At 60.0% G+C, this 42,291-nt stretch carries 53 protein-coding genes (1 of these 53 running past the window's edge); 6 read left to right on the top strand and 47 right to left on the bottom strand.

From position 1 onward, the window contains the following. Positions 1-197 precede the first annotated feature (197 nt). The 39 genes from C7I36_RS11330 to argC all read right to left on the bottom strand — a co-directional run bounded on the left by C7I36_RS11330 (position 198) and on the right by argC (position 27,830). The gene (locus C7I36_RS11330) at positions 198-704 is read right to left on the bottom strand and encodes a nitrous oxide reductase accessory protein NosL (protein WP_106453816.1); all 507 of its coding nucleotides are present in this window, start codon (positions 702-704) and stop codon (positions 198-200) included. A 3-nt stretch (positions 705-707) separates the two neighbouring features. Then, positions 708-1,544, bottom strand: a complete 837-nt coding sequence (locus C7I36_RS11325) for an ABC transporter permease (RefSeq protein WP_106453815.1) — start codon at positions 1,542-1,544, stop codon at positions 708-710. Then, positions 1,516-2,442 carry an ABC transporter ATP-binding protein gene (locus C7I36_RS11320; protein ID WP_106453814.1) on the bottom strand — a complete coding sequence of 309 codons (927 nt, stop codon included), beginning with the start codon at positions 2,440-2,442 and terminating at the stop codon, positions 1,516-1,518. Before C7I36_RS11320 ends, C7I36_RS11325 begins: the two co-directional genes overlap by 29 nt. Next, a complete protein-coding gene (locus C7I36_RS11315) occupies positions 2,411-3,706 on the bottom strand; it encodes a nitrous oxide reductase family maturation protein NosD (protein WP_106453813.1) in 1,296 nt (431 codons plus the stop codon). Before C7I36_RS11315 ends, C7I36_RS11320 begins: the two co-directional genes overlap by 32 nt. 8 nt (positions 3,707-3,714) lie before the next feature. Next, positions 3,715-5,604 (bottom strand): TAT-dependent nitrous-oxide reductase, encoded by a 1,890-nt coding sequence (gene nosZ, locus C7I36_RS11310; RefSeq protein WP_106453812.1) that lies wholly within the window; start codon positions 5,602-5,604, stop codon positions 3,715-3,717. Next, positions 5,591-7,753, bottom strand: coding sequence for a NosR/NirI family protein (locus tag C7I36_RS11305; RefSeq protein WP_106453811.1), 2,163 nt, complete (start codon positions 7,751-7,753; stop codon positions 5,591-5,593). The genes nosZ and C7I36_RS11305 overlap by 14 nt, the downstream gene beginning before the upstream one ends. Positions 7,754-7,915: 162 nt before the next feature. Continuing rightward, positions 7,916-8,308 carry a 50S ribosomal protein L17 gene (rplQ, locus tag C7I36_RS11300; RefSeq protein ID WP_106453810.1) on the bottom strand — a complete coding sequence of 131 codons (393 nt, stop codon included), beginning with the start codon at positions 8,306-8,308 and terminating at the stop codon, positions 7,916-7,918. A 44-nt stretch (positions 8,309-8,352) separates the two neighbouring features. Further along, positions 8,353-9,342 (bottom strand): DNA-directed RNA polymerase subunit alpha, encoded by a 990-nt coding sequence (locus tag C7I36_RS11295; protein ID WP_106453809.1) that lies wholly within the window; start codon positions 9,340-9,342, stop codon positions 8,353-8,355. A 24-nt stretch (positions 9,343-9,366) separates the two neighbouring features. Next, complete coding sequence (rpsD, locus tag C7I36_RS11290) at positions 9,367-9,987, bottom strand: 30S ribosomal protein S4 (protein WP_106453808.1); 621 nt, start codon at positions 9,985-9,987, stop codon at positions 9,367-9,369. Between the two features lie 30 nt (positions 9,988-10,017). Continuing rightward, positions 10,018-10,410 carry a 30S ribosomal protein S11 gene (rpsK, locus tag C7I36_RS11285; protein ID WP_106453807.1) on the bottom strand — a complete coding sequence of 131 codons (393 nt, stop codon included), beginning with the start codon at positions 10,408-10,410 and terminating at the stop codon, positions 10,018-10,020. Between the two features lie 14 nt (positions 10,411-10,424). Beyond that, complete coding sequence (gene rpsM / locus C7I36_RS11280; RefSeq protein ID WP_106453806.1) at positions 10,425-10,781, bottom strand: 30S ribosomal protein S13; 357 nt, start codon at positions 10,779-10,781, stop codon at positions 10,425-10,427. Positions 10,782-10,927: 146 nt separating this feature from the next. After that, complete coding sequence (rpmJ, locus tag C7I36_RS11275) at positions 10,928-11,044, bottom strand: 50S ribosomal protein L36 (protein WP_014290663.1); 117 nt, start codon at positions 11,042-11,044, stop codon at positions 10,928-10,930. Positions 11,045-11,070: 26 nt separating this feature from the next. Further along, positions 11,071-12,402 carry a preprotein translocase subunit SecY gene (gene secY, locus C7I36_RS11270; RefSeq protein ID WP_106453805.1) on the bottom strand — a complete coding sequence of 444 codons (1,332 nt, stop codon included), beginning with the start codon at positions 12,400-12,402 and terminating at the stop codon, positions 11,071-11,073. 8 nt (positions 12,403-12,410) lie between these two features. Beyond that, positions 12,411-12,845, bottom strand: coding sequence for a 50S ribosomal protein L15 (gene rplO / locus C7I36_RS11265; protein ID WP_106453804.1), 435 nt, complete (start codon positions 12,843-12,845; stop codon positions 12,411-12,413). 4 nt (positions 12,846-12,849) lie between these two features. After that, on the bottom strand, positions 12,850-13,032 hold the full coding sequence (rpmD, locus tag C7I36_RS11260) for a 50S ribosomal protein L30 (RefSeq protein ID WP_014290666.1): 183 nt from the start codon (positions 13,030-13,032) through the stop codon (positions 12,850-12,852). Positions 13,033-13,038: 6 nt separating this feature from the next. Then, positions 13,039-13,539 (bottom strand): 30S ribosomal protein S5, encoded by a 501-nt coding sequence (gene rpsE, locus C7I36_RS11255; protein WP_106453803.1) that lies wholly within the window; start codon positions 13,537-13,539, stop codon positions 13,039-13,041. A 14-nt stretch (positions 13,540-13,553) separates the two neighbouring features. Next, a complete protein-coding gene (gene rplR / locus C7I36_RS11250) occupies positions 13,554-13,907 on the bottom strand; it encodes a 50S ribosomal protein L18 (RefSeq protein WP_106453802.1) in 354 nt (117 codons plus the stop codon). 9 nt (positions 13,908-13,916) lie between these two features. After that, entirely contained in the window at positions 13,917-14,450 is a 534-nt protein-coding gene (rplF, locus tag C7I36_RS11245; RefSeq protein WP_106453801.1) for a 50S ribosomal protein L6, read from the bottom strand. A gap of 9 nt (positions 14,451-14,459) precedes the next feature. Next, complete coding sequence (gene rpsH / locus C7I36_RS11240; protein WP_106453800.1) at positions 14,460-14,852, bottom strand: 30S ribosomal protein S8; 393 nt, start codon at positions 14,850-14,852, stop codon at positions 14,460-14,462. A gap of 22 nt (positions 14,853-14,874) precedes the next feature. Then, positions 14,875-15,180, bottom strand: coding sequence for a 30S ribosomal protein S14 (rpsN, locus tag C7I36_RS11235; protein ID WP_106453799.1), 306 nt, complete (start codon positions 15,178-15,180; stop codon positions 14,875-14,877). A gap of 11 nt (positions 15,181-15,191) precedes the next feature. Beyond that, positions 15,192-15,731 (bottom strand): 50S ribosomal protein L5, encoded by a 540-nt coding sequence (rplE, locus tag C7I36_RS11230; RefSeq protein WP_106453798.1) that lies wholly within the window; start codon positions 15,729-15,731, stop codon positions 15,192-15,194. Positions 15,732-15,745: 14 nt separating this feature from the next. Further along, positions 15,746-16,063 carry a 50S ribosomal protein L24 gene (gene rplX / locus C7I36_RS11225; protein ID WP_106453797.1) on the bottom strand — a complete coding sequence of 106 codons (318 nt, stop codon included), beginning with the start codon at positions 16,061-16,063 and terminating at the stop codon, positions 15,746-15,748. 10 nt (positions 16,064-16,073) lie between these two features. Beyond that, on the bottom strand, positions 16,074-16,442 hold the full coding sequence (gene rplN / locus C7I36_RS11220; RefSeq protein ID WP_014290674.1) for a 50S ribosomal protein L14: 369 nt from the start codon (positions 16,440-16,442) through the stop codon (positions 16,074-16,076). Positions 16,443-16,603: 161 nt separating this feature from the next. After that, complete coding sequence (gene rpsQ, locus C7I36_RS11215) at positions 16,604-16,864, bottom strand: 30S ribosomal protein S17 (protein WP_106453796.1); 261 nt, start codon at positions 16,862-16,864, stop codon at positions 16,604-16,606. Between the two features lies 1 nt (position 16,865). Then, positions 16,866-17,057, bottom strand: coding sequence for a 50S ribosomal protein L29 (gene rpmC, locus C7I36_RS11210; protein ID WP_094039357.1), 192 nt, complete (start codon positions 17,055-17,057; stop codon positions 16,866-16,868). Continuing rightward, positions 17,057-17,470, bottom strand: a complete 414-nt coding sequence (gene rplP / locus C7I36_RS11205) for a 50S ribosomal protein L16 (protein WP_106453795.1) — start codon at positions 17,468-17,470, stop codon at positions 17,057-17,059. The genes rpmC and rplP overlap by 1 nt, the downstream gene beginning before the upstream one ends. A gap of 12 nt (positions 17,471-17,482) precedes the next feature. After that, complete coding sequence (gene rpsC / locus C7I36_RS11200; RefSeq protein ID WP_094039355.1) at positions 17,483-18,178, bottom strand: 30S ribosomal protein S3; 696 nt, start codon at positions 18,176-18,178, stop codon at positions 17,483-17,485. An 18-nt stretch (positions 18,179-18,196) separates the two neighbouring features. Then, the gene (rplV, locus tag C7I36_RS11195) at positions 18,197-18,529 is read right to left on the bottom strand and encodes a 50S ribosomal protein L22 (protein WP_094039354.1); all 333 of its coding nucleotides are present in this window, start codon (positions 18,527-18,529) and stop codon (positions 18,197-18,199) included. A 10-nt stretch (positions 18,530-18,539) separates the two neighbouring features. After that, on the bottom strand, positions 18,540-18,818 hold the full coding sequence (rpsS, locus tag C7I36_RS11190) for a 30S ribosomal protein S19 (protein ID WP_008486816.1): 279 nt from the start codon (positions 18,816-18,818) through the stop codon (positions 18,540-18,542). A 21-nt stretch (positions 18,819-18,839) separates the two neighbouring features. Beyond that, positions 18,840-19,664, bottom strand: coding sequence for a 50S ribosomal protein L2 (rplB, locus tag C7I36_RS11185; protein ID WP_106453794.1), 825 nt, complete (start codon positions 19,662-19,664; stop codon positions 18,840-18,842). A 17-nt stretch (positions 19,665-19,681) separates the two neighbouring features. Then, entirely contained in the window at positions 19,682-19,984 is a 303-nt protein-coding gene (gene rplW, locus C7I36_RS11180; protein WP_071473729.1) for a 50S ribosomal protein L23, read from the bottom strand. Then, the gene (gene rplD, locus C7I36_RS11175; protein ID WP_106453793.1) at positions 19,981-20,586 is read right to left on the bottom strand and encodes a 50S ribosomal protein L4; all 606 of its coding nucleotides are present in this window, start codon (positions 20,584-20,586) and stop codon (positions 19,981-19,983) included. Before rplD ends, rplW begins: the two co-directional genes overlap by 4 nt. A gap of 17 nt (positions 20,587-20,603) precedes the next feature. After that, positions 20,604-21,242, bottom strand: coding sequence for a 50S ribosomal protein L3 (rplC, locus tag C7I36_RS11170; RefSeq protein ID WP_106453792.1), 639 nt, complete (start codon positions 21,240-21,242; stop codon positions 20,604-20,606). A gap of 21 nt (positions 21,243-21,263) precedes the next feature. Beyond that, positions 21,264-21,575, bottom strand: coding sequence for a 30S ribosomal protein S10 (gene rpsJ / locus C7I36_RS11165; protein WP_013343788.1), 312 nt, complete (start codon positions 21,573-21,575; stop codon positions 21,264-21,266). A gap of 216 nt (positions 21,576-21,791) precedes the next feature. After that, complete coding sequence (argH, locus tag C7I36_RS11160) at positions 21,792-23,672, bottom strand: argininosuccinate lyase (protein ID WP_106453791.1); 1,881 nt, start codon at positions 23,670-23,672, stop codon at positions 21,792-21,794. 213 nt (positions 23,673-23,885) lie between these two features. Next, positions 23,886-25,097 carry an argininosuccinate synthase gene (locus tag C7I36_RS11155; protein WP_106453790.1) on the bottom strand — a complete coding sequence of 404 codons (1,212 nt, stop codon included), beginning with the start codon at positions 25,095-25,097 and terminating at the stop codon, positions 23,886-23,888. Further along, the gene (locus C7I36_RS11150) at positions 25,097-26,014 is read right to left on the bottom strand and encodes an ornithine carbamoyltransferase (protein ID WP_106453789.1); all 918 of its coding nucleotides are present in this window, start codon (positions 26,012-26,014) and stop codon (positions 25,097-25,099) included. Before C7I36_RS11150 ends, C7I36_RS11155 begins: the two co-directional genes overlap by 1 nt. A 10-nt stretch (positions 26,015-26,024) precedes the next feature. Continuing rightward, complete coding sequence (gene argB, locus C7I36_RS11145) at positions 26,025-26,810, bottom strand: acetylglutamate kinase (protein ID WP_106453821.1); 786 nt, start codon at positions 26,808-26,810, stop codon at positions 26,025-26,027. A 6-nt stretch (positions 26,811-26,816) separates the two neighbouring features. Next, entirely contained in the window at positions 26,817-27,830 is a 1,014-nt protein-coding gene (gene argC, locus C7I36_RS11140) for an N-acetyl-gamma-glutamyl-phosphate reductase (protein ID WP_106453788.1), read from the bottom strand. A 253-nt stretch (positions 27,831-28,083) separates the two neighbouring features. Here argC and argE point away from each other — a divergent pair, with 253 nt between their 5' ends. The 3 genes from argE to C7I36_RS11125 all read left to right on the top strand — a co-directional run bounded on the left by argE (position 28,084) and on the right by C7I36_RS11125 (position 33,134). Further along, entirely contained in the window at positions 28,084-29,235 is a 1,152-nt protein-coding gene (argE, locus tag C7I36_RS11135) for an acetylornithine deacetylase (protein WP_106453787.1), read from the top strand. A gap of 116 nt (positions 29,236-29,351) precedes the next feature. Continuing rightward, complete coding sequence (gene ppc / locus C7I36_RS11130) at positions 29,352-31,973, top strand: phosphoenolpyruvate carboxylase (protein ID WP_106453786.1); 2,622 nt, start codon at positions 29,352-29,354, stop codon at positions 31,971-31,973. Positions 31,974-32,042: 69 nt separating this feature from the next. After that, complete coding sequence (locus C7I36_RS11125) at positions 32,043-33,134, top strand: ADP-ribosylglycohydrolase family protein (RefSeq protein ID WP_106453785.1); 1,092 nt, start codon at positions 32,043-32,045, stop codon at positions 33,132-33,134. A gap of 6 nt (positions 33,135-33,140) precedes the next feature. Here C7I36_RS11125 and C7I36_RS11120 read toward each other — a convergent pair whose 3' ends face one another. The 3 genes from C7I36_RS11120 to C7I36_RS11110 all read right to left on the bottom strand — a co-directional run bounded on the left by C7I36_RS11120 (position 33,141) and on the right by C7I36_RS11110 (position 34,844). Continuing rightward, positions 33,141-33,872 carry an endonuclease/exonuclease/phosphatase family protein gene (locus C7I36_RS11120; RefSeq protein WP_106453784.1) on the bottom strand — a complete coding sequence of 244 codons (732 nt, stop codon included), beginning with the start codon at positions 33,870-33,872 and terminating at the stop codon, positions 33,141-33,143. Between the two features lie 118 nt (positions 33,873-33,990). Beyond that, positions 33,991-34,179, bottom strand: coding sequence for a hemerythrin domain-containing protein (locus C7I36_RS11115; protein WP_106453783.1), 189 nt, complete (start codon positions 34,177-34,179; stop codon positions 33,991-33,993). Continuing rightward, positions 34,176-34,844, bottom strand: a complete 669-nt coding sequence (locus C7I36_RS11110; RefSeq protein ID WP_106453782.1) for an ABC transporter ATP-binding protein — start codon at positions 34,842-34,844, stop codon at positions 34,176-34,178. Before C7I36_RS11110 ends, C7I36_RS11115 begins: the two co-directional genes overlap by 4 nt. A gap of 199 nt (positions 34,845-35,043) precedes the next feature. On the opposite strand from C7I36_RS11110, the gene C7I36_RS11105 reads away from it, so the two are divergent. Both C7I36_RS11105 and C7I36_RS11100 read left to right on the top strand, forming a co-directional pair. Then, positions 35,044-36,552, top strand: coding sequence for a thymidine phosphorylase family protein (locus C7I36_RS11105; protein WP_106453781.1), 1,509 nt, complete (start codon positions 35,044-35,046; stop codon positions 36,550-36,552). Then, the gene (locus C7I36_RS11100) at positions 36,549-37,439 is read left to right on the top strand and encodes a ribose-phosphate diphosphokinase (RefSeq protein WP_106453780.1); all 891 of its coding nucleotides are present in this window, start codon (positions 36,549-36,551) and stop codon (positions 37,437-37,439) included. Before C7I36_RS11105 ends, C7I36_RS11100 begins: the two co-directional genes overlap by 4 nt. On the opposite strand, the gene C7I36_RS11095 is transcribed toward C7I36_RS11100, so the two are convergent. From C7I36_RS11095 to C7I36_RS11080, 4 genes are all read right to left on the bottom strand, one after another. Continuing rightward, a complete protein-coding gene (locus C7I36_RS11095) occupies positions 37,436-38,791 on the bottom strand; it encodes an MBL fold metallo-hydrolase (RefSeq protein ID WP_106453779.1) in 1,356 nt (451 codons plus the stop codon). The two genes, C7I36_RS11100 and C7I36_RS11095, sit on opposite strands and share 4 nt — an antisense overlap. Before the next feature lie 93 nt (positions 38,792-38,884). After that, positions 38,885-39,505 (bottom strand): LysE family translocator, encoded by a 621-nt coding sequence (locus tag C7I36_RS11090; protein WP_106453778.1) that lies wholly within the window; start codon positions 39,503-39,505, stop codon positions 38,885-38,887. After that, positions 39,505-40,113: a LysE family translocator gene (locus C7I36_RS11085; protein WP_106453777.1), complete on the bottom strand. Its 609-nt coding sequence runs from the start codon at positions 40,111-40,113 to the stop codon at positions 39,505-39,507. Before C7I36_RS11085 ends, C7I36_RS11090 begins: the two co-directional genes overlap by 1 nt. A gap of 105 nt (positions 40,114-40,218) precedes the next feature. Next, on the bottom strand, positions 40,219-41,142 hold the full coding sequence (locus C7I36_RS11080) for a LysR family transcriptional regulator (RefSeq protein WP_106453776.1): 924 nt from the start codon (positions 41,140-41,142) through the stop codon (positions 40,219-40,221). 162 nt (positions 41,143-41,304) lie between these two features. Here C7I36_RS11080 and yjjG point away from each other — a divergent pair, with 162 nt between their 5' ends. Beyond that, positions 41,305-41,979, top strand: a complete 675-nt coding sequence (gene yjjG / locus C7I36_RS11075; protein WP_106453775.1) for a pyrimidine 5'-nucleotidase — start codon at positions 41,305-41,307, stop codon at positions 41,977-41,979. Between the two features lie 204 nt (positions 41,980-42,183). Here the strand turns inward: yjjG and C7I36_RS11070 are convergent, their stop codons facing one another. Beyond that, positions 42,184-42,291: the final stretch of a bifunctional allantoicase/(S)-ureidoglycine aminohydrolase gene (locus C7I36_RS11070; RefSeq protein WP_106453774.1), read on the bottom strand. 744 nt of this gene lie beyond the right edge of the window; the window shows 108 of its 852 coding nt (coding positions 745-852); its start codon lies off the right edge, out of view; the stop codon is at positions 42,184-42,186.

The raw sequence follows: 42,291 nt of genomic DNA, 5'->3' as shown, positions 1-42,291 counted from the left end.
CCTTGGTGTTCGTCAAGCGGTTAAACCGAAGTTTTTACTGCTTGTTGACGTTGGCGTGTTGTGCCGTGTCAGTGAGGGCGCATTATAGGGAGCCGCCGGATTTGCGCAAGGGCTTTTTGGTGAAAAACGTCGCCCCAAGCACCGAATGCCGATTAACCCAGCAAACATACAGCTTAGCCACAGGGTTATGCACAGCATCAGTGCATCTGGTGCTGGCCATCCTGATTGATATTCTCCAAAGTCAGCTCCCGGAATGCCAATACCTGACCGCCATATTGACTGGCAAACTGCTCGGCGACAGTCTGCTGGCCGAAGCTGGCCAATGTCGGCCCCATGGCTCCGGTTCGGCTAGAACCTACAACATACCAAGCAGCTTCTGCGTCGATGAATTGTTCATCATCCGGCTCTTCCCAAGGGACAACGCTCATATCATGTACCCAAATTTGCTGACGTGCATGGCGATTCTCCGGATCCAGTGCCCAGTTCATCAAATCGCGGGTAGAGCAAAACTTGCGGACCTGCTCTTCGCCCTGCTCGTATGCCTCGCCTTTGGGACCGGGAAAACGGCTGATGACCATGCCACACAGATGGCATTCATCCCCCTGCTCTATCTCCACGGCACGCCTGGCCTGCTCCTCTATCCTATCTCCACAACCGGACAGCAGTAAGATGGGAAGCAGGAGCACGAATGCAAACAAACGCATAACTCAAATCCTTATCAAGGAACGTTGAAAAAGAAAACGGGCTAATAACATCAGCAGCAGTAGCCACAACAGCAGGCAGCCAAGGAGGCCACCCGAGCCCAAGGCAAGTTCGCTGCCCGCCACCATGACCCCACTTTTGACCTCACTGGAAGAAAGCAACTCCAGATTAAAGATACGGAAGATGTCCGCCGGATTGAACAACATCAAATAGGGCAACGAAGCGAAATCCAGCTGTTCGGGCAAGCCGATCAGCAGGCCCAGCATCAACAGGTCAAATACCACCACAAAGAAAAACCAAAGAATCAACGAGGCTCCCGCCGCCTTGCCCTTTTCACTGACCCAGGCGCTCAACACATAAGCCATGGCCAGAAAAATCCAGCCGAGCAGGATGGCCGATAATACCAAGGCGCTGAACAGCTTAAGAACCAGGCCGCTGTCCAGTTCAGGGGTCAGCAGCAGCAGTGTCAGGGCCGCACTGCCAAAACCCAGTCCAGTGGCGACCGCCAGCATCAACGCCTGCCCCATAAACTTGCCCACCAACAGTTGGCCGGGGGTGATGGGATAGGTCAGCAACAATAACAGGGTGCCCCGTTCAACCTCTCCGATCAGGGCATCATGCCCGAGCAGCAGGGCAATCAGCGGCAATATCACCACCGCCAGGCTGGCCAGGCTCGCCAGGGTGGATTCTATGGAGGTAAATCCCACCAAACCGGAGGCGACACCGCCGAAATAAGCCAGGCCGACAGCCAGTCCCCACAGCATCAGGGAAATCGCCAATATCCAGCGGTTACGCAATCCGTCCAACCACTCCTTACGGGCGATAATCAGTAGTATGGCCATCGGCGGCTCCGTAACAGATATGTTGATACAACTCGGGCAGGTTGGGCTGCTGCCAGTGGAAATCCTGAAGTCCGGGCAGACTACAGATGGCTTGAGCCAGCAGCTTTTGCTGCTCGGGAGGACTCTGTAAGGCCAACTGCCCCGGACTGGATTGGTAAACCAGATCTCGGCAGGACTCTGGCAACTGGGTTTCCAGGTTATCGCCGTAAAGTGTAAGGGTCACCGGCAAGCGGGACTCGGCGCGCAATTCAGCCAGACTGCCGGACGCCAGCAAGCGTCCTTGTCCCATCACGGCGATGCGATCCAGGTAGGGCTCAACGCCTGCCAATACATGGGAACAGAGGATGATGGCGCAGCCCTGCCGGCGCAGTTCGTCAATCTGCTCGTAAAAATCCCGGGTCGCCAGGGGATCCAGGCCAACGGTCGGCTCATCCAGCAGCAATATTCTGGGTTGACCCAACAGCGCCTGGGCCAGTCCCAGCCGCTGCCGCATCCCCTTGGAATAGGTTTTGACCCGACGCCCGGCTGCCTCTGCCAGCCCCAGGCGTTCCAGCAAGACCATGCCCTGTTTGGGCACCATGCCCTTGAGTCGGGCCAGGTAGCCGATGACTTCGGCGCCGGTTAATTGATCGTAGAAACTAACATTTTCCTGTAGAAATCCGATATGCCGACGCAGCTCCCGGAAAGCGTCCAAGGCAGGATCCTGATCCATCACCCTCACTTCCCCTGCATCGGGTCGCAACAGTCCCAGGATCAGCTTGATACTGGTGGTTTTGCCGGCGCCGTTATGGCCGAGCAGCCCAAGCACCTCACCGGACGACACCGCCAGCGATACCTGCTGCAGCGCCTTTTTGTCGGCGAACTGCTTACTGACCTGCCGTAAGCGGATAATGCTCATTGCTCCTCCTGTCGTACATGCCTTCGGGCAATGCCATCAGCGGGAATGAATCCCGCACTCCCGGCCCCTTGAATACCGGAAACTGTTGTTGAATCCAGCGTAACAGACTGACCACAGGTGCGTTCATCAGCCAGCGGGCCGCCGGATATTGCCATAGCACCCGATCCATGCCGTCATTGGGCTCGTGGGCAATGTCGCCCAGGCCGTCCTGGTTCAGATCCCAACCCTGATAGTCGCTCCAGAAGTTACCTCGACCATCGCGCGACCATTCCTGGGGACGATTGGAAACATAGCGGACCTGGGTCCGGTTGCCGACCAAGGCATTGTCGAAGATGCTGTTTTGTTCCGATCCGGCGGTCATGTGCAGGCCCAAATCACTGTGCCCCAGCCAGTTACCGCTGATTTCATTGCCCACGGCGTGATAGGCGAATAAAGCCTTGCCTTCCGCCCCCCTGGGGTTGAGCAGGCGGCTGTTGGCTTTGACGCCACTCACCCGGTTGTCGCTGATACGGGAATAAGTAATGTAATTCATCAGGATGCCGTAGTTCTCATCCTGCTCGGAAATATTGTCGACCACCGTTAATTGCCGTGATTGCATCAGGGCATAGCCGGTACGGGTCCGCCGGCTGTGGTTGCCGCTGACCTCGTTATGGTTGGAATACATATAGTGGATGCCGTAGCGTAGCTCGCTCAGCCGATTATCAATCAAACGGTTATGGTTGCTGTAGTCGATATAGATGCCGTCACGGGTATGACGAATACGATTACGGGCAACCTCGCTGTCACTGACGTTGAACAGGTGAATACCATTCCCCCTGTCCTGGGAACGCAACGTTTGATCACCACGGATGTCATTGTCGAGCAGCTGCAGTCCGCTCGCTCGGTCGGCCCAGATACCAAAACCCGGCCCTTGCAGGCGCAACCGGACAACAGCCGTGCCATGAGCCCGTTCACTGATAAAAACGCCCGCATCCAGGGCGCCCAAATCCCGGCCCCAGTTGCGCACGTCAAGATCGGATACCCGGATGCCCGGGGCATCCAGATAAAGGCCGTGACCCTGGCCACCGGCATCGATCACCGCCCCCTTCTCCCCTTTCAGGATGAGCGGACGAGCAATTCGCAACGCCGGATACACGCCGGCGGCCAGCACCACGGTTTCCCCTTCGGCCAGTTGCTCCAGCCCGGCCACGGAGGCCGGCGTCAGCCGAACCTCCGCCGCCAGCGGCCAGGCAAGCCATAACAGCAATAGCCATAGCCTGTTCATGCCACGCCTTATGCCGGCTCGACGAACATGCGACCAACCATTTCCATGTGCAGGGCATGACAGAACCAGTTGCAGTAGTACCAATGCACCCCGGGTTTATCTGCCACAAAAGTGATGGAAGAGGTCTGCTGGGGGCTGATCTCCATGCTCACGCCGTGGTTAACCATGCAAAAGCCGTGGCTCACATCCTCGATCATGTCCAGGTTGGTCACCACCACGGTGACTTCATCACCCTGCTTGACAGTGAACTCCTGAATACCGTAGGTCGGCGCCACCGAGGTCATGTAGACCCGCACCTTATTGCCGTCTCGGATCACCTTGTTGTCCCGCTCCAGGGTCACGCCATCCTTGGCCGCCATGGCCACGGTATCAGCGAAGAAGGGGTCGTTACGATCCCATATTTTCTTGGGATTGAGCATGTTGCGCTTGATCAGGATACAGTCGTGGGGCTCGGCAAAGGTAGGACCATCGTGCACCAGCTTCATCTCTTCGCCGGAGATGTCGATCAACTGATCGTTTTCCGCATGCAGCGGTCCCACCGGCAGGAAGCGATCCTTGGAGAACTTGCACAATACCACCAGCCATTTACCGTCCGCATCCCTCGCCTCGGTATGGGAGGCATGGTTGTGGCCGGGCTGGTACTGTACATCCAGCTTCTGGCGGATATAGTTGACATCCTCACCATTGTAGGCCTTCACGGCATCGGCCATGTTCCATTTCACCACCTGGCTGTCGATAAAAAGAGTGGTGTAGGCGTTGCCGCGACCATCGAAGGTGGTATGCAGCGGCCCCAGGCCCAATTCCGGCTCGGCGGCAATGACGGCACGGGGGTCGTCGAATTTGTCTTCGAACAGATCGTCCAGTTTGGCAATCTCGATCATGGAGACGGTCGGCGACAGCTTGCCGTTGGCGATAAAGTACTTGCCGTCGGGCGAAGTATTGAGACCATGGGGATTTTTCGGCACAGGTATATAGCGGGTCAGCGCCGAACCCTTGCGGCCGTCCAGCACCGGTACCTTGGAGTCCCCCAGGGTGGTGAAATTGCCGGCCTTGATCGCCGCTTCGATACGGGGAATATTGAATACTGTTACCCAGTCCCGCTCGTTGCGCATCATGCCGCCCAGATCAGTGGCACCTTCCGAGTTGTAGCAGGTGGAGGCGGCATACTTGCCGGTGTAGCAGGCATCGGTATTATCCAGGTTGCCGTCGACGATGACCTGGAAAGCTACCTCCATGGTCTCGGCATCAACGGCGTTGAACATGGTGAATTTTTCGGCGGCATCCAGGTTTTTCAGGTTGCTGCCATCGTTCGGATGGGGAATGATGAATTCGGCATTGCAGAACACGTACTGGGTGTGGGGCACCTTCTGCAGACGCAGTCCATGGATGGCCTGCACATTGGGGATGGTGACCATCTTGTCGCATTTCATGATATCCAGCCGGATACGCGCCACTCGACTGTTAGCTTTATCATTGATAAACAAATATTTACCGTCGTAGTGGCCATCGGTCATGGAGATATGGGGATGGTGGCAGTCTCCGTTGAGGTACTTGCTGCTCTCTCCCATGATCCGCTTGCTTTCGTCGGTTAGCCCCCAGCCGGTAGCCGAGTCCACGTTGAACACCGGGATGCGCATCAGCTCACGCATGGAAGGAACGCCCAGTACCCGCACCTCTCCCTGGTGGCCGCCGCTCCAGAAACCGTAGTATTCATCCAGCTCACCGGGAGCCACATGGGCATTTTGCGCCGCCGCCGCCGCCAGTGCGGGAGACGAGGCCAGGCTCAGGCCACCGCCAGCGGCGGCCGTAGCCAGCAGGGCGGATGAGCCCCCCAGGAACAGGCGCCGGCTCAGTTTGACATGCTCGCTCAGCTCTTCATGTTGGTCATGCTTGCTCATTAGACTCTCCTTGTAGTCCTGTGGTATCCACGTTAGTGATCTTGATGCGAGCCGCTTCCCGCTCCAGCTCGCGCTGGCGGCGTTTCTTGGCTTTCATGACCAGTGGCGGACACTTGCGTTGGTTGTAGTAGGTAACTTGGCAATCCAGGCAATGATGGCATTCGTTGGCGTTGATACGCCCGTCCGGATGGATGGCCTGGACTTCACACTCCTTGGCGCACAATTGGCAAGGCGTGCCACATTCCTGCCGGCGCTTGAGCCAGTCGAACAGCCGCAGCCGGGCCGGTACGGCAAGCGCAGCACCCAGGGGGCAGATATAGCGGCAGTAGGCCTTGCGTACAAACAGTGACAGCACCACCCAGCCCAGGGCATAGGCCACATAGCCCCATTCGCGCATAAAGCGCAGCGTCATGGCCGTTTTGAACGGCTCCACTTCCGCCGCCTGCTCTGCCAGGGCCAGAGACTGTAAAGACAGTCCGAACAGGCCCAATAAAATCAGATACTTGAGCGCCCACATCCGCTCATGCAGAGCAAAAGGTACCGTGAACTGTTTTATTTTCAGCTTGCGTGCAGCTTCGTTGACCAGCTCCTGCAGGGCACCGAAGGGACAGAGCCAGCCGCAGAAGATGCCCCTGCCCCATAGCAACAGGGTAAGGGCGACGAAACTCCACAGGATGAACATCATGGGATCAAGCAGGAAGGAGGACCACTGGAAGCCGGTAAAGAGGGAGTGCAGGAAGGTAAATACATTCACCACCGACAACTGGGCCAGGCTGTACCAGCCGATGAAGAAGAGCGTGTAGCACAAATAGCCGATACGGATCCGGTGCAACAGGGTCGGATGCTGCACCAGCCAATCCTGCAGAAATAAAATGATCACCAGCACCACCAGGCCCACAGCCAGTACCGCAAGCTGCACGGCCTTGTGCTGCCAGACACTGACCCACAAGGGTGTCTCGTCTTCTTCCCAGTCCGTTGCAGCGGTATGTTGTGGTGCCGGCAGGTTCAGGTAGGCATCGGGCAGCTGGTAGTCGGCATAAAAGCTGGTGAATTCGCTGTCCAGCGCCCCAACCTGACGGCGTACCATCAGTTCAAATTGCCAGGGGCGGGTCAAGTCCAGGCTGTTGGCCCGGGCAATAAAAATGGCCAGCTCGCCAAATTCGGGCGTATCTTCGGCCAGCAGATCCGACGGCGCCAGGCGCTGGTAATCCATATCACGGAAGGCGATTTCCTCTGCATCCTGCCACAGCCGGATACGGTCGAAAATACCACCGCGCACAAAGCCGTTACCACGGAAACTGTAATCACTGTTGGCCACCACCAGCACCGGCTGATCACCGGGCTCCAGGCTCGCCATCAGGCGATCGTATTGCTGCTGGCCCAGCAGGTTGATACCGGCGTCCGCCATGCCCAGGGGCGCGAAATAAAGCTCCATGAACGCCTGTTCCGGCTCGGCCGGCGGCGTACGCGACGCCGCTCGAGTACCAGCAAAAGCCTGCTCCACCTCGCCCTGGGTGAGATGCAGGCGGCGGATCAGTTGGCGGTCTCTCAGTTCATTCCAGTCACGCTCTTGCCACTGGTTGTTCAGGGTCACGGCCTCACCGGCAAGATCGGGAGCGGACTGAATATCCCCCTGGGCCAGAGACGCCTTAGCCGAGCGCAACGCCCGCATGATGGTCTGGTTAATGACCATAACCGTTACCGTAGCTCCGGTAACGCCATCCACCGAATGAATATCGTCACGCCGGGACAAACCGACCTGTACCCGTTCACTGGCCTCGATTCCCCGGTACTGATCGACAAATTCGGTCAGCTTGATCTCGGGAATGCCAATCAGCAATATCGGCTCATGGTGTTCAACCACGCGGCTTTGTTCCAGTCTGCCCTGTTCATCCATTACCAGCAGCAGCTCCACCGGTTTACCCGAATAGGCGGGGATATCGGCGAACTGTCGGGTCAGGAAGGCATAGCGGGCCGGCTGCCCGGCCCTGTTGATATGCCAGCCGGCAAAGGGTTGACTAACGGGGACGATCTCGGCTCCGGGATACCAGTCGGCCAACTGCTCGACAGGATCAGGGCCTTCAGCAGCCTGCACCAGGGCAGTGGCGGCGAGAAACAACAGGAAAACCAGGCTCCGTAGTACTGACATAAGGCTGCCTATAACTTACATTTTAATTGCAAAATAATGCTGCAAAAGAGTCCGTTGGTGCTTGATCCAGATCAGGTACAGTAAAGAGGTATAGCAGAGAAGAGGGATTCGGGTGGGAATATGCGGGAAAGAAAAAGCCGGGCGAACCCGGCTTTTGATTTTTTATTCTTCAGAAGCGGCTGCTTCTGTGGCTTCAACGTCGCGACCTACCAGCTCGATATAAGCCATAGGGGCGTTGTCGCCAGCACGGAAACCGCACTTCAGGATGCGGGTGTAACCACCCGGACGCTCCTGGTAGCGGGGTCCCAGTTCGTTGAACAGCTTGCCAACCACTTCGCTGTCGCGAGTGCGGGCAAATGCCAGGCGACGGTTAGCAACACTGTCGCTCTTGGCCAGTGTGATCAGAGGTTCAACCACACGACGCAGCTCTTTAGCCTTGGGCAGAGTCGTCTTGATAACTTCATGACGAACCAAGGAGCTGGCCATGTTGCGGAACATGGCCTGACGGTGGCTGCTGTTCCGGTTCAGTTGACGACCACTCTTACGATGGCGCATGACCTAATCCTTCCTAACTAAATCGGTAAAACCCGTGATCCGGTTTATTCATCAGCGATGCTGGCAGGCGGCCAGTTCTCCAGGCGCATGCCCAGAGACAAACCACGAGACGCCAACACGTCCTTAATCTCGGTAAGAGATTTTTTACCCAGGTTGGGAGTCTTGAGCAGCTCCACCTCGGTACGCTGTACCAGATCACCAATGTAATGGATCGCTTCTGCCTTCAGACAGTTCGCAGAACGAACAGTCAGTTCCAGATCGTCGACAGGACGCAGCAGTATGGGATCGAACTCAGGCTTGTCTTCCTTCTCTTCCGGCTCGCTGACGTCACGCAGATCCACAAAAGCTTCCAATTGCTCGGCCATGATGGTGGCCGCACGACGGATGGCTTCTTCCGGATCCAGGGTGCCGTTGGTCTCCATGTCGATAACCAGCTTGTCCAGATCGGTACGCTGTTCAACACGGGCCGCCTCTACATTGTAGGCGATACGAACCACGGGGCTGTAGGCCGCGTCCAGCAACAGGCGTCCAATAGGACGCTCGTCGTCTTCGGTGTGGGCACGGGCAGCAGCAGGAATATAGCCGCGGCCGCGCTGCACTTTGAGACGCATGCTGATTTCGGCCTCATCCCCTGTCAGATGACAGATGACATGGTCTGGGTTAACGATCTCGACGTCATCACCATGGGTGATGTCGCCTGCAGTGACGGGACCTGCACCAGTTTTGGTCAGTGACAGGGTAACTTCGTCCTTGCCTTCCAGCTTGATGGCAACCTCTTTGAGGTTGAGCAGGATTTCCAGGATATCTTCCTGGATACCTTCCTTGCTGCTGTATTCATGCAATACACCGTCGAGTTCAACTTCGGTGATGGCACAGCCCGGCATGGAAGAAAGCAGAATACGACGCAGCGCATTACCCAATGTATGACCAAAGCCACGCTCCAGCGGCTCGAGAGTCACTTTGGCATGAGTCGGGCTGATCTGTTCGATATCAACCAGACGCGGCTTAAGAAAATCTGTTACAGAACCCTGCATTGTGTCCTCTCTTAGAAGCCGGCTTTACTTGGAGTAAAGCTCGACGATCAGCTGTTCGTTAATCTCGGCAGACAGGTCGCTACGCTCAGGCAGGCGCTTGTAGGTGCCTTGCATGTTGGTAGCATCAACCTCTACCCAAGTCGGCTTTTCACGTTGACCGGACACTTCCAGAGCGGCTTTGATCCGGGCTTGCTTCTTGGCCTTCTCACGAACGCTGACGACGTCCTCGGGAGAAACTTGGAAGGAAGGAATGTTGACAACCTTACCGTTCACCAGGATAGCCTTGTGGCTGACCAGCTGACGAGACTCGGCGCGAGTGGCACCAAAACCCATGCGGTAAACGACGTTGTCCAGACGACCTTCCAGCAGCTGCAGCAGGTTCTCACCAGTGTTGCCTTTCAGGCGGGCAGCTTCTTTATAGTAGTTGCGGAATTGCTTTTCCAGCACGCCATAGATACGACGAACTTTTTGCTTTTCACGCAGCTGTACACCGTAGTCGGACAGGCGCGGCTTGCGGGCGCCATGTTGACCGGGTGCGGTATCAATTTTACATTTTGAATCGATCGCGCGAACGCCTGACTTCAGGAAGAGGTCAGTGCCCTCGCGACGGCTCAGCTTGAGCTTGGGACCCAGATATCTTGCCATGTTCTTTCTCCAACTATCCTACAAGAAGGGTTATACGCGACGCTTCTTGGGAGGACGACAACCGTTGTGCGGGATGGGAGTCACATCGGTGATGTTGGTGATGCGGAAACCCGCAGCATTCAACGCACGGATGGATGACTCACGGCCCGGACCCGGACCTTTCACCATTACTTCCAGGTTTTTAACACCGTATTCCTTGGCAATCTCACCGGCGCGTTCGGCGGCTACCTGAGCAGCGAACGGGGTGGACTTGCGGGAACCACGGAAACCTGAACCACCGGCGGTCGCCCAGGACAGGGCATTACCCTGACGGTCGGTAATGGTTACTATGGTGTTGTTGAAAGATGCATGAACGTGGGCAATGCCATCGCTCACCTGCTTTTTGATGCGCTTACGTGCATTACGAGCCGGAGTTTTAGCCATGATCTACCTTCCCGTTATTTCTTGATCGGTTTACGAGGACCTTTACGCGTACGGGCGTTGGTCTTGGTGCGCTGACCGCGAACGGGTAGGCTGCGACGATGACGCAAACCTCGGTAACAACCCAGGTCCATCAGACGCTTGATGTTCATGGAGACTTCGCGACGCAGGTCACCTTCTACGGTGAACTTAGCCACTTGCTCACGCAGAGATTCTACCTGAGCTTCATCCAATTCTTTAATTTTCACATCCTCAGCGATACCGGCTGCAGCACAAATGGCTTTAGAGCGGGTACGGCCGACGCCATAAATAGCAGTCAAAGCAATGACGGCATGTTTATGGTCAGGAATGTTAATGCCAGCGATACGGGCCACTATGCACTCCTACATACTTAAAAATAATAAGCCATTACAAAGCCCGTCTAGGATACGTAATGACTACACATACACCCAACAAAGGTGGCTGGCCACTTTAGCCAGCCTGCCTTCAATTTTCAAGCTAAATCGTAACTTTTTTAACCTTAACCCTGGCGCTGCTTGTGCTTGGGGTCAGAGGTGCAGATCACGCGGATAACGCCGTGACGCTTGATGATCTTGCAGTTACGGCAAATAGCCTTAACGGAAGCACGGACTTTCATTGCTTAACTCCGTAAATAACCGAACCTTAACGGTTGTAGCCCTTCAGGTTCGCTTTTCTCAGGACATCGCCATACTGATGAGACATCATGTGGGTTTGCACCTGAGCCATGAAATCCATGATGACGACCACAATAATTAACAGCGAGGTTCCGCCAAAGTAAAACTGGACGTTCCAGGCTGTCATCAGGAACTGTGGAACCAGACAGATAAAGGTAATGTACAGGGCACCGACCAGGGTCAGGCGAGTCATCACTTTATCGATATAGCGCGCTGTCTGCTCACCCGGGCGGATCCCCGGAATGAAGGCACCACTCTTCTTCAGATTGTCTGCTGTCTCGCGCGGGTTGAACACCAGCGCGGTGTAGAAGAAGCAGAAGAAGATGATGGCAGCGGCATACAACATCACATACAACGGCTGGCCGGGCTGCAGCGTGAGCGACAGCTCCTGCAGCAGGTTGGCAAACCACCCTTCACCCTGACCGAACCAGGAGGCTACGGTTCCCGGGAAGAGAATGATGCTGGATGCAAAAATCGCTGGAATAACCCCCGCCATGTTCACTTTCAAGGGCAGGTGTGTACTCTGTGCCGCAAAAACCTGGCGACCCTGTTGGCGCTTGGCGTAGTTCACCACAATGCGGCGCTGGCCACGCTCAACAAAGACCACGAAGTAGGTTACCGCAAACACAATCACGGCCAGCAGCAACAGCAACAGAATGTGCAATTCCCCCTGACGCGCCTGCTCTGCCGTGGCACCGATGGCCGAAGGCAAACCGGCAACAATACCCACGAAGATAATCAACGAGATACCATTGCCAATGCCTCGTTCGGTAATCTGCTCACCCAACCACATCAAAAACATGGTACCGGTGACCAGGCTCACCACTGCCGTAAAATAGAAACCGAAACCCGGATTGATCACGAGCCCCGGCATCATGTTCGGCAGACCGGTGGCGATACCGATGGCCTGGATGGTGCCCAGAACCAACGTACCATACCGGGTATACTGACTGATCTTGCGACGGCCTGATTCACCTTCCTTCTTAAGCTCGGCCAAGGCGGGGTGAACCACAGTCAGCAGCTGGATGATAATGGACGCAGAAATATACGGCATTATCCCCAGCGCCAGGATGGACGCTCGTTCCAGAGCGCCACCACTGAACATGTTGAACATTTCAATGATGGTGCCCTGTTGTTGCTGGAACAAGTCGGCAAGTACGGCGGCGTCAATACCAGGAATAGGCACGTAAGAGCCGGCACGGAACACGATAATCGCGATCAGAACGAAAAGCAGACGGCTTTTCAGTTCACTCAGCCCGCCCTGTGCGTTTTTAGCTTCTAATCCTGGTTTCTTGGCCATAGTACTTATTATTCCTCGATTTTCCCGCCGGCGGCTTCGATGGCGGCACGGGCACCCTTGGTGACACCGAGACCAACCACAGTCACTTGACGGTCAATGGTACCGGACAGTACAACCTTGGCAAACTGGATGTTCTTGGTAACCAAGCCAGCTTGCTTAAGGGTGTTCAGATCCACCACTTCACCTTCAACTTTCGCCAGTTCACTCAGGCGGACTTCGGCGCTGACCAGGGCCTTGCGCGAAGTAAAACCAAACTTCGGCAGACGCTGTTTCAGCGGCATCTGACCGCCCTCAAAACCGTTACGAACCTTGCCACCGGAGCGGGATTTTTGACCCTTGTGGCCGCGGCCACCGGTCTTGCCCAAACCGGAACCGATACCACGACCTACGCGCTTGGCGGAAGGCTTGGAGCCGGCGGCAGGAGACAGAGTATTCAAACGCATGCGATTACTCCTCAACCTTAACCATGTAGTAAACCTGGTTGATCATACCGCGTACACAAGCTGTATCTTCCAGCTCAACGGTGTGACCGATGCGACGCAGACCCAGGCCACGCAGCGTTGCCTTATGCTTAGGCAGACGGCCGATGGAGCTACGAGTCTGAGTTACTTTTACAGTCTTGTTAGCCATGGCGCATTACCCCAGTATTTCGTCAACGCTCAGACCACGCTTGGCAGCGACTTGCTCGGGCGACTTCATATGAGTCAGAGCGTCGATGGTAGCGCGAACTACGTTGTTCGGGTTGGTGGAACCGTAGGTCTTGGCCAGCACGTTGTGCACGCCAGCCACTTCCAGGACGGCGCGCATGGCACCACCGGCGATGATACCGGTACCCTCGGAAGCGGGCTGCATGAACACGTTGGAGCCAGAGTGGCGACCCTTGACCGGATGGAACAGGGTGCCGTTGTTCAGACCAACGGTACGCATGTTGCGGCGAGCCTGCTCCATCGCCTTCTGGATGGCGGCGGGAACTTCACGGGCTTTGCCGTAACCAAAACCAATGCGACCGTTACCGTCACCTACCACAGTCAATGCGGTGAAGGAGAAGATACGACCACCTTTAACGACTTTTGATACACGGTTGACTGCAATGAGCTTCTCTTGCAGTTCACCGGCTTGAGCTTCGATTTTTGCCATTTTCGACTCCACCCTTAGAACTGAAGACCAGCTTCACGAGCAGCAGCGGCCAGAGCGGCTACACGACCGTGATATTGGAAACCGGAACGGTCGAAAGCGACGTTGGTCACGCCCTTTTCGAGTGCACGCTCGGCGACGGTTTTACCGACCAGCGCGGCGGCATCGATGTTACCGGTGTATTTCACCTGTTCGCGCAGTGACTTTTCCACGGTAGACGCGGAAGCCAGTACGGCAGAACTGTTCGGTGCAATAACCTGTGCATAGATGTGGCGCGGAGTACGGTGAACCACCAGGCGAGTCGCACCCAGTTCCAGCATCTTTTTGCGTGCTTTGGTAGCACGGCGGATACGAGCTGCTTTTTTGTCCATAGTGTTACCTTACTTCTTCTTAGCCTCTTTGCTGCGGACCTGTTCGCCGAAATAGCGAACACCTTTGCCTTTGTAGGGCTCGGGCTTGCGGTACGCACGAATATTGGCAGCAACCTGACCAATCAGCTGTTTGTCGGCAGACTTGAGAACGATCTCGGTCTGGGACGGACACTCAGCGGACACGCCTTCAGGCAGTGCATGCTCAACCGGATGAGAGAAACCCAGAGACAGTGCGATAGCATTGCCTTTCATCTGAGCGCGATAACCTACACCAACCAGCTGCAGCTTGCGTTCGAAGCCTTGGGTAACACCGATAACCATGTTGTTGACCAGGGCACGGGCAGTACCGGCCTGGGCATTGGCGTTGGCCACGTTTTCACGCGGGGCAAACTTCAACAGGTTGTCTTCCTGGCTGATTTCAACAGCAGCATTGAGGGTACGATTCAGAGTACCTTTGCTACCCTTGATGGTAATTTCCTGGCCGTTCAACGCCACTTCTACGCCGGCAGGAATTTCGATAGGTGCCTTAGCAACGCGGGACATATCTACTCCTTAAGCAACGTAGCAGATGATCTCACCACCCATACCGGCTTTACGCGCGGCACGGTCGGTCATCACACCTTTAGACGTGGAAACGATAGCCACACCCATGCCTGCCATGACTTTCGGCAGTTCGTCGCGCTTCTTATAGATGCGCAGACCGGGGCGGCTGACGCGCTGGATCATTTCAACCACCGGCTCACCCTGGAAGTACTTCAGAGTCACTTCCAGTTCGGCTTTGGTTTCACCAGCAACTTTATAGTCAGTGATATAACCTTCTTCCTTCAGGACCTTGGCAATCGCCACTTTGACCTTGGAAGAGGGCATGGTGACAGCAACTTTGTTGGCTGCCTGACCGTTGCGGATGCGGGTCAGCATATCCGCGATCGGATCTTGCATGCTCATTGTGTATTACTCCCGTGTTCGCTTACCAAGAAGCCTTCTTCAGGCCCGGAATTTCACCCTTCATCATCAGTTCGCGCACCTTGATGCGGCTCAGACCGAACTTCCGCAGGAAACCGTGCGGACGACCGGTGATGTTGCAGCGGTTACGCTGACGAGAGGGGCTTGCGTCACGGGGCAGTTGCTGCAGTTTCAGCACCGCATCCCAACGATCTTCGTCAGAAGTGTTGACGTTGGAGATGATGTCTTTCAGTGCCTGACGCTTGGCTGAATACTTCTCAGCCAGTTTTGCGCGCTTGACTTCGCGAGCTTTCATTGATTGTTTTGCCATAACCCTACACCTTACTTACGGAATGGGAAGTCAAAGGCAGCCAGCAGAGCACGACCTTCTTCGTCTGACTGGGCAGTGGTGGTGATGGTGATGTCGAGACCACGCACACGATCTACCTTGTCATAATCGATTTCAGGGAAAATGATTTGCTCGCGTACACCCATGGAGTAGTTACCACGACCATCGAACGACTTAGGGTTCAGGCCACGGAAGTCACGGATCCGGGGGATAGAGATGCAAATCAGACGCTCCAGGAATTCCCACATGCGCTCGCCGCGCAGAGTTACTTTACAACCAATGGGGTAGCCTTCACGGATTTTGAAGCCAGCAACGGATTTACGAGCTTTGGTGACCAGCGGCTTTTGACCGGAAATGGCGGCCAGATCGGCAGCGGCATTGTCCAGGATCTTTTTATCAGCCAGGGCTTCACCCACACCCATGTTCAGGGTGATTTTCTCAATCCGAGGGACTTGCATGATAGTCTTGTACCCGAACTGGCTCATCAGTTCTTTTACTACAGTTTCTTTGTAGTAATCATGCAGTTTCGCCATCGTATAAACTCCAATTACTTCACAAGTTCGCCGGTGGATTTGAAGAAGCGGACTTTCTTGCCGTCTTCAATCCGGAAACCTACGCGGTCAGCTTTGCCGGAGGCAGAGTTGAACAGCGCAACGTTAGATACGTCAATCGGTGCTTCCAGGTCGATGATACCGCCAGCCTGACCCAGTTGGGGCACGGGCTTCTGGTGTTTCTTGACCAGGTTGATACCTGAGACGATAACCTTACCTTCCTGGGTCAGGACCTTGGTGACAGTGCCACGCTTGCCCTTGTCCTTGCCGGTAAGAATGATGACTTCGTCATCGCGACGGATTTTTGCTGCCATCGTTGACTCCTTACAGTACTTCAGGTGCCAGTGAAACAATCTTCATGAACTTCTCAGAGCGAAGTTCACGAGTCACCGGACCAAAAATACGAGTACCGATCGGCTGGTGATTGTTGTTCAAAATCACGGCCGCATTACGGTCGAAACGGATGACAGAGCCGTCCGGACGACGAACGCCTTTACGAGTGCGTACGACCACCGCGTTCATTACATCACCTTTTTTAACCTTACCGCGCGGAATTGCTTCCTTGACGGTAACTTTGATGATGTCGCCGATGCCGGCGTAGCGGCGGTGCGAACCACCCAGGACCTTAATACACATTACGCTGCGCGCACCGGAGTTGTCGGCCACGTCCAGCATACTTTGCATTTGGATCATGTTAGTGCTCCGCTAAAGTGACTACTTTAAAACCCTTATTCGGGATATGTTGGCTGCCAAAGAAGGCGCGGCATTATAGCACCGCCAATCCAGAAAAGGTAGTGTAAAAAACAAACGGCCCATCGCTGGGCCGTTTGACCGGGTAAGTATACCAGAGATCGTCAGGCTTTCACCGGACGCTCAATGATTTTTACCAGGGTCCAAGACTTGGTCTTGGAGATCGGGCGGCACTCGCGGATGGTCACGACGTCGCCGGTCTTGCACTCATTGTTCTCGTCATGAACGTGCAGCTTGGTAGTACGCTTGATGTACTTCCCGTAGATCGGGTGTTTCACGAAGCGGTTGATAGCCACAGTGATGGACTTGTCCATCTTGTCGCTGACTACACGGCCCTGCAGAGTACGAATGGTTTGTTCGCTCATCTTAGGCACCTGCCTTTTGGTTCAGAACAGTCTTCACACGCGCGATGTCGCGGCGTACCTTTTTGAGGTTGTGGGTCTGAGCCAGTTGGCCAGTGCTCGCTTGCATGCGCAGGTTGAACTGCTCGCGCAGCAGGCCCAGCAGCTCCTGGTTCAGTTCTTCAACACTCTTTTCACGCAGATCTTGTGCTTTCATCACATCACCGTCCGAGTTACGAAAGTGGTCCTAACCGGCAGCTTGGCAGCCGCCAGTGCAAAGGCTTCGCGAGCCAGTGACTCAGGTACACCGTCCATCTCGTACAGGACACGACCCGGCTGGATCTGGGCGACCCAGTACTCCACGTTACCCTTACCTTTACCCATACGAACTTCGAGGGGCTTTTCGGTAATGGGCTTGTCCGGGAAAATACGGATCCAGATCTTGCCTTGACGCTTGACGTGACGAGTCATCGCACGACGCGCTGCTTCGATTTGGCGAGCAGTGATGCGTCCACGCGTGGTCGCCTTCAGACCAAAGGAACCGAAGGAAATCAGGTTGCCTGAGGTCGCCACACCGCGGTTACGGCCTTTGTGGACTTTACGGAATTTTGTACGTTTCGGTTGCAACATGTCCGAGTCTCCTTACTTACCGCGGCCTTTGCGCTTGGGTTTGGCCGGGGCTTGCGGCTCTTGGGCAACGGCTTGCAGGCCACCCAGTACCTCACCCTTGAAGATCCAAACCTTTACGCCAATGATGCCGTAAGTGGTAGATGCTTCAGAAGTTGCATAGTCGATGTCGGCACGCAGGGTGTGCAGGGGCACACGACCTTCACGGTACCATTCGGTACGCGCGATTTCAGCGCCGCCCAGACGACCGCTCACTTCCACCTTGATGCCTTTGGCGCCGATGCGCATGGCGTTTTGAACCGCGCGCTTCATGGCGCGACGGAACATCACGCGGCGCTCCAGCTGGGAGGCGATAGAATCGGCAACCAGCTGACCGTCCAGCTCAGGCTTACGCACTTCGGAAATGTTGATCTGAGCAGGTACGCCGGCCAGGTTGGCCACGTGCTTGCGCAGTTTTTCCACGTCTTCGCCTTTCTTGCCGATCACGACGCCGGGACGAGCAGTGTGAATGGTCACACGGATGCTCTTGGCCGGACGCTCGATCACGATCCGAGAAACGGAGGCGTTTTTCAGTTCCTTATTCAGGTACTGACGCACTTGAAAATCGCTGTGCAGGTTGTCAGCGAAGTCCTTGGTATTCGCAAACCAGGTCGAGTTAAAAGGCTTGGTGATCCCTAAGCGAATACCATTCGGGTGTACTTTCTGGCCCATTGCTTATCTCCTAGCCTCTTAGCGGTCGGACACAACCACAGTGATGTGGCTGGTACGCTTCATGATACGGTCCGCGCGGCCCTTGGCACGAGGACGAATACGCTTCATGGTGGGACCCTCGTCAACGAAGATCTTGGCCACTTTCAGCTCATCGATATCCGCACCTTCATTGTGCTCGGCATTGGCAATGGCAGATTCCAGAACCTTTTTGACCAGAACGGCAGCCTTTTTCGGGCTGAAAGCCAGGACATTCAGTGCCTTGTCTACGGACAGGCCGCGAACTTGATCGGCTACCAGGCGCGCCTTCTGGGCAGAAGTACGAGCAAAGCGGTGTTTAGCTATAGCTTCCATCTGTTACCCCTTAACGCTTCTTGGCCTTCTTATCGGCGGCATGACCGCGATAAGTACGAGTCGGTGCAAATTCACCCAGCTTGTGACCGATCATTTCATCGGAAACGTAGACAGGTACGTGCTGACGACCATTATGGACAGCGATGGTCAAACCGATCATGTTCGGAATGATCATTGAACGACGGGACCAAGTTTTAATTGGCTTTTTATCCCCGCTTTCCACCGCTTTCTCTACCTTCTTCAGCAAGTGCAGGTCGATAAACGGACCTTTCTTGAGAGAACGTGGCATGGTGATACCTCTAAAAAACTATTACTTGTTACGGTGACGTACAACGAACTTGTCGGTACGCTTGTTTTTACGGGTCTTGGCGCCCTTGGTCGGTTTACCCCAAGGAGTAACCGGGTGACGGCCACCGGAGGTACGACCTTCACCACCACCGTGCGGGTGGTCTACCGGGTTCATCGCCACACCACGTACGGTCGGGCGAACACCACGCCAGCGCTGTGCACCGGCTTTACCCAGCTGACGCAGCATGTGCTCAGCGTTGCCTACTTCACCCAGGGTGGCACGGCACTCGGCCAGCACCTTGCGCACTTCGCCGGAGCGCAGACGCAGGGTGACATAGCTGCCTTCACGCGCCAGGATCTGGGCGTAAGTACCGGCGGAACGGGCGATTTGCGCGCCTTTGCCAGGCTTCATTTCAATCGCGTGAACGGTAGAGCCCACGGGAATGTTGCGCATCGGCAGGCAGTTACCGGCCTTGATCGGAGCCGCGTCGCCAGACAGCAGCTGGTCGCCGGCCTGAACGCCTTTCGGGGCCAGGATGTAACGACGCTCACCGTCTGCGTACAGCACCAGAGCGATGTTGGCAGAGCGGTTCGGATCATATTCCAAACGCTCTACCTTGGCCGGAATACCGTCCTTGTTGCGCTTGAAGTCGATGATACGGTAGTGCTGCTTGTGACCACCGCCGATATGACGAACAGTGGTACGGCCAGCGTTGTTACGGCCACCAGTCTTGGACTTTTTGTCCAGCAGGGCTGCAAACGGCTTGCCTTTGTACAGTTCCGGGTTGCTGATCTGAACTACATGACGGCGACCCGGAGAAGTAGGCTTACATTTTACGATTGCCATTGTTAATTACTCCTCTCTTACTCGGCACCGCCGATGAAGTCGATGTCCTGACCTTCTTTCAGGGTCACGTAGGCCTTTTTCCAGTCGGAACGTTGGCCCATGCGGTTACCGGTGCGCTTGGTTTTACCCTTGACCAGCAACGTGCGAACATCTTTTACTTCAACTTCGAACAGCTTCTCGACCGCGGCTTTCACTTCAGCCTTGGTAGCATCCTTGGCAACCTTGAACACGATAGTGTTGGTCTTTTCGGCTACCATGGTGCTTTTTTCAGAGATATGCGGCGCCTTCAGAACTTTCAGAATACGCTCTTCACGGATCATGCCAGCATCTCCTCGATTTGCTTAACTGCGTCGGCAGTTACCAGTACCTTGTCGAACGCGATCAGAGAAACCGGGTCGATACCGGCCACGTCACGCACGTCAACCTTGTACAGGTTGCGGGCGGCCAGGAACAGGTTCTCGTCCACTTCGCCAGTCACGATCAGAACGTCGTTCAGATCCCACTGCTTCAGTTTGGCAACCAGTTCTTTGGTTTTCGGCGCTTCCACACCGAACTTCTCGACCACGATCAGACGCTCTTGACGTACCAGCTCGGAGAGGATGCTCTTGATGGCACCACGGTACATCTTCTTGTTGACCTTCTGGCTGTGATCCTGCGGCTTGGCCGCGAAGGTCACACCACCGGAACGCCACAGCGGAGAGCGGATGGTACCGGCACGGGCCCGGCCAGTGCCCTTCTGGCGCCACGGCTTCTTGCCGCCGCCGGACACTTCGGAACGGGTCTTCTGAGCACGAGTACCTTGACGAGCACCGGCGGCATAGGCCACAACAACCTGATGCACCAGGGCTTCGTTGAACTCACGCCCGAAGGTAGTTTCGGAAACTTCAAGAGCGCCTTGCGCGTCTTTCATTACCAATTCCATTACTATCTCCTCAGACGTTACGCTTTAACGGCAGGTTTAACGATGACGTTGCCGTTAGTCGCACCCGGGACTGCACCTTTGATGAGCAGCAGGTTACGATCAACATCAACGCGGACCACTTCCAGATTCTGAGTGGTTACCCGCTCAGCGCCCAGGTGACCGGCCATTTTCTTGCCTTTGAACACGCGGCCCGGAGTCTGGTTCTGACCGATGGAACCCGGAGCGCGGTGAGACAAGGAGTTACCGTGGGTCATGTCCTGGGTACGGAAGTTCCAGCGCTTAACGCCGCCAGCGAAACCCTTACCTTTGGAAGTACCGGTAACGTCTACTTTCTTGACATCAGCAAAGATGTCGACTTTCAGCTCGGCACCGACTTCGATGCTGTCGCCTTCGCCTGAACCCAGGCGGAATTCCCACAGACCGCGGCCCGCTTCCACACCGGCTTTAGCGAAGTGACCCGCTTCCGGTTTGGTGATGCGGTTCGCTTTCTTGGTGCCAGTGGTCACCTGAATGGCCGCATAGCCATCCTTTTCCAGTGTTTTCACCTGGGTAACACGGTTGGCATCTACTTCGATAACGGTGACCGGGATGGACACGCCGTCTTCGGTGAAGACACGGGTCATACCCAGCTTACGACCTACTAGACCGATTGCCATTGATAAAACCTCTTTCCGTTATTAGCCCAGGCTGATCTGGACGTCGACGCCAGCAGCCAGATCCAGACGCATCAGCGCATCGACAGTCTTGTCGGTGGGCTCAACGATGTCGACCAGACGCTTGTGAGTGCGAATTTCATACTGATCACGTGCATCTTTGTTCACGTGTGGAGAAATCAGTACGGTGTAACGCTCTTTGCGCGTCGGCAGCGGAATCGGGCCGCGAACCTGGGCGCCAGTGCGCTTGGCAGTTTCTACGATCTCCGCGGTAGACTGGTCGATCAGACGGTGATCGAACGCCTTCAGGCGGATACGAATTCTTTGGTTCTGCATTACCAGAGCTCCAATTGGGTAAAGAACATAAAATCTACACCGCCGACTCCTTACTTGGAAGGAGGGGGTGTGATTTAACAACGGTGCCCACCATATCGGGGGCCTGTAAAGAGCCAGGAGCTACCTGACGTGAGCCTGTTTGGCTCGCCTGGTAATAAACCAAGCGAGCGGCATTATACGGATCTGGCCGGCGGTTGCAAGCCGGCCGCGTTATTTTTAAGCAACCTTGCTTTTGCCAATCAGCCCGGACCGGCCCTTGAGCAATATCTCCAGCGCCACTTCATCACAGGCATGCTGGCGGGGGCAGAGATCACAGTCCTTCATGACCTTCTCGGGCAACAGGGTCTTGCTGGTGGCGCTGAAGCCAAGCTTCATAAAGAACTCCGGCACCCGGGTCAGCACGATGACCCGGTCGATGGCCATGTCCTCGGCTTTCTTGAGGATTTTCTCCACCAGCGCCCTGCCCTGGCCCTGGCCCTGGAAGCCGGGCTCCACGCCCAGGGAGCGGATTTCGGCCAGGCCGGTGTCGTACACATACAGGGAGGCACAGCCACTGATCTGGCCCTGGGTTTCAGTGACGGCAAACTCGCCGATGGACTGCACCAGCTCCTTGCGGCTGCGCGGCAGGTTTTCGCCGATATTGGCCCAGTAGTTGACCATGCGCTCGATGGCATCCAGATCGGTAAGACGGGCACTGCGCACATGAATACCGGAGGTATCCCGCTGGGTCAGCCGGCGCTCGGCACTGGTAAGGGCGAATTCCACCTGGTCCGGCGAGGCGCCACCCAGGGCGCAGCGGCTGGCCAGGCTGGATTCCAGCGACAGGCGGGGATAGACATCGTCTTCAATCAGCGGGCTGAACTGCTTGAAGTCTTCCATCGGCAACTCTTCCATCGGCAGCTTCTTGCCGATGGCGTGCACCACGATGGCACCGACGATATGGTGCGCTTCGCGGAAGGGAATACCCTTGGATACCAGGTAGTCGGCCATTTCGGTGGCATTGGAATAGCCACCCTGGGCCGCTTCCCGGGTCTTTTCCTCGTTGACCTTGATGTCGTGCAGCACCATCTCGGCCATTTCCAGGCAGTCGTACCAGGTATCCAGGGCATCGAACAGCCCTTCCTTGTCCTCCTGCATGTCCTTGTTGTAGGCCAGGGGCAGCGCCTTCAGGGTCATCATCATGCCCGCATAGGCGCCGAATACCCGACCGCTCTTGCCGCGAATAAGCTCCAGAGCATCCGGGTTCTTCTTCTGGGGCATCAGCGAGGAGCCGGAGGTGACCCGGTCGGACAGCTCGAGGAAGCCGGACTCGCCGGAGTTGTAGAAAATCAGATCCTCGGCAAAACGCGACAGGTGCATCATGGAGTTACAGGCGCAGTTCATCAGTTCCAGCACATGATCCCGGTCGGACACCGAATCCAGACTGTTGCGGGTGGGCGAGGAAAAACCGAGGGAATGGGCCAGATCGTGCCGGTCGATGGGGAAGCCGGTCCCGGCCAGGGCGCCGGAGCCCAGGGGGCAGGTATCCATACGCTTGTAGGCATCCTGCAGCCGGGTGTAGTCCCGCTCCAGCATTTCCACATAGGCCAGGCACCAGTGGGCAAAAGTGACCGGCTGGGCCCGCTGCAAATGGGTATAGCCGGGCAGGACGGTGGCGTGCTGCTGGCGGGCCACGGTCACCAGTTGCTTCTGCATGGCGTCCAGCTTGGCCAGCAGCGGCGGCACCTGCTGTTTGCACCACAGCTTGAGATCGGTGGCCACCTGGTCGTTGCGGCTGCGGCCGGTGTGCAGCTTCTTGCCCAGATCGCCGACCGCGGTGATCAGATGACCTTCCACCCAGGAGTGGATATCTTCCGCGTCGGAGTGCAGGATCTGGCTGGGATCTTCCATCACCTTGAGCTTGAGATCGTTGAGCGCCAGCTCAATCTTTTGCTGCTCTTCAGCGCTCAGCACGCCAACCTTGGCCAGGGCCCGGGACCAGGCGATGGAGCCGACGATGTCCTGCTCCGCCAGACGATAGTCGAAACGCAAAGAATCATTGAACTGCTTGAACTTGGCATCTGCCGCCTGGCTGAAACGCCCACCCCAAAGTGCCATAACCTTTTTACTCCTTTCTAAAAACAAAGCCGTAAGCTTTAAGCTGTAAGCTATCAGCTGCCCGAGTTGCTGGTGGTTCTGTTATTTCACCTGCCAGGCCAGCGACATCTGCAAGATGGTGAATATAACGCAGTTTTTTCTTACCGCTGACAGCTTATAGCTTACAGCTCGAAAAAAGGGGGCCAAAGGCCCCCCTTTTTTAATATTTTTGCCTTATTTCTGCTGGTTTTTCAGCGCCTTGATCCGGCTGGCCAGGGAGTACAGGCGGATAAAGCCTTCGGCGTGGCTCTGATCGTACACCTCGTCCTCGCCGAAGGTGGCGAATTCTTCGGAGTAAAGGCTATTGGGCGAGCGCTTCTTGATGGCGGTAACCTGGCCCTTGTACATCTTCAGCACTACTTCACCGGACACGTCCTCGGCGATGGCTTCGGCAGAGGCCAGCAGCGCCTTGCACAGCGGGGTGAACCAGCGGCCGTCGTACACCAGGTGGGAGAACTCGGCACCCACCCGCTCGCGCCAGGCGCGGGTCGGCTTGTCCAGCACCAGCTCCTCGACGGCGCGCAGGGCGGCCATCATCACGGTGCCGCCGGGGGTTTCGTAGCAGCCGCGGGACTTCATGCCCACCAGGCGGTTCTCGACGATGTCGACCCGGCCCACACCGTGCCTGGCGGCACGCTCGTTCAGGGTCACCAGCACCTGGTAGGGGCTCATGGTCTGGCCGTCGACAGCGACCACACGGCCTTTTTCCACGGTCAGGGACAGGGTTTCGGCCTGGTCCGGAGCCTGCTCGGGGGACACTGTCCAGGTCCAGGCCTGCTCGGAAGGCTCGTTCCAGGTGCTCTCCAGCTCGCCACCCTCGGTGGAAATGTGCCAGGCGTTGGCGTCACGGGAGTAGATCTTGGTGGCGCTGGCGGTGGTGGGGATCTTGCGCTCGGCCAGGTAGGCCAGCAGATCTTCACGGCTGCGCATGGTCCAGATCCGCCAGGGGGCGATAATGGCCAGCTGGGGCGCCAGGGCGGCCACGGCGCCTTCAAAACGCACCTGGTCGTTGCCCTTGCCGGTGCAGCCGTGGGAGATGGCATCGGCGCCTTCGGCCAGGGCCACTTCCACCATCGCCTTGGCGATCACCGGGCGGGCCATGGAGGTGCCCAGCAGGTAGGTGCCTTCGTAGATGGCGCCGGTGGTCAGGGTCGGGTAGACGTAGTCGTTGACGAATTCGTCTTTCAGGTCCGCCACGATGCACTTGGAGGCACCGGAGGCGATGGCCTTCTGCTCGACGCCTTCCAGGTCTTCGGCGCCCTGGCCCACATCGGCCACGAAGGCCACCACTTCACAGCCTTCGTAGTTCTCTTTCAGCCACGGAATGATGGCCGAAGTGTCCAGACCGCCGGAATAGGCCAGCACGATTTTTTTGAATTGGCTCATTAATGAATATCCCTGTTAATCAGTGTCAGCAGCACGGCATTCTGGACGTGCATGCGATTTTCAGCTTGGTCGAGGATCAGGGAGGCGGGGCCGTCCATCACCTCGGAAGTTATTTCCCACTCCCTGTGGGCGGGCTGGCAATGCAGCACCTGTTTGGCTCCGGTTTTGTCAAGCAGGGCCTGGTTGACCTGGTACGGCATGAAGATCTCCTTCACCTGATCCAGGGGGGTATTATCGCCCATGGAAACCCAGGTGTCCGTATAGATCACGTCCGCGCCCTCGATATCGTCCAGGCTGTCGGTCACCCGTATTTTGGCGCCGCTCACCGCGGCCAGGGCCTCGGCCTCCTTCAAAATCTGGGCGTCCACGTTGTGCCCGCGCGGGCAGGCGGCAGTGACGGTGGTGCCCAGGATGGCGCCGGTCAGCAACAGGGAGTTGGTGACGTTGTTGCCATCGCCCACATAGGCCAGGTGCACCTTGCTCAGATCATCGTGATGCTCGGCGATGGTCATGTAGTCGGCCAGCGCCTGGCAGGGATGATACAGGTTGCACAGGGAGTTGATCACCGGCACGGTAGCATATTTTGTCATTTCCACCAGGGTCTGATGGTCGAATACCCGGGCCACGATGGCGTCGCACCAGCGCGACAGGTTGGCGGCGAAGTCCTGCACCGTTTCCCGCTTGCCCATGGCGCCGTTCTGGCTGTCCAGGTAGACCGCATGGCCACCCAGCTTGTTGATGCCGATGTCAAAGGTCACCCGGGTGCGCAGGGACGGCTTTTCAAACAGGGTCACCACGCTCTTGCCCTTGAGAGCATCGGCGTATTGGCCGGGGTTGGCTTTCATCGCCTTGGCCAGGGCCAACAACTGTTCTATCTGTTCCTTGCTGTAATCCTTGAGGCTCAGTAAATGCTGCATAACGCCTCCTTTAGTGGGAAATCCGGGTGCCGTGCTCGGATTCGCCCGCCAGCAGCGACAACAGCTGCTCGGGATAGCGCCAGCTGCCCACGGCCACCGGCTTGCCCAGGGTCTTGGTGGCCTTGAGCGCCGCCTTCACCTTGACCGCCATGCCGTCCTTGATGATGTTTTTGTCCATCAGTTCCTGGGCGGCGGCCTCGGTCAGGTGGGCAATGCGCTGGCCCTTGCCGTCGAGAATGCCGCTCACGTCCGACAACATCACCAGGTCCGCGTCCAGGATTTCGGCGATGGCGGTGGCCGCCTGGTCCGCGTTCACGTTCATCAGCTTGCCGTCGAAGGTGATGCCGATGGAGCTGACGATGGGCAGGAAGCCGCCGGCCAGCAGGCTGTTCACCAGGGTGGCATCGCCGCCCTCGATCTGGCCCACGGCGCCCAGCTCGGGATCCAGCTGGCTGACCCGGCACAGGCCGCCGTCACCCAGGCAGAGGCCGACCGAGGGAATTTCGTGGGCGATGGCCTGGGCCAGCAGCAGTTTGTTGGCGGTGCCGGCCAGGGCGCCGGCGATCACCGGGATTTGCTCGAAGGGAGTCACCCGCAGGCCGTTCTTCTTGGTGGAGGTCAGGCCCATCGCCTTGAGCTGGTTGTCCACCAATACGCCGCCGCCGTGCACCAGCAGCAGGGGCCGGTTCACCTCATCCAGAAAGGTTTTCAGGGTGGTGAACAGGGCCGCCAGGGCCTTGTCGCTTTCCAGCAGGGTGCCACCCAGCTTGATCACCAGCGGTTGTTGCGTTGACATCATAGCTTACTCCTTGATCAGCCCCGCCACCGGCGAGAATCCCTGATGAATGTTGATGCACTGGATGGCCTGGCTGGCCGCTCCTTTCAGCAAATTGTCGATGGCCGACACCACGATCAGCTGGTTGCCGTCCCGGCCCCAGTGCAGATCGCAGAAGGGGGTACCGGCCACGTCGTTGATCTGGGGCCACTGGCCCGCCAGGCGCACTATGTTCTGGCCATCGTAGGCCTGGTGGTAGGCGGCGGCGATCTGTTCATCGCTCACGCCGTCCTTCAATTGCACATAGACGGTGGCCAGGATGCCGCGGATAAAGTTGCCCAGGTGCGGCTGGAACACCACCTGCTGGCCCAGGTGGTGGCTGATCTCCGGCTGGTGGCGATGGTTGAACACGCCGTAAGGCTTGAGGCTGACCTCGCAGAAGCTGTTGTTCATGCTGGCCTTGCGCCCGGCCCCGCTGACGCCGGATACGGCGCTGATGATGGGGCGGGTACCCTCGGCGACAAGCCCTGCCTGCTGCAGCGGCTTGAGCGCGCTGAGCGAGGCAGTGGGGTAACAACCGGGCACCGCTATCAGTTGGGCCGCCTTGATCGCCTCCTGGTTCCACTCGGCCAGACCGTAAGCGGCCTTGGCCAGCCAGTCGCCGTGCTGATGGGAAAAACCGTAGAAACGGTCGTAGAAACCCTCACCGGGCACCCGGAAGGCACCGGAGAGGTCGAAGACGGGCAGGCCCTTGGCCAGGAAGCCGGGGGCCAGGTCGTGACTCACCTCATGGGCGGTGGCCAGCAGCACCAGATCCGCCTCGGTATGAATGCGACTGATGGCTTCGTCGTCCAGGGGCAGCAACGGCAGATCGATCTGTCCGCGCCAGCGCGGATGCAGGCTGGAAAAGGGTTTGTGGGCATCCAGACTGCCGTTGGACACATAGAGTCCGGCCAGGGTCAGATGGGGGTGGTCCTGGATCAAACCGGCCAGTTCGGCTCCGGTGTAACCGCTGGCACCAATGATTGCAGCTTTCAACATGGTCGTATCCGTTAATATCGATTCAGCTTGGTATGGGGACAGGCAGGCTTCAGCCTAGCGTGTTTTCAGGGCTTGTGTCACCCTAGTGAAAAGGCTCTGACAGGCCGTCGTCGTCGCTGTGGTGAGGAGGGGAAATACATGGCCATCTGTTACGCTAGTTACCCGGATAATGACAAGTCCGCAGCCTAGCAATAAAAACATATTTATGCAATTGTGTTGAATTTAAATTAGATAAAATCCCGACGGAGATCCCATGAAATCGCCCAATCTGCTGGACATGTACCGTAGCATCATCGCCCTGCCCTCCATCAGCAGCACGGATCCCAGCTGGGACCAGAGCAATGAACAGGTCATTCGCCTGCTGGCGGACTGGTTCAGCCAGCTCGGCTTCGAGGTGGAAGTGACCGAACTGCCCGATCTGCCCGGCAAGTTCAACCTGCTGGCCACCAGGGGCAGCGGTGACGGCGGCCTGCTGCTGGCCGGCCACACCGATACGGTGCCCTTCGACCCGGGCCGCTGGAACAAGGACCCCTTTAAGCTCACCGAGGAAGGCAACCGCCTCTATGGCCTGGGCACCATCGACATGAAGGGCTTCTTTGCCTTTATTGTGGAAGCGCTGAAGGACCTGGATCTGAGCCAGCTCGACAAGCCCATCCGCATCCTCGCCACCGCCGACGAGGAAACCACCATGGCCGGCGCCCGGGCCATCGCTGGCGCCTTGGCCATCAAGCCCGATTACGCGGTGATCGGCGAGCCCACCGGCCTGGTGCCGGTGATGATGCACAAGGGCCATATGTCGGAAGCCATCCGCATCACCGGCAGGAGCGGCCACAGCTCGGATCCGGCCAACGGCCTCAACGCCCTGGAAATCATGCACCAGGTGATGGGCCGGCTGCTCGACCTGCAGCGCCAGCTCAAGGAGAAGTACGCCAACCCCCATTTCAAGGTGCCCCAGCCCACCCTCAACCTGGGCCATATCCATGGCGGCGATAGCCCTAACCGCATTTGCGCCTGCTGCGAGCTGCACTTCGACATGAGGCCCATCCCCGGGGTCGGCCCCGACGAACTGATGGGGCTGCTGCACCACGCCCTTGAGCCCATCAGGGAGCAGTATCCGGATGCGGTGGAGGTGAGCCACCTGCACGAGCCCATTCCCGCCTACGGCACCGACCCCGACGCCGAGCTGGTCCGGGCCGCCGCCGAGATCACCGGCCACCCGGCGGAAGCGGTGAACTACTGCACCGAGGCGCCCTTCATCCAGCAACTGGGCTGCCAGACCATAGTGCTGGGTCCCGGCCATATCGCCCAGGCCCACCAGCCCGACGAATACCTGGATCTGTCCTTCGTCACCCCTACCGTCCAGGTGCTGCAACATCTGGTCAAACGCTTCTGCTTAAGTAAATAAATTACAGAATTTTCGGTCAATCCCGAAGCGGGATTGACCGGAACCGGGAAAAATGGCTAGATAAATTCTGGTTAATCATAATTCTTGTAATTAATTAACAAAAATCAGAGGCAGATATGGATAATCATGCGGCACTCAGGGCCAACGTCGGCCTGCTGGGCCAGTTGCTCGGCGACACCATCAAGACCCACCACGGCCAGGCTTTTCTCGACAAGATAGAAACCATCCGCCAATTGGCCAAATCGGCCCGCCAGGGCAATCCCGACGACCGGGAGCGGCTGCTCGGCACCCTGAAAAACCTGAGTGACGATGAGCTGCTGCCGGTGGCCCGCGCCTTCAGCCAGTTCCTCAACCTGGCCAACGTGGCCGAGCAGTTCCATACCATTTCCCGGGAGTACCAGCGCAGCGCCGGCCCCAGCCCGCTGCACCAGGTGTTCGAGCGGCTCAAGGGCGCCAACCTCGACGACAACCGCATCAAGGAGGCGGTGGCCGCCCTGGACATCGAGCTGGTGCTCACCGCCCACCCCACCGAAGTCACCCGCCGCACCTTTATCCACAAGCACGTGCAGCTCAACGACTGCCTGGCCGCCCTGGAGCTGGATCTGCCCGAGCCGGAAAAAGCGGAGATCCTGACCCGGATCGAGCAGTTGATCGCCCAGGCCTGGCACAGCAACGAAATTCGCTCCCAGCGGCCCACCCCGGTGGACGAGGCAAAATGGGGCTTCGCGGTGATCGAAAACAGCCTCTGGCCGGCCCTGCCCAAATTCATCCGCCAGCTCGACCGGCAGTTGCACGACCACCTGGGCGTGCGCCTGCCGCTGGACGCCGCGCCGGTGCGCTTCGCTTCCTGGATGGGCGGCGATCGGGACGGCAACCCCTTTGTCACCGCCAAGGTCACCCGGGAAGTGCTGCTGCTCGGCCGCTGGATGGCCAGTTCCCTGTTCCTCGCCGACATTCAGGAACTGGTGTCCGAGCTGTCCATGTCGGAAGCCAGCCGCGAACTCTACATCCAGAGCGGCGAGAGCGACGAGCCCTACCGGGCCATACTGCGCCGGCTGCGGGAAGATCTGCGCGAGACCCTGATGCACCTCAACGCCAGGGTGCAGGGCCAGAAGACCGACGCCCGGGATCTGATCACCAGCACCGAACAGCTGCGTGAACCCCTGGAGCTGTGCTACCGCTCCCTGCACGAATGCGGCCTGGGGCTGATTGCCGACGGCCTGCTGCTGGACGTGATCCGCAAGGTCGCCTGCTTCGGCATCCACCTGCTCAAGCTCGACGTCCGCCAGGACGGCGACCGCCACACCCAGGCCCTGGCCGAGATCACCCGCTACCTGGGCCTGGGCGACTACGCCGAATGGAGCGAATCCGACAAGCAGGCCTTCCTGCTCAACGAACTCAATTCCCGCCGGCCGCTGCTGCCGCGCCAGTGGCAGCCCTCGGATGACACCAGGGAAGTGCTGGACACCTGCAGGGTCATCGCCGAGCACCCCCGCGATGCCTTCGGCATCTACATCATCTCCATGGCCGGCGCCCCCTCCGACGTGCTGGCGGTACAGCTGCTGCTGAAGGAAGCCGGCGTCGACTTCCCGCTGCCGGTGGCGCCGCTGTTCGAAACCCTGGACGACCTCAACCGGGGCGCCGAGGTGATCGAGCAGCTGTATGCCCTGCCCTGGTACCGCGGCTACCTGCAGGGCCACCAGTACGTGATGATCGGTTATTCCGACTCCGCCAAGGACGCGGGCATGCTGGCCGCCGGCTGGGCCCAGTACAGCGCCATGGAACAACTGGTGAACCTGAGCGCGAAAGAGCAGGTCAAGCTGACCCTGTTCCACGGCCGGGGCGGCAGCCTGGGCCGGGGCGGCGGCCCCGCCCGCCAGGCGATCCTGGCGCAACCGCCCGGCTCCACCCTGGGCGGCCTGCGGGTCACCGAACAGGGCGAGATGATCCGCTTCAAGTTCGGCCTGCCCCAGGTGGCCATCGACAGCCTGGCGCTCTACGCCAGCGCCGTGCTCGAGGCCAACCTGCTGCCGCCGCCGGAGCCCGAACCCCAGTGGCGCGAGCTGATGGACACCATGGCCCGGGTCTCCTGCGATCATTACCGCTCGCTGATCCGCGGCGAGCCCGACTTCGTGCCCTATTTCCGCGCCGCCACCCCCGAGCTGGAGCTGGGCAAGCTGCCGCTGGGCTCGCGTCCGGCCAAGCGCAAGCCCAACGGCGGGGTGGAAAGCCTGCGCGCCATCCCCTGGATCTTCGCCTGGACCCAAAACCGGCTGATGCTGCCCGCCTGGCTGGGCGCCCACAAGGGGCTGGAGCGGGCCATCGAGGACGGCCACGAAAGCACCCTGGTGGCGATGAACAAACGCTGGCCCTTCTTCCGCGCCCGCCTGGACATGCTGGAGATGGTGTTTCTCAAGGCCGACCTGGGCCTGGCCGCCTACTACGACAGCGTGCTGGTGCCGGAAGCGCTCAAGCCCCTGGGCACGCGCCTGCGGGAAGAGCTGAAGGCAAGCATGGAGCTTATCCTGCAACTGAAGGAAGAGGCCGAGCTGCTCTCCGACCAGCCCTGGATCAAGGAATCCATCAAGCTGCGCAACCCCTACACGGATCCGCTCAACGTGCTGCAGGCCGAACTGCTCAAGCGTTCCCGCCAGCAGGGCGAAATCCACCCGGTGCTGGACCAGGCGCTGATGGTGACCATCGCCGGGGTGGCAGCGGGCATGCGCAACACCGGTTGATCCCGCCGGCGCGCCAGGAAATGGCCAGGGCTTCTACACTAAGGAGACCCTGGCCACCGGAGCTCCGCCATGACCCTTTCTTCCTCCCTCACCGACCGTGCCGCCGGCGCCCTCATGGGCGCCTTTATCGGCGAAGCATTGGGCGTGGGCCCCCACTGGTACTATGACCTCGATGAGCTACGTCAAGACCATGGCGACTGGATCGACGGCTACACCACCCCCAAACCCGGCCGCTACCACCAGGGCCTGAAGGCCGGTGAACTCTCCCAGGCCGGCCTGCTGCTCAAGCTGACCCTGGCCTCCCTGGTGGACTGCGGCGACTACGACGAGGCCGATTTCTGCTGGCGGCTGGACCATGACTTCTTTCCCCTGCTCGACGGCACGCCCCACGCCGGCCCCGGCGGCTACACCAGCCAGTCGATACGCGATGCCTGGCACAAGCGGGTGGAAGAAGGCCATCCCTGGGGCCGCTGCGGCGGCTTCGCCGACACCACAGAGGCGATAGAGCGCACCCTGGCCATCGCCGTGCGCCACGCCCGTTCGCCGCGCCGGCTGGCCGAGGCGGTGGCGGCCAATACGGTGCTCACCCAGATAGACAACAACCTGGTGGCGATGACGGTGGCCTTCGCCGCCGTTACCGGCCTGCTGGTGCAGGGACATAGGCTGGACCCTGGCCTGTCCGGCAAGCTGATGGCGCGGGTCCGGACCGGCGAGCTGCCCTTCCATGCCGTCACCGCCGACCGGCTGCAACCGCCGCCGTCCCATGCACCAGAGCCGCCCCGGGCCGGCCGCTTCGCCTCGCCGGACGCCCTGCTCACCCCCTCCTACATGGCCAGGGCCGCCGAGGATCCCGCCATCCGCATCGAGCCGGCCTGGAAGGTCTCGCTGGTGTACGGCATGCCCTGTGCCATCTACCACCTGCTGCCCGCCTCCTACTACCTGGCCGCCCGCTTCCACGACGACTTCGAGGCCGCCGTACTGCACGCCATCAACGGCGGCGGCCAGAACCAGGCCCGCGCCATGCTCACCGGCACCCTGGTGGGAGCCCAGGTGGGGCTGGCCGGCATCCCCCAGCGCTTTATCGACGGGCTGGCCGAGGCCGATGCCTTGCTGGCGCTCGCCCGGCGGCTGGCGGAGCAGTTGGCCACGGAGGAAAACTGAAGCCGGTTACAGGGAAAAACGGGCGTAGATAGGATTGTGATCGGAGACCACATCGGTATCGATGGCGGTCGCCGAACGCAGCTGCAATTCCCGGTAGAAGATAAAGTCGAGAGGCTGGCGCAGGTAGTGCTTGATGTAGTGGCCGTCCGCCATCACCGCCTGGCGCAGGCCCATGGTCCGGCAAAACTCCAGCAGGTAGCGCCAGCGCTGCCGGCTCCAGACATTGAAATCGCCGGCCACGATCAGCGGTCCCCGGTGGCGCAGCAGTTCCCGCTTGAGCTGTTCCATCTCGCCATGGAAGCGGCCGTGGGGAACAAAGTTGATGGCATGGATATTGGCGACCAGCAGCTCGGCATTCCCGCCCAGGGGATGGCGGGTCAGGATCTGGCTTTTATGGGTGGCAAAACGCAGCTCGCGGCTGCGGCTGAGCAGGGGCTGGATGCCGTCGAAGGCACAACGACCGGCGGTAAGCACCCCGAACAGGTGCGCCGGCGTCTGGATATTGGGCGACACCGCATAGGACCAGCCCTCCAGCAAGCGTTCATTGAGGGCCAGCTTGGCCTCCTGCAACAACAGCAGGTTAGTGGGAAAACGGGCCATCAGGCCTGCCAGGCACAGATGAAAACGGGGAGTCAGGGTCAGCTTCTGGGTATTCCAGCACAACACGCCCAGCTCGTCGCCATCCAGAGGCTGGTGCTGGTGGCCGAGCTGGTGGGGCGCGATACGGGGACGGAGCATAGGGGACTGTCCTGCGGTTGCCGGGATACAACCTCCATCTTAGCATCCCCGGCCGCTCCGCCACGCCAACGGGGAAATACCCGGCCCGGTATCCACACGCCGGGCGAGATGACCGGGCTTATCCGGCCAGGTTGTGATACAGCTCTTCTTCCTGGGCAAAATGCAGGCGCAGTATGGTGTCGAGGGCGTACAGGGCTCGCTGCAGCTCGGGCAGGGCGGACGATGCCAGGTCCGGCGCCTCGAGCGCCGCGGCCAGGCGCTCCAGCCCCTGCACCGCCTTGTAGATTTCCCGGTGGGTGTGGCTCATGGTCGCCAGAAGTGGATCACCCGGTGGGCCATGGCGGCGGTGGCGGCGGCGTGGGTCACGATAAGCACCGTGGTGCCGAGCTCGCGATTCACCTGCTGCAACACCCGCAGCACGGCGCGGCCGGTCTGGCTGTCGAGGGCGCCGGTGGGCTCGTCGCAGAACAGCACCGTCGGCCGCTTGGCGACAGCGCGGGCGATGGCCACCCGCTGCTGCTCGCCGCCGGAGAGCTGAGCGGGAAAGTGATCGGCCCGCGCCGCCAGCCCCACCATGGGCAGGGCCTCGCCCGCGTCCAGCGGCTGCTCGGCGATGTCGGTGACCAGCTCGACGTTCTCCCGGGCGGTCAGGCTGGGCATCAGGTTGTAGAGCTGGAACACAAAGCCCACATGGCGCCGCCGGTAGCGGGTGAGGCGGGCCTCGTCCATGGCGGTCAGTTCCCGCTCGAAAAACCAGATCCGGCCGCCGCTGGGGGCGTCGAGTCCGCCGAGCAGGTTCAGCAGGGTGGACTTGCCGCTGCCGGAGGGGCCCAGCAACACCACCAGCTCCCCCGCGGGCAGCGTCAGCTCCACCCCGCGCAGGGCGTGCACCGCCGAGGGTCCGCTGCCGTAGACCTTGGTCAGGCCCTGGGTACGATAGATCGGCAGGCGGGGATCCGGAGATGGGGGCATGTTGCGGCTCTCGCGTAAAAGGCTCCATTGAACAAGAGCCTAAGCGCTGTTGCGCCCCTTCGCCATGATCCGGACGGGCGGCGGGGCCGGAAAATACGGCGCCTGCCGCGGCCGCCGGGCACGAGCCCCGTGGGCGCGCTAGGCTTGTAGCAGAGACTGCTCCCCTACTGATCCGGCAGCCCAGCCGAAGGTATTTGCCATGACCGAACCTCATGCCCTGATCGCCGTCGAAATGGGAATAGATACCCACCAGGAGCCCGTGGTATTCCTGCGGGCCGACTGCGAGGTGTGCCGCGCCGAAGGCTTCAATGCCAACACCCGCCTGCAGCTGAGCCTGGGCGAGCGCGCCATCATCGCCACCCTCAACGTGGTCACCGAGGCGGTACTGCCGCCCGGCCGGGTGGGGTTTTCGCACATCGCCTGGCAACGCCTGGAGCTCAAGGGTGGCGAGGCGGTGACCCTGAGCCACGCCCCGGTGCTGCATTCCATGAGCGCGGTGCGCAAAAAAATCTACGGCAACCGGCTGTCGGATACGGAAATCGGCGACATCATCACCGATATCAGCCTGCACCGTTACTCGGACATGCAGATTGCCAGCTTTCTCACCGCCTGCGTCGAGCGGCTCGATACCGCCGAGGTCATTGCCCTGACCCGGGCCATGGTCGCCAGTGGCAAGCGGCTGCACTGGCCCGACCGACTGCAGCGCATGGACAAACACTGCATCGGCGGCGTCCCCGGCAACCGCACCACCCCTATAGTGGTGGCCATCGCCAGCGCGGCCGGGCTGATCATGCCGAAAACCTCGTCCCGCGCCATTACCTCCCCCTCGGGCACCGCCGACACCATGGAAGTGCTGACCCGGGTCCACCTCGAGCTGGAAGAAATCCAGGCCACGGTGCGTCAGGTCAATGCCTGCCTGGCCTGGGGCGGCGCCGTCAACCTGAGCCCGGCGGACGACATGCTGATCCGCATTGAGCACGTCCTGGACATCGACGGCACCGGCCAGATGGTGGCCTCGGTGCTGTCCAAAAAAATTGCCGCCGGCTCCACCCACGCCCTGATTGACATTCCCGTAGGCCCCACCGCCAAGGTGCGCAGCCAGCCCCAGGCCGAGCAGATGGCCAGGCTGTTCGACACCGTGGGCCAGGCGTTGGCGCTCAAGGTGCGCTGCCTGATCACCCGGGGCGACCAGGCGGTCGGCTTCGGCGTGGGTCCGGCCCAGGAGGCCAGGGACGTGCTGGCCGTGCTGCAAAACCAGGCCGACGCCCCTGCCGATCTGCGCGAGCGCGCCCTCTTCCTGGCCAGCCACCTGCTCAATATGGCCGGCCGCGGCAGCCTGGCACAAACCGAAGTACAGGCCAGGGACATACTGCTGTCGGGCCAGGCCTGGCAGCAGTTCCACCGGATCTGCGACGCCCAGGGCGGGCTCAAGGAAATCCCGGACGCCGCCTTCCAACGGGAGTTGGGCGCTGCCCACAGCGGCACCCTGCTGGCCATGGACAACCGCCGCCTGGCCCGGCTGGCCAAGCTGGCGGGAGCGCCCAGCTCGCCGGCCGCCGGCCTGCGCCTGCATGCCAAGCTGGGCCAGGCCCTGGCCCGGGGCCAGCCCTTGCTGACCCTGTATGCCGACAGCCGGGGCGAGCTGGACTATGCCGCCGCCTACTATGCCCGCAACCAGGATTTTTTCATGATTGGAGAAACGCCATGAGGCCACTGCTGTTCGCGCTGGAAGACGGGCATCCGCTGCTCGGCCCGCTCTGCCAAGGGCTGGGTGCCGAGCCTGGCCAGCTGGAGCGGCGCCGCTTTCCGGACGGGGAAAGCTACCTGCGCCTGCTGGGCGAGGTGGCGGGCCGCCCCTGCCTGGTACTGGCGGATCTGTCCCGTCCGGACGACAAGTTCCTGCCCCTGTGCTTTTTGTGCGATACCCTGAGAGAACTCGGTGCCACCCGGGTCGGCCTGGTGACCCCCTATCTGTGCTACCTGCGCCAGGACGCCCGCTTCCGCCCCGGCGAGGCACTCAGCTCACACAGCTTCGCCCGCCTGCTCTCCCCCCGCATCGACTGGCTGGTCACCCTGGATCCGCACCTGCACCGTATCCACCGCCTGGACGAGATCTATTCGGTGCCGAGCACAGTGGTGCACGCCGCCCCGTTGCTGGCGGACTGGTTGTGCGACCGACGGGAGCCGTTGCTGCTGGTAGGCCCGGATGCGGAAAGCGAACAATGGGTGTCAGCGCTGGCCAAGGCCAGCGGACTGCCCCATGTGGTGGGCGAAAAGGTACGCAGGGGCGACCGGCAGGTGGCCGTGCGCCTGCCGGATCTGAGCGCTTACCGGCGCCACGGCGCCCTGATCCTGGACGATGTCATCGCCAGCGGCCGGACCCTGCTGAGCTGCCTGCAGGCCCTGCGCGCCCAGGGCATGGAGCCGGTAGACTGCGCCGCCGTGCACGGCCTGTTCGCCGACGACATAGAGGCCGAGCTGGCCCGGTCCGGACTGCGCCGACTGCTTACCGGCAACGGCGTCGCCCACCCCAGCAATGCCATCGACCTCACCCCGGCACTGCTGCCCGCCATCCGCCGCTGGCTGGCGGGTTAGACGGTCAGGATGCGCTGGTACTCCCCTATCTCTACCTGCCGGGAGCCGGAGCGGCGCAGGTGATCGCGCATCGCCTCAAGCGCCTCCGGTTCGCCGTGCACCAGTTGGATGGGGGTATCGGCACTCAGCGCCGAGGCCGCCAGCCATTGCTGCAGCTCCACATAGTCGGCATGGCCCGACAGCCCGTGCAGGGTCTGGATACGGGCGCGATTGGGCACCCAGTCGCCGTGGATACGCACGCTCTCGGCTCCCTGCTGCAACTTGGCTCCCCGGGTGCCGCCGGCCTGGAAACCGGTCAGCACCAGGGTGGTACGGTGGTCCGGCAGCAGCCGCTTCATATGGTGCAGGATGCGGCCGCCGGTCACCATGCCGCTACCGGCGATAATGATATGGGGATAGATTTCCTCCGCCAGCGCCTTGGACTGCTCCACGCTGTGCACCCGGGTAATGGCCCGGCCCATCCGCCGGCAGTCGGCCCGGCTCAGCTTGTGCTGATCGGCAAAACGCTGGTAGATCTCGCCCACCTCTATTGCCATGGGGCTGTCGAGGAAAATCTTGATCCTGGGGATACGGTCCTGCTCCATCAGGGTCGTCAGCAGGTACTGCACGGCCTGGGCCCGGCCCACGGCGAAACTGGGGATCAGCATGACGCCGCCGCCGGCCACAGTCTCCCGGACCAGCGCCGCCATCTGCTCAAAGGGATCCGTGGTGTCATGGCGGCGATCGCCATAGGTAGACTCCAGCAGCAGCAAATCCAGCGCCGGCAAGGGCTTGGGAGGATACATAAAAAGATCCCCCGGCCGGCCCACATCGCCGGAAAAGCCCACCCGCTTGCCCTCGGCCTCGAGGATCAGGCTGCCGGCCCCGAGGATATGGCCGGCGGGCTGCAGGTGCAGCCGCATCCCGCCCAGCTCCAGCACCTGGCCGAATTCAAGCGGCCGGAACAAGGCCAGGCTCTGCTCTGCCGTGGCCCTGTCGTAGAGGGGTTCGGGCTGCTCGTGCCTGCCGAGTTGGTGGCGGGCAAAAAACCGGGCATCCTCCTCCTGCAGGTGGCCGCTGTCCGCCAGCAAGACTTCACAGAGCGCCCGGGTGGCCGGATGGCAATATACCGGCCCCCGGTAACCCTGGCGGTACAGCACCGGCAGGTAGCCGGAGTGATCGAGGTGGGCATGGGTCAGCACTATGGCGTCGAGCCGCTCGATATCCAGGGGCAATGGCTGCCGGTTGCGCTCGCGCAGCCATTTGTAGCCCTGGTAGAGGCCGCAGTCCACCAGGATGCGGGTATCGCCGCTGTGGACCAGAAATTTGGAACCGGTGACCGTCTGGGCACCGCCGAGCAGGGTTATCTTCATGAGGGCCGCTCCGATGACAGCAATAAGATCAGTATCGGCCGTGTTGTCCGGTTACGCCCGCACACTCGGCCCGGATAACGTCTCGGCGGCGGCCTAGTGGCGGCTGAGGGCGATACGCGCTCCCAGGCCAAGCAGCAGCAGACCCGATCCCCCTTCCAGCAGCCGGGTATAGCGGGCGCCGGCCGGGTTGCCGAACACCAGGCCGCCCAGGCAGGCATAAAGGCTGTTGCTCAGGGTCGCCAGCAGGCTGAACAGTAGGCCGAGCAGCATCAGTTCACCGGCCGGGTTGGCCGAACTCACGCTGACGAACTGGGGCAGGAAAGACAGAAAGAAAATGGCCACCTTGGGATTGAGCACGCTCACCACCACCCCCTGGCGAAACAGTCCCCGTACCGGGGCCTGCGTCAGGGTCAGCGGCGAGCCGCCGCGCCAGCAGTTGCGCAACGCCATCAGGCCGAGGTAGAGCAGATACAGCGCCCCCAGGTACTTCACCAGGGCGAACAGAAAAGCCGAGCTCAGGATCAGCGCCGACAGCCCCAGCACGGCGGCGGCGGTGTGCACCAGGTAACCCAGCCCCAGTCCCAGGGCGGCCCGGATCCCGGCCCGCAACCGGCCGCGCATGGCACTCGATACCACATAGGCCACATCGGGTCCCGGGATCAGGTTGAGGGACAGGGTCGCCGCGGCAAACATCAGCAGGGTATGCGGCTCCATCACAACACCACCTTCAGCGCCAGGCCGAGCAGCACCAGGCCGCTCAGCTTGTCGATAACCCCCGACTTGGCCTTGAGGCAGGCCAGCACGGGCCCCCGCGACAGGGCCAGGGCCACCAGCACATACCAGAGGGCATCGATACCGCCGGCGGTAAGCATCATGATGCCGCCCTGCTGCCAGCCGGTATCGGCGCGCACGAACTGGCTGAACAGGGCCACGAAAAAGATGGCGAGCTGGGGGTTGAGGAAAGCCACCATAAAGCCTTCAAAGGCCCCCTGGCGGCCGCGTACCGGATGTTCCTGTCGCTCCTCTCCACCGCCGTCCGGCCTGGCCAGCAGCGCCTTCAAGCCCAGCCAGGCAAGAAAGGCGGCGCCGCCGTAACGGACAAGATCGAACAACAGCGGGTTTCTGGTGAGCAGCAACGCCAGCCCCAGGGCGGTGATCAGGGCATAAAGGCCCACTCCCAGGCCGTGGCCCAGGGCTGTGGCCACCCCGTGTCCCTGGCCGCCCCGCACCGTATTGCGGATCACCAGGGCCAGGCTGGGCCCCGGGCTGACGGCGCCCATCACACAAATGGCCGCCAGGGCCAGCCAACTGGTCAGTTCCATGCTCTTCCTCTTTGATGGGATCTGGTTTTGGTCTTCAGCTTAATACCGCCTTCCACCATGCCCATAGTGAAAGTTATGAATATGGATCATAACCAGCGGCTATAGCTATTGATGGCTTTCCCGGATGGTGCGCTGCAGGTGATCCCGCAGGAAGGGAAAGCACAGCTCCCGGAACCAGCGGTGGGCCGGATCCTGGTGGTGGCGCTGATGCCACATCAGATGGTATTGCTGGCGCCGGCTGGCGAAAGGCAATTCCGTATAGGCGAGCGGGTGTTCCCGGGACAGCTGCCAGGCGATATGGCCCGGCGTGGTCAGCAGGCAGTGGGTGCGGCACAGCACTTCCGCCGCCGCCTGGAAGAAGGGCACCCGGGCAAACCAGCGCCGGCCGAGCCCCAGAGGCGCCAGCACCTGCTCCACCGGGCTGTCCTTGTCACCGCCGCCGCTCACCTGCAGATGCGGCCAGGCCAGGTAATCCTCCAGGCCGAGTACCCGGCCCGCCAGCGGATGCCGGCGACTCATCAGCACCACCAGACGATCTTCCCCCTGCCACAGGCCGTGGATCCGCTCCGGTACCTGCTCGGTGATGGTCGAGACCAGATCCAGGGGCGACTCCCACAACAGGGGCAACTGCCGCTTGTCCCACAGCTCATATTCCAGCGCCGCCCCCGGCGCCTGCCGGGCCAGTTCGGCACCGATCTCCGGCAGCATGTACTGGGCCACGTAGTCGGACGAGGCCAGGCGGAACACCCGTTCGCAACGGGCAGGCTCGAACACCGGCTCGGCGTACAGCCGCTCCAGGCCGTCAAGGGCCTCCGCCAGCTCCCGCGCCAGCTGTTCGGCCCTGGGGGTGAGCAGCCAGCGCTGGCCCTCGCGTACCAGCAGGTCATCGCTGAAATCCCGGCGCAACTGGGCCAGCTGCTTGCTGATGGAAGGCTGGCTCAGGTGCAGTCGCTCGGCCGCCTGGCTGAGGTTGCGGGTTTCCAGCAAGACCCTGAGAGTGGGCAGCAGGTTGTAGTTGAGATGGTGCACCTTGTGGCTCCTTGACTGGGCTTGCCCTATGTTAGGCCGCGACCGGTGCCGAAGTTAAGTATCCGGTGCCGGCCTGTGTTTTTGTGGCCCAAAGGCATACAATCCCGCTTCCTGCCCCAAAGCCCTCGCAAAACGCGCAAAAGACGCCGGAGAAAACAAAGAATGCACTACCCATGGATACTGTTCGACGCCGACGAAACCCTTTTCCACTTCGATGCCTACGCGGGGCTCAGGCGCATGTTCGCAGGTTTTGGCGTCGATTTCGGCGAACCGGAGTTTCACCACTACCAGGCCCTTAATCAACCCCTGTGGGTTGACTACCAGAACGGCCACATCACCGCCGAGCAGTTGCAGCACCGGCGCTTTGCCGGCTGGGCAGAGCGGCTGGCGGTCAGCACCCGTGAACTGAACAGCGCCTTCCTCGCCGCCATGGCGGACATCTGCGCCCCCCTGCCCGGCGCTCGGGAGCTGATCGATGCTCTTTCCGGCAAGGCCCAGTTGGGCATCATCACCAACGGTTTCACCGAGCTGCAGCAGATCCGGCTGGAACGCACCGGCTTCAGGGACGCTTTCTCCACCCTGGTGATCTCGGAGCAGGTGGGCCTGGCCAAGCCGGATCCGGGCATCTTCGAGCACGCCCTGGCGCTGATGGGCCGGCCGCCCCGGGAGCAGGTGCTGATGGTGGGCGACAACCCCCACTCCGACATTCTCGGCGGCCTCAACGCCGGACTGCACACCTGCTGGCTGAACCCCGCCGGCAAGGCGGCGCCCGAGGGCATCCGCCCCCACTACCAGGTGAGTTCACTGCACGAACTGCACAAGCTGCTGCTGGCATAAGAACCTGTTTACGATCTTTATGAAGCTGGTCTGTTACGCCCCTGAGAAGAGGCAACAGGGCCGCCTCTCTCAAGCCCCGCTATAGCCTGATATTGGCGTCGGCGAAGTGGGCTCTTTGCCCAGCTCAACCTGCAGATCCAGATGGCGTGGCCATCAAAGCAAAGGGCAGCCCGTGGGCTGCCCTTTTATCATCAATAATGCTGTTTACTTGCGGTTGCCGCGATAGGCAGGCGAGGCGTTCAGCACCATATGACGGTTGATGTCCTTGTACAGCAGGTAGCGGAAGCGGGTCGGGCCGCTGGCGTAGCAGGC

It is taken from the genome of Zobellella taiwanensis (genome assembly GCF_003012795.1).
Classification (GTDB): Bacteria; Pseudomonadota; Gammaproteobacteria; order Enterobacterales; family Aeromonadaceae; genus Oceanimonas; species Oceanimonas taiwanensis.
This window is presented reverse-complemented; position numbering and strand designations above follow the sequence as displayed.

Bases quoted from the DNA above. Each gene is read 5' to 3' on its own strand.
- C7I36_RS11330 (WP_106453816.1), bottom strand. From the start codon at position 704: ATGCGTTTGTTTGCATTCGTGCTCCTGCTTCCCATCTTACTGCTGTCC.
- C7I36_RS11325 (WP_106453815.1), bottom strand. From the start codon at position 1,544: ATGGCCATACTACTGATTATCGCCCGTAAGGAGTGGTTGGACGGATTG.
- C7I36_RS11320 (WP_106453814.1), bottom strand. From the start codon at position 2,442: ATGAGCATTATCCGCTTACGGCAGGTCAGTAAGCAGTTCGCCGACAAA.
- C7I36_RS11315 (WP_106453813.1), bottom strand. From the start codon at position 3,706: ATGAACAGGCTATGGCTATTGCTGTTATGGCTTGCCTGGCCGCTGGCG.
- nosZ (WP_106453812.1), bottom strand. From the start codon at position 5,604: ATGAGCAAGCATGACCAACATGAAGAGCTGAGCGAGCATGTCAAACTG.
- C7I36_RS11305 (WP_106453811.1), bottom strand. From the start codon at position 7,753: ATGTCAGTACTACGGAGCCTGGTTTTCCTGTTGTTTCTCGCCGCCACT.
- rplQ (WP_106453810.1), bottom strand. From the start codon at position 8,308: ATGCGCCATCGTAAGAGTGGTCGTCAACTGAACCGGAACAGCAGCCAC.
- C7I36_RS11295 (WP_106453809.1), bottom strand. From the start codon at position 9,342: ATGCAGGGTTCTGTAACAGATTTTCTTAAGCCGCGTCTGGTTGATATC.
- rpsD (WP_106453808.1), bottom strand. From the start codon at position 9,987: ATGGCAAGATATCTGGGTCCCAAGCTCAAGCTGAGCCGTCGCGAGGGC.
- rpsK (WP_106453807.1), bottom strand. From the start codon at position 10,410: ATGGCTAAAACTCCGGCTCGTAATGCACGTAAGCGCATCAAAAAGCAG.
- rpmJ (WP_014290663.1), bottom strand. From the start codon at position 11,044: ATGAAAGTCCGTGCTTCCGTTAAGGCTATTTGCCGTAACTGCAAGATC.
- secY (WP_106453805.1), bottom strand. From the start codon at position 12,402: ATGGCCAAGAAACCAGGATTAGAAGCTAAAAACGCACAGGGCGGGCTG.
- rplO (WP_106453804.1), bottom strand. From the start codon at position 12,845: ATGCGTTTGAATACTCTGTCTCCTGCCGCCGGCTCCAAGCCTTCCGCC.
- rpmD (WP_014290666.1), bottom strand. From the start codon at position 13,032: ATGGCTAACAAGACTGTAAAAGTAACTCAGACTCGTAGCTCCATCGGC.
- rpsE (WP_106453803.1), bottom strand. From the start codon at position 13,539: ATGGCAAAAATCGAAGCTCAAGCCGGTGAACTGCAAGAGAAGCTCATT.
- rplR (WP_106453802.1), bottom strand. From the start codon at position 13,907: ATGGACAAAAAAGCAGCTCGTATCCGCCGTGCTACCAAAGCACGCAAA.
- rplF (WP_106453801.1), bottom strand. From the start codon at position 14,450: ATGTCCCGCGTTGCTAAGGCACCTATCGAAATTCCTGCCGGCGTAGAA.
- rpsH (WP_106453800.1), bottom strand. From the start codon at position 14,852: ATGAGCATGCAAGATCCGATCGCGGATATGCTGACCCGCATCCGCAAC.
- rpsN (WP_106453799.1), bottom strand. From the start codon at position 15,180: ATGGCAAAACAATCAATGAAAGCTCGCGAAGTCAAGCGCGCAAAACTG.
- rplE (WP_106453798.1), bottom strand. From the start codon at position 15,731: ATGGCGAAACTGCATGATTACTACAAAGAAACTGTAGTAAAAGAACTG.
- rplX (WP_106453797.1), bottom strand. From the start codon at position 16,063: ATGGCAGCAAAAATCCGTCGCGATGACGAAGTCATCATTCTTACCGGC.
- rplN (WP_014290674.1), bottom strand. From the start codon at position 16,442: ATGATCCAAATGCAAAGTATGCTGGACGTGGCCGACAACTCCGGTGCG.
- rpsQ (WP_106453796.1), bottom strand. From the start codon at position 16,864: ATGAGCGAACAAACCATTCGTACTCTGCAGGGCCGTGTAGTCAGCGAC.
- rpmC (WP_094039357.1), bottom strand. From the start codon at position 17,057: ATGAAAGCACAAGATCTGCGTGAAAAGAGTGTTGAAGAACTGAACCAG.
- rplP (WP_106453795.1), bottom strand. From the start codon at position 17,470: ATGTTGCAACCGAAACGTACAAAATTCCGTAAAGTCCACAAAGGCCGT.
- rpsC (WP_094039355.1), bottom strand. From the start codon at position 18,178: ATGGGCCAGAAAGTACACCCGAATGGTATTCGCTTAGGGATCACCAAG.
- rplV (WP_094039354.1), bottom strand. From the start codon at position 18,529: ATGGAAGCTATAGCTAAACACCGCTTTGCTCGTACTTCTGCCCAGAAG.
- rpsS (WP_008486816.1), bottom strand. From the start codon at position 18,818: ATGCCACGTTCTCTCAAGAAAGGTCCGTTTATCGACCTGCACTTGCTG.
- rplB (WP_106453794.1), bottom strand. From the start codon at position 19,664: ATGGCAATCGTAAAATGTAAGCCTACTTCTCCGGGTCGCCGTCATGTA.
- rplW (WP_071473729.1), bottom strand. From the start codon at position 19,984: ATGATCCGTGAAGAGCGTATTCTGAAAGTTCTGAAGGCGCCGCATATC.
- rplD (WP_106453793.1), bottom strand. From the start codon at position 20,586: ATGGAATTGGTAATGAAAGACGCGCAAGGCGCTCTTGAAGTTTCCGAA.
- rplC (WP_106453792.1), bottom strand. From the start codon at position 21,242: ATGGCAATCGGTCTAGTAGGTCGTAAGCTGGGTATGACCCGTGTCTTC.
- rpsJ (WP_013343788.1), bottom strand. From the start codon at position 21,575: ATGCAGAACCAAAGAATTCGTATCCGCCTGAAGGCGTTCGATCACCGT.
- argH (WP_106453791.1), bottom strand. From the start codon at position 23,672: ATGGCACTTTGGGGTGGGCGTTTCAGCCAGGCGGCAGATGCCAAGTTC.
- C7I36_RS11155 (WP_106453790.1), bottom strand. From the start codon at position 25,097: ATGAGCCAATTCAAAAAAATCGTGCTGGCCTATTCCGGCGGTCTGGAC.
- C7I36_RS11150 (WP_106453789.1), bottom strand. From the start codon at position 26,014: ATGCAGCATTTACTGAGCCTCAAGGATTACAGCAAGGAACAGATAGAA.
- argB (WP_106453821.1), bottom strand. From the start codon at position 26,810: ATGTCAACGCAACAACCGCTGGTGATCAAGCTGGGTGGCACCCTGCTG.
- argC (WP_106453788.1), bottom strand. From the start codon at position 27,830: ATGTTGAAAGCTGCAATCATTGGTGCCAGCGGTTACACCGGAGCCGAA.
- argE (WP_106453787.1), top strand. From the start codon at position 28,084: ATGAAATCGCCCAATCTGCTGGACATGTACCGTAGCATCATCGCCCTG.
- ppc (WP_106453786.1), top strand. From the start codon at position 29,352: ATGGATAATCATGCGGCACTCAGGGCCAACGTCGGCCTGCTGGGCCAG.
- C7I36_RS11125 (WP_106453785.1), top strand. From the start codon at position 32,043: ATGACCCTTTCTTCCTCCCTCACCGACCGTGCCGCCGGCGCCCTCATG.
- C7I36_RS11120 (WP_106453784.1), bottom strand. From the start codon at position 33,872: ATGCTCCGTCCCCGTATCGCGCCCCACCAGCTCGGCCACCAGCACCAG.
- C7I36_RS11115 (WP_106453783.1), bottom strand. From the start codon at position 34,179: ATGAGCCACACCCACCGGGAAATCTACAAGGCGGTGCAGGGGCTGGAG.
- C7I36_RS11110 (WP_106453782.1), bottom strand. From the start codon at position 34,844: ATGCCCCCATCTCCGGATCCCCGCCTGCCGATCTATCGTACCCAGGGC.
- C7I36_RS11105 (WP_106453781.1), top strand. From the start codon at position 35,044: ATGACCGAACCTCATGCCCTGATCGCCGTCGAAATGGGAATAGATACC.
- C7I36_RS11100 (WP_106453780.1), top strand. From the start codon at position 36,549: ATGAGGCCACTGCTGTTCGCGCTGGAAGACGGGCATCCGCTGCTCGGC.
- C7I36_RS11095 (WP_106453779.1), bottom strand. From the start codon at position 38,791: ATGAAGATAACCCTGCTCGGCGGTGCCCAGACGGTCACCGGTTCCAAA.
- C7I36_RS11090 (WP_106453778.1), bottom strand. From the start codon at position 39,505: ATGGAGCCGCATACCCTGCTGATGTTTGCCGCGGCGACCCTGTCCCTC.
- C7I36_RS11085 (WP_106453777.1), bottom strand. From the start codon at position 40,113: ATGGAACTGACCAGTTGGCTGGCCCTGGCGGCCATTTGTGTGATGGGC.
- yjjG (WP_106453775.1), top strand. From the start codon at position 41,305: ATGCACTACCCATGGATACTGTTCGACGCCGACGAAACCCTTTTCCAC.